Origin of the sequence: Brevibacillus sp. AG, assembly GCF_028369215.1 — a bacterium.
Classification (GTDB): Bacteria; Bacillota; Bacilli; order Brevibacillales; family Brevibacillaceae; genus Brevibacillus; species Brevibacillus porteri.
This window is the reverse complement of the sequence record NZ_JAQMYO010000015.1, coordinates 55790-113460: the sequence shown is the minus strand read 5'-3', so window position 1 is coordinate 113460 and position 57671 is coordinate 55790. Positions and strand designations below refer to the sequence as shown.

Annotated in this window: 57 protein-coding genes and 1 other annotated feature (2 of these 58 running past the window's edge); of the genes, 4 read left to right on the top strand and 53 right to left on the bottom strand. The window is 48.1% G+C overall.

Annotated features, from left to right (window positions below):
* The 17 genes from POF51_RS28490 to POF51_RS28410 form a co-directional block, all read right to left on the bottom strand.
* Window positions 1–548, bottom strand: the 5' portion of a protein-coding gene (locus POF51_RS28490) for an alpha/beta hydrolase (protein ID WP_271756545.1). The gene continues 205 nt to the left of window position 1, outside the view; the window shows 548 of its 753 coding nt (coding positions 1–548); its start codon is at window positions 546–548; its stop codon lies beyond the left edge, outside the window.
* Window positions 549–568: 20 nt separating this feature from the next.
* Window positions 569–2653 (bottom strand): AraC family transcriptional regulator, encoded by a 2085-nt coding sequence (locus POF51_RS28485; protein WP_271756544.1) that lies wholly within the window; start codon window positions 2651–2653, stop codon window positions 569–571.
* 4 nt (window positions 2654–2657) lie between these two features.
* The gene (locus tag POF51_RS28480; RefSeq protein WP_106836633.1) at window positions 2658–3527 is read right to left on the bottom strand and encodes an HAD family hydrolase; all 870 of its coding nucleotides are present in this window, start codon (window positions 3525–3527) and stop codon (window positions 2658–2660) included.
* Between the two features lie 250 nt (window positions 3528–3777).
* Window positions 3778–5739: an ATP-dependent zinc metalloprotease FtsH gene (gene ftsH / locus POF51_RS28475; RefSeq protein ID WP_069852601.1), complete on the bottom strand. Its 1962-nt coding sequence runs from the start codon at window positions 5737–5739 to the stop codon at window positions 3778–3780.
* Window positions 5740–5808: 69 nt separating this feature from the next.
* Window positions 5809–6348 carry a hypoxanthine phosphoribosyltransferase gene (gene hpt / locus POF51_RS28470; protein WP_017246961.1) on the bottom strand — a complete coding sequence of 180 codons (540 nt, stop codon included), beginning with the start codon at window positions 6346–6348 and terminating at the stop codon, window positions 5809–5811.
* Window positions 6345–7775, bottom strand: coding sequence for a tRNA lysidine(34) synthetase TilS (gene tilS, locus POF51_RS28465; RefSeq protein WP_069852599.1), 1431 nt, complete (start codon window positions 7773–7775; stop codon window positions 6345–6347). Before tilS ends, hpt begins: the two co-directional genes overlap by 4 nt.
* A complete protein-coding gene (locus POF51_RS28460) occupies window positions 7747–8199 on the bottom strand; it encodes a threonine/serine exporter family protein (protein ID WP_069852597.1) in 453 nt (150 codons plus the stop codon). The genes tilS and POF51_RS28460 overlap by 29 nt, the downstream gene beginning before the upstream one ends.
* Before the next feature lie 5 nt (window positions 8200–8204).
* Window positions 8205–8954: a threonine/serine exporter family protein gene (locus POF51_RS28455; RefSeq protein ID WP_017246958.1), complete on the bottom strand. Its 750-nt coding sequence runs from the start codon at window positions 8952–8954 to the stop codon at window positions 8205–8207.
* 15 nt (window positions 8955–8969) lie between these two features.
* Window positions 8970–9905, bottom strand: a complete 936-nt coding sequence (locus tag POF51_RS28450) for a serine/threonine protein kinase (protein ID WP_244195866.1) — start codon at window positions 9903–9905, stop codon at window positions 8970–8972.
* Window positions 9895–10656 (bottom strand): vWA domain-containing protein, encoded by a 762-nt coding sequence (locus tag POF51_RS28445; RefSeq protein WP_069852593.1) that lies wholly within the window; start codon window positions 10654–10656, stop codon window positions 9895–9897. Before POF51_RS28445 ends, POF51_RS28450 begins: the two co-directional genes overlap by 11 nt.
* Window positions 10657–10795: 139 nt before the next feature.
* Window positions 10796–13270: a stage II sporulation protein E gene (spoIIE, locus tag POF51_RS28440; protein WP_271756543.1), complete on the bottom strand. Its 2475-nt coding sequence runs from the start codon at window positions 13268–13270 to the stop codon at window positions 10796–10798.
* A 285-nt stretch (window positions 13271–13555) separates the two neighbouring features.
* Window positions 13556–13927 carry a S1 RNA-binding domain-containing protein gene (locus POF51_RS28435; RefSeq protein ID WP_017246954.1) on the bottom strand — a complete coding sequence of 124 codons (372 nt, stop codon included), beginning with the start codon at window positions 13925–13927 and terminating at the stop codon, window positions 13556–13558.
* A gap of 41 nt (window positions 13928–13968) precedes the next feature.
* Window positions 13969–14277: an FtsB family cell division protein gene (locus POF51_RS28430; RefSeq protein WP_017246953.1), complete on the bottom strand. Its 309-nt coding sequence runs from the start codon at window positions 14275–14277 to the stop codon at window positions 13969–13971.
* 18 nt (window positions 14278–14295) lie between these two features.
* The gene (gene yabQ / locus POF51_RS28425; protein WP_017246952.1) at window positions 14296–14868 is read right to left on the bottom strand and encodes a spore cortex biosynthesis protein YabQ; all 573 of its coding nucleotides are present in this window, start codon (window positions 14866–14868) and stop codon (window positions 14296–14298) included.
* Window positions 14865–15149, bottom strand: a complete 285-nt coding sequence (gene yabP, locus POF51_RS28420) for a sporulation protein YabP (protein WP_007726414.1) — start codon at window positions 15147–15149, stop codon at window positions 14865–14867. The genes yabQ and yabP overlap by 4 nt, the downstream gene beginning before the upstream one ends.
* A gap of 184 nt (window positions 15150–15333) precedes the next feature.
* Window positions 15334–17373 (bottom strand): copper amine oxidase N-terminal domain-containing protein, encoded by a 2040-nt coding sequence (locus POF51_RS28415; protein WP_069852589.1) that lies wholly within the window; start codon window positions 17371–17373, stop codon window positions 15334–15336.
* A gap of 61 nt (window positions 17374–17434) precedes the next feature.
* Window positions 17435–19213 carry an SgrR family transcriptional regulator gene (locus POF51_RS28410; protein ID WP_271756542.1) on the bottom strand — a complete coding sequence of 593 codons (1779 nt, stop codon included), beginning with the start codon at window positions 19211–19213 and terminating at the stop codon, window positions 17435–17437.
* A gap of 98 nt (window positions 19214–19311) precedes the next feature.
* On the opposite strand from POF51_RS28410, the gene POF51_RS28405 reads away from it, so the two are divergent.
* Window positions 19312–20595 (top strand): MDR family MFS transporter, encoded by a 1284-nt coding sequence (locus tag POF51_RS28405; protein ID WP_271756541.1) that lies wholly within the window; start codon window positions 19312–19314, stop codon window positions 20593–20595.
* 27 nt (window positions 20596–20622) lie between these two features.
* On the opposite strand, the gene POF51_RS28400 is transcribed toward POF51_RS28405, so the two are convergent.
* The 12 genes from POF51_RS28400 to glmU all read right to left on the bottom strand — a co-directional run bounded on the left by POF51_RS28400 (window position 20623) and on the right by glmU (window position 36009).
* Complete coding sequence (locus tag POF51_RS28400; RefSeq protein ID WP_271756540.1) at window positions 20623–22758, bottom strand: GDYXXLXY domain-containing protein; 2136 nt, start codon at window positions 22756–22758, stop codon at window positions 20623–20625.
* Between the two features lie 109 nt (window positions 22759–22867).
* A complete protein-coding gene (locus POF51_RS28395) occupies window positions 22868–23161 on the bottom strand; it encodes an RNA-binding S4 domain-containing protein (protein WP_012683879.1) in 294 nt (97 codons plus the stop codon).
* On the bottom strand, window positions 23148–24620 hold the full coding sequence (gene mazG, locus POF51_RS28390) for a nucleoside triphosphate pyrophosphohydrolase (RefSeq protein ID WP_069852643.1): 1473 nt from the start codon (window positions 24618–24620) through the stop codon (window positions 23148–23150). Before mazG ends, POF51_RS28395 begins: the two co-directional genes overlap by 14 nt.
* A 9-nt stretch (window positions 24621–24629) precedes the next feature.
* Entirely contained in the window at window positions 24630–26294 is a 1665-nt protein-coding gene (locus POF51_RS28385; protein ID WP_069852581.1) for a putative polysaccharide biosynthesis protein, read from the bottom strand.
* 109 nt (window positions 26295–26403) lie between these two features.
* Window positions 26404–26946 (bottom strand): stage V sporulation protein T, encoded by a 543-nt coding sequence (gene spoVT, locus POF51_RS28380; protein WP_069852578.1) that lies wholly within the window; start codon window positions 26944–26946, stop codon window positions 26404–26406.
* A 235-nt stretch (window positions 26947–27181) separates the two neighbouring features.
* Window positions 27182–28249: a peptidylprolyl isomerase gene (locus tag POF51_RS28375; RefSeq protein WP_069852576.1), complete on the bottom strand. Its 1068-nt coding sequence runs from the start codon at window positions 28247–28249 to the stop codon at window positions 27182–27184.
* A gap of 40 nt (window positions 28250–28289) precedes the next feature.
* Window positions 28290–31838: a transcription-repair coupling factor gene (gene mfd / locus POF51_RS28370; RefSeq protein WP_271756539.1), complete on the bottom strand. Its 3549-nt coding sequence runs from the start codon at window positions 31836–31838 to the stop codon at window positions 28290–28292.
* Between the two features lie 146 nt (window positions 31839–31984).
* Window positions 31985–32215, bottom strand: a complete 231-nt coding sequence (locus tag POF51_RS28365) for an anti-sigma-F factor Fin (protein WP_007726431.1) — start codon at window positions 32213–32215, stop codon at window positions 31985–31987.
* A gap of 61 nt (window positions 32216–32276) precedes the next feature.
* Entirely contained in the window at window positions 32277–32846 is a 570-nt protein-coding gene (gene pth / locus POF51_RS28360; RefSeq protein WP_017246944.1) for an aminoacyl-tRNA hydrolase, read from the bottom strand.
* Between the two features lie 106 nt (window positions 32847–32952).
* Window positions 32953–33561, bottom strand: a complete 609-nt coding sequence (locus POF51_RS28355; RefSeq protein WP_017246943.1) for a 50S ribosomal protein L25 — start codon at window positions 33559–33561, stop codon at window positions 32953–32955.
* 89 nt (window positions 33562–33650) lie between these two features.
* Window positions 33651–34601, bottom strand: coding sequence for a ribose-phosphate diphosphokinase (locus POF51_RS28350; protein WP_017246942.1), 951 nt, complete (start codon window positions 34599–34601; stop codon window positions 33651–33653).
* 22 nt (window positions 34602–34623) lie between these two features.
* Complete coding sequence (gene glmU, locus POF51_RS28345) at window positions 34624–36009, bottom strand: bifunctional UDP-N-acetylglucosamine diphosphorylase/glucosamine-1-phosphate N-acetyltransferase GlmU (RefSeq protein WP_069852571.1); 1386 nt, start codon at window positions 36007–36009, stop codon at window positions 34624–34626.
* Between the two features lie 196 nt (window positions 36010–36205).
* Here glmU and POF51_RS28340 point away from each other — a divergent pair, with 196 nt between their 5' ends.
* On the top strand, window positions 36206–37222 hold the full coding sequence (locus POF51_RS28340; protein WP_069852569.1) for a CobW family GTP-binding protein: 1017 nt from the start codon (window positions 36206–36208) through the stop codon (window positions 37220–37222).
* A 47-nt stretch (window positions 37223–37269) separates the two neighbouring features.
* Here the strand turns inward: POF51_RS28340 and spoVG are convergent, their stop codons facing one another.
* The 11 genes from spoVG to metG form a co-directional block, all read right to left on the bottom strand.
* Window positions 37270–37557: a septation regulator SpoVG gene (spoVG, locus tag POF51_RS28335; protein ID WP_007719936.1), complete on the bottom strand. Its 288-nt coding sequence runs from the start codon at window positions 37555–37557 to the stop codon at window positions 37270–37272.
* Window positions 37558–37749: 192 nt separating this feature from the next.
* Window positions 37750–38130 (bottom strand): RidA family protein, encoded by a 381-nt coding sequence (locus POF51_RS28330; RefSeq protein WP_017246939.1) that lies wholly within the window; start codon window positions 38128–38130, stop codon window positions 37750–37752.
* Window positions 38131–38136: 6 nt separating this feature from the next.
* On the bottom strand, window positions 38137–38970 hold the full coding sequence (gene purR, locus POF51_RS28325; protein WP_007719934.1) for a pur operon repressor: 834 nt from the start codon (window positions 38968–38970) through the stop codon (window positions 38137–38139).
* A gap of 55 nt (window positions 38971–39025) precedes the next feature.
* On the bottom strand, window positions 39026–39904 hold the full coding sequence (gene ispE, locus POF51_RS28320) for a 4-(cytidine 5'-diphospho)-2-C-methyl-D-erythritol kinase (RefSeq protein ID WP_069852567.1): 879 nt from the start codon (window positions 39902–39904) through the stop codon (window positions 39026–39028).
* 214 nt (window positions 39905–40118) lie between these two features.
* A complete protein-coding gene (locus tag POF51_RS28315; protein ID WP_017246937.1) occupies window positions 40119–40298 on the bottom strand; it encodes a small, acid-soluble spore protein, alpha/beta type in 180 nt (59 codons plus the stop codon).
* A 117-nt stretch (window positions 40299–40415) separates the two neighbouring features.
* Window positions 40416–40688: a biofilm formation stimulator Veg gene (gene veg / locus POF51_RS28310; RefSeq protein ID WP_005830485.1), complete on the bottom strand. Its 273-nt coding sequence runs from the start codon at window positions 40686–40688 to the stop codon at window positions 40416–40418.
* A gap of 216 nt (window positions 40689–40904) precedes the next feature.
* Window positions 40905–41798, bottom strand: a complete 894-nt coding sequence (gene rsmA / locus POF51_RS28305) for a 16S rRNA (adenine(1518)-N(6)/adenine(1519)-N(6))-dimethyltransferase RsmA (protein WP_017246936.1) — start codon at window positions 41796–41798, stop codon at window positions 40905–40907.
* A 3-nt stretch (window positions 41799–41801) separates the two neighbouring features.
* Window positions 41802–42350: a ribonuclease M5 gene (rnmV, locus tag POF51_RS28300; RefSeq protein ID WP_069852640.1), complete on the bottom strand. Its 549-nt coding sequence runs from the start codon at window positions 42348–42350 to the stop codon at window positions 41802–41804.
* Window positions 42351–42520: 170 nt separating this feature from the next.
* Window positions 42521–43618, bottom strand: coding sequence for a 3D domain-containing protein (locus POF51_RS28295; protein ID WP_069852563.1), 1098 nt, complete (start codon window positions 43616–43618; stop codon window positions 42521–42523).
* A 358-nt stretch (window positions 43619–43976) separates the two neighbouring features.
* On the bottom strand, window positions 43977–44747 hold the full coding sequence (locus tag POF51_RS28290) for a TatD family hydrolase (RefSeq protein WP_017246933.1): 771 nt from the start codon (window positions 44745–44747) through the stop codon (window positions 43977–43979).
* Between the two features lie 27 nt (window positions 44748–44774).
* Window positions 44775–46802: a methionine--tRNA ligase gene (gene metG, locus POF51_RS28285; RefSeq protein WP_017246932.1), complete on the bottom strand. Its 2028-nt coding sequence runs from the start codon at window positions 46800–46802 to the stop codon at window positions 44775–44777.
* Window positions 46803–46860: 58 nt separating this feature from the next.
* Window positions 46861–47115, bottom strand: a binding site (T-box leader).
* 445 nt (window positions 47116–47560) lie between these two features.
* Between metG and POF51_RS28280 the strand changes: the two genes are divergently transcribed.
* Window positions 47561–47809, top strand: a complete 249-nt coding sequence (locus POF51_RS28280) for an AbrB/MazE/SpoVT family DNA-binding domain-containing protein (protein ID WP_007719913.1) — start codon at window positions 47561–47563, stop codon at window positions 47807–47809.
* A gap of 60 nt (window positions 47810–47869) precedes the next feature.
* Here POF51_RS28280 and POF51_RS28275 read toward each other — a convergent pair whose 3' ends face one another.
* The 13 genes from POF51_RS28275 to POF51_RS28215 all read right to left on the bottom strand — a co-directional run bounded on the left by POF51_RS28275 (window position 47870) and on the right by POF51_RS28215 (window position 57391).
* Window positions 47870–48520 (bottom strand): class I SAM-dependent methyltransferase, encoded by a 651-nt coding sequence (locus POF51_RS28275; protein WP_083261749.1) that lies wholly within the window; start codon window positions 48518–48520, stop codon window positions 47870–47872.
* 131 nt (window positions 48521–48651) lie between these two features.
* Window positions 48652–49524, bottom strand: coding sequence for a 16S rRNA (cytidine(1402)-2'-O)-methyltransferase (gene rsmI, locus POF51_RS28270; protein ID WP_069852559.1), 873 nt, complete (start codon window positions 49522–49524; stop codon window positions 48652–48654).
* The gene (locus POF51_RS28265; protein WP_069852557.1) at window positions 49521–49796 is read right to left on the bottom strand and encodes a GIY-YIG nuclease family protein; all 276 of its coding nucleotides are present in this window, start codon (window positions 49794–49796) and stop codon (window positions 49521–49523) included. The genes rsmI and POF51_RS28265 overlap by 4 nt, the downstream gene beginning before the upstream one ends.
* Window positions 49771–50538: a tRNA1(Val) (adenine(37)-N6)-methyltransferase gene (locus POF51_RS28260; protein WP_069852555.1), complete on the bottom strand. Its 768-nt coding sequence runs from the start codon at window positions 50536–50538 to the stop codon at window positions 49771–49773. Before POF51_RS28260 ends, POF51_RS28265 begins: the two co-directional genes overlap by 26 nt.
* A 108-nt stretch (window positions 50539–50646) precedes the next feature.
* A complete protein-coding gene (gene yabA, locus POF51_RS28255) occupies window positions 50647–51018 on the bottom strand; it encodes a DNA replication initiation control protein YabA (RefSeq protein ID WP_017246926.1) in 372 nt (123 codons plus the stop codon).
* A gap of 28 nt (window positions 51019–51046) precedes the next feature.
* A complete protein-coding gene (locus POF51_RS28250) occupies window positions 51047–51862 on the bottom strand; it encodes a PSP1 domain-containing protein (RefSeq protein ID WP_017246925.1) in 816 nt (271 codons plus the stop codon).
* A gap of 3 nt (window positions 51863–51865) precedes the next feature.
* Window positions 51866–52846, bottom strand: coding sequence for a DNA polymerase III subunit delta' (holB, locus tag POF51_RS28245; protein ID WP_069852552.1), 981 nt, complete (start codon window positions 52844–52846; stop codon window positions 51866–51868).
* Window positions 52847–52862: 16 nt separating this feature from the next.
* Window positions 52863–53309 carry a YaaR family protein gene (locus tag POF51_RS28240; protein ID WP_007719898.1) on the bottom strand — a complete coding sequence of 149 codons (447 nt, stop codon included), beginning with the start codon at window positions 53307–53309 and terminating at the stop codon, window positions 52863–52865.
* Between the two features lie 90 nt (window positions 53310–53399).
* Window positions 53400–53729 (bottom strand): cyclic-di-AMP receptor, encoded by a 330-nt coding sequence (locus POF51_RS28235; RefSeq protein ID WP_069852550.1) that lies wholly within the window; start codon window positions 53727–53729, stop codon window positions 53400–53402.
* A gap of 171 nt (window positions 53730–53900) precedes the next feature.
* Complete coding sequence (tmk, locus tag POF51_RS28230; RefSeq protein ID WP_017246923.1) at window positions 53901–54542, bottom strand: dTMP kinase; 642 nt, start codon at window positions 54540–54542, stop codon at window positions 53901–53903.
* A gap of 39 nt (window positions 54543–54581) precedes the next feature.
* Window positions 54582–56054, bottom strand: a complete 1473-nt coding sequence (locus POF51_RS28225) for an aminotransferase class I/II-fold pyridoxal phosphate-dependent enzyme (RefSeq protein ID WP_271756538.1) — start codon at window positions 56052–56054, stop codon at window positions 54582–54584.
* Window positions 56055–56158: 104 nt separating this feature from the next.
* Window positions 56159–56341 carry a sigma factor G inhibitor Gin gene (locus tag POF51_RS28220; protein WP_007719893.1) on the bottom strand — a complete coding sequence of 61 codons (183 nt, stop codon included), beginning with the start codon at window positions 56339–56341 and terminating at the stop codon, window positions 56159–56161.
* Between the two features lie 60 nt (window positions 56342–56401).
* Window positions 56402–57391 carry a hypothetical protein gene (locus POF51_RS28215; RefSeq protein ID WP_069852546.1) on the bottom strand — a complete coding sequence of 330 codons (990 nt, stop codon included), beginning with the start codon at window positions 57389–57391 and terminating at the stop codon, window positions 56402–56404.
* Window positions 57392–57600: 209 nt separating this feature from the next.
* Here POF51_RS28215 and POF51_RS28210 point away from each other — a divergent pair, with 209 nt between their 5' ends.
* On the top strand, window positions 57601–57671 hold the 5' end (the start) of the coding sequence (locus POF51_RS28210; protein ID WP_271756537.1) for a hypothetical protein. Its footprint extends 457 nt past the window's final position; the window shows 71 of its 528 coding nt (coding positions 1–71); the start codon lies at window positions 57601–57603; its stop codon lies beyond the right edge, outside the window.

Below are 57671 nucleotides of genomic sequence, written 5' to 3'. Positions count from 1 at the left end.
TTCATGTAAAGGCGCTGGCCTGTATCACGAATGGTGAGCTGCTCGATCCAATCTACGATCCCCGGGAACCAGAAGGAGCCGGAAAAGCTGCCAACCCGTCCAAAAACATCGGGATAGCGTAACCCTGTGTAGACGGAAATGAGTCCCCCAAAGGAAAAACCCATGATCCCGGTGTACTCTCGCTCCTGTAATGTGCGGTATTTGCTGTCGATGTACGGCTTCAATCTATTGGCGAGAAAATCGGCATAAACAGAAGCGTTTCCGCCAAACTGCTTGCCGGACCCCGGCTCAAAAATATTCGGCGACACAAACGGCGTATACTCATCATTTCGGTCGAACGATTCAATACCGACAAATAACAAGCCTGTCAGTTGATTTGTCGCGGTTAATTCTCTACTCTTCCGAAGAACATCACTATCCTTCGGGTCAATCAAATCACCGTCATCCTGCAAATAGACAACCGCGTAACGCTCTTCGCTTTGATAATAGCCCTCAGGTAAATAGATCGTGAGCTTGCGGTTTTGGAACTCCTCCACGATAGGTTGCATTCGCCCTTCCTCCTCCTTTCTCAAAAGCTTTCGTTGGTGGACATGTATTCGAGTACCTTATTCGTCGCATACTTGATCGCCAACGGTCCTTTCGTACTAATCGATACATCTAACGGGAATACATGCTTTTCTTTTACGGCTTTTAACGATTTCCATACTTTGCTTTGGTTTAACTCTGCCATCGTTGTATCCATTCTGTCCGCATGATCGACCACGAAAATATAATCTGGATTAAGAACCGTGACACCCTCCAGTGAAATCACATCGCCCTCCAGCTTGTACTGCCCCGGAGACTTCAGTCCCAAGCCTGTTTCTTGGTCGTACGCATACGAAACGTCATTGTCGTCCAGTACATAAAAAGTGCTTCCATCACCTGTCGCCCGTAAAAACGTTACGGACTTGTCTTTATGCTTGGCTAATTTCTCCCTGGCTTCACCCATTAGCGTCTGCAAATTCGTAATATAATCCTCGGCCAATTGCTCTTTGCCGATCAGCTTGGCGTATTCGCGGAGCGTTTCTGTCCAGCTCCGTTCCTCCGTATTGTTAATCATGGCCACCGGCGAAATACTGCTTAAATCTGCGTATACTTCATTGTGTGTCCCGGAGAAAGCGACAATCAAATCTGGATTTAGGTCTGCCATCATCTCTAGATTCGGCGTCCTCACTTCCCCGATATCTTTTACCGTTGCGGTACTCGCGTATGGCTTCAACGTTTCAAAAGTAGTCAGCATGCGGTCAGCAAGTGTAGACGCAATCGGTGGCGTTTCTAACACAAAAAAGTATTCCATCATCCCGAAATGAGTCACGACAATGCGCTTCGGCTCTTTGGGAATCACTACTTCTTTTCCGAGTGCATCCACATACGTTCGCGGCCATTGTTGCTCTGTCGGTTGTGAAGTCGCCTCTGTCGCCGAAGTCGCAACGGGTGTAGCATGCTGCGTTCCACTACTTCCTGTCGTTGTACCTGAACATGCACTGAGTAACAAAGCAAGCCCCAGCACGAGCTTGTGCATTCTTCCTTTCACGTCTATTCCCCTATCCCTCTGAGAATGATTTTCAACAACAATCAGATTGTATGTTTCATTCGATAGGAAGACAAGTTCTGATCTTAGCCTTTTCATAGGATATTCTGAGCCTTCATCAACGTACAAGGCTTGCTCCTTGAATTGTCCGGGAGTCAGACCCGTATATTTTTTGAAGGCTCTGATGAAATAGGAGAAATCGGTATACCCGACACCTTCCGCCACTTCCTGAAGAGTGGCATCCGTACGCACCAACAAGTCCTTTGCCTTTTCGAGTCTCACACCAATCAAATAATCGATCGGACTATGACCCGTCTGACGCTTGAACTGCTTCGACAAGTACGGAATGCTGTAATTCAATGTCTGAGCGATTGCCTCCAGCGTGATTGGTTCCGCATAGTGTTGATGGATGTATTGCTTCGCAAGGAAAACGAGATCATGTTGGGTAATCCCCTCTTCTTGCTCATCCATCTGATCAAGCAGCTCGCAAACAAACAGATGAAACCATCCTTTGGCCCGCAATTGTCTCAATTCATCCTCATCCCCGCTGTTCCAAACGGACCGTAGATGATCCAACTTGTCCAACAGAGTGATAGGCTGCTGCGGCACAATAGAATAAGGAGACAAAAACCAGTTGCGGGATTTCAGGAGATTCATGATTTCCTGACGACTTGGCAACGGAATTATTGCTTTATAGAAAATGATGTAGGATTCCCATTCGTTATCCGTAACGCTTACGTTGAGAGTCAGCCCTTTGCCCCCATGAATCACATGAAATGTATGGACCGGGTACATCACATCATTGAGCTGCACGACTGCTCGACCTCGAACCGTAAACAAAAATACGCTGGCCGGGAGCTGATAAGCCGTTATTTTTTCACCTGGCTGCACGATCTGATGGCGTACATCCAATACTTTCACGGATGCATGGTTCCACAAAATCATAAGCTCTTTGCGCATCATCGTTGCAATCACTCTCCACTTGCCAGTATTTATACGACCATTATAATTGATAATAATTCTCAATAACAACGAGAAAAAAGCAGAAACCGGCCTGTACAGACGCAGTTTCTGCTTTTTCATTCTCTTACTCGCCTTTATCTCCGAGAACGCGCTCCCGAATAAATCGGGCAACGCCTTCCTCATTATGGTGTGGGGCGATATATTTGGCCACTTGCTTGATCTCGTCAGAAGCGTTTTCCATTGCGACGGAATATCCTGCGCCTGTTAATGCCTCACGATCGTTTTCTTCATCGCCAAATGCCATTACTTTCTCTGGGGAGATTCCCCATTTCTCACAGAAGTATTGAAGCCCTTCCCATTTGGAAACCCCTTGAGGAATCACTTCGACATTCTGCTTGCCAGATGAAGTGATCGTCACTTGCTCGCTCCAAGGCCTCAGTTGCTCTTTCACCCACTCAAGACGATCCGGATCTTGATGCCAGATGAAGAACTTGACGATTTCTACTTCCCCGGACTCTACTTTTTCCAGCATCTCTGCCAATGGCTCTACGCGAGCGAGCCTGTAGTAAGGAAATTTCAAGATCGAGAATCCTTCCACAGATGCGTCCTCACTCAGGGTCGCTTCCAAGCGTTCACGGTCTTCTTTGATCATCCAGCGATTGCTGTTGGTATCATGAAGCTCATAATATATCGTTTCTTGCCTCAATGCATGGATCGCACCGATTACCATCTCAGTAGGAAGGAGCCATTTACGGACCAACGTGCCATCCCCTTCGAAAACAGCACCCCCATTGCTACAGACATACCCGTCAAAAGGAAAGGATTCGATCGGAATTTGAGCGGAGCCATACATCCTGCCCGTAGACAAAACGAGTTTGCAGCCTTGCTGTTGTAATTGGCGAAGTGCTTCTTTGGTTCCTTCTGTCAGCTTTGATTCGTGAGTCAGTAAGGTTCCGTCCATGTCAAATGCAGCCATACCCGGTGTAAGCAACATATCCAATCCCTCTCATTCACTTTGGATTTGCCATTGAGTCAACATAGTGGAGGAGAAGAAAAAGCACAGTTCTCTTGGACTCTGACACGTCAGCAGGGGGGATTCACTAGCCGTCTCCACTTTAAAAAGGAGTCAAGGTCTGCGAGCCCTGTGCTTTTTCTTCTCACCAGCTTTATTGCTTCATCGGTACCTTTTAAAAAAGTAACTTAATACTTTCCGATATTGCAAAAAAGGGCACCTGAGGCGCCCCTTATTGTTTCGGTTCTTCGTTTGTATCTTCTTGCTTTGGTTCTTCTTGCTTTGGTTCTTCTTTTACTTCTTCCAGCTTCGGTTGAATGTTCACGACCACATCTTTATTTGCTTCTGGATCGTTATCCATTTTACCTGTTTCGATCAATTGCTTGATCTGCTCAGCATCGAGAGTCTCTACACGGAGCAGCGTGTTCGCAATCAGATCGAGCTGATCACGGTGCGTCGTCAGCAATTCTGTACACTTTGCGTAGCACTCGTTGATAATATTTTGCATTTCTTGATCGATCTCGTATGCAATCTGATCGGAGTAGTTACGCTCATTGCCATAGTCGCGGCCCAGGAATACCTGTCCTTGACTCTTACCGAACTGCATCGGTCCGAGCTTGCTCATTCCGTATTCGGTAATCATGCTGCGAGCGATAGCAGTCGCGCGCTGGAAGTCATTATGTGCCCCGGTACTAATATCCCCGAGCACCAATTCCTCGGCAACACGTCCACCCAACAGACCGACGATTTTGTCGAGCAGGTCCGTTTTGGTAGCAAAGAAACGGTCTTCTTTCGGCAGCATCACTGTGTATCCGCCAGCTTGGCCGCGCGGAATGATTGTTACCTTATGTACCATTTCTGCATTTCTCAGATGGTATCCGATGATTGTATGACCAGCTTCGTGGAAGGCTACCAGGCGTCGTTCGTCTTCGCTCACTACGCGAGACTTCTTCGCTGGACCAGCAATTACGCGGTCGATCGCTTCATCCACTTCTGTCATGGTAATTTGCTTTTTGTTTCTACGAGCAGTCAAGAGAGCTGCTTCATTCAACAAGTTCTCCAAATCTGCACCCGTGAAGCCCGATGTACCCCGAGCAATCACGTCCAGCTTCACGTCTTCACCAATCGGCTTGTTGCGGGCATGAACCTTGAGCACCGCTTCACGGCCTTTGATATCAGGACGATCTACTGTAATTTGACGGTCAAAACGTCCCGGACGCAAGAGAGCCGGGTCGAGAATGTCAGGTCGGTTGGTCGCAGCGATCATGATGATCCCTTCGTTTCCACCAAAACCGTCCATCTCTACGAGCAACTGGTTGAGAGTTTGCTCGCGCTCGTCGTGGCCGCCGCCGAGTCCAGCTCCGCGTTGACGACCCACAGCGTCAATCTCGTCAATAAAGATAATGCAAGGAGCATTTTTCTTCGCATTTTCAAACAGGTCACGTACGCGAGATGCACCCACCCCAACGAACATTTCCACGAAGTCAGAACCAGAGATACTGAAGAACGGTACACCAGCTTCGCCTGCAACAGCGCGAGCGAGCAAGGTTTTACCTGTACCTGGAGGTCCTACAAGCAGTACCCCTTTTGGAATACGAGCACCAACCGCGTTGAACTTACGGTTGTCTTTCAGGAAGTCAACGACTTCCTCCAGCTCAGCCTTTTCTTCGTCCGCTCCTGCTACGTCGTCAAAGGTAACGCGTTTCTTTTCTTCGTTGTAAAGCTTCGCGCGGCTTTTACCGAAGTTCATGACTCGGCTTCCGCCACCTTGGGCGTTGTTCAGAAGAAAGAAAAACAGGATGAAGATGATGACAAAAGGAATGATAGAGGTCAAGAACGTGAGCCAAATGCTGTTGCCCTCCGCAGGATTGAACGCTACATTCTTCACCTTTTGTGCATCGATTTTCTCTTCGACTAGCTTAACAACATCTGAATCATACAAAGGAACATTGGTAAAAAATTTGTTACTTTCCTGTCCCGGAATAGCTTTTGCCAACGTACCCTCGACCCTGTAAGTACCATTCTCTGGTCGAAGCGCCAACTCAGTGACGTTGTCAGCTTTTAGCTGTATCCGGAATTCCTGATATGTAAGTTTCCCAACCTTATCAGTACCGGAGAGGATGAAATTCACGATCCCGACCGTGACAAGAAAAATCAGTAGGTAGAACCCGGTATTACGAAAAAAGCGATTCATTCCTTACCTCCTCTCACGAACAGACACTTTTCACATTTTATCATAGAAAGCACAGTCTCCACAACAAACCTACTTTGTGTAGACCTCAGGCTTCAATACACCGATATAAGGCAGATTACGGTAGTGCTCGTCATAGTCCAAGCCGTATCCCACAACGAATTCGTCTGGAACATCGTAACCCTTATAGTCTGGTGAAATATCCACCTTGCGACGCTCTGGTTTGTTCAAGAGAGTCACCACTTTTACGGAAGCAGCTTCCCGATGGCGCAACAGCTCTACCAAGCGGCTCAGCGTCAGCCCACTGTCCATGATGTCTTCTACAACCAGCACATGTCTGTTTTGCACAGATGTATCGAGATCCTTCAAGATTTTCACCATGCCGGAGGATTCTGTCCCGCTTCCGTAGCTGGAAACAGCCATGAAATCCATTTCGCACGGAATATCCATGTGACGGATCAGATCAGCCATGAAAACGACTGCACCTTTCAGCACGCAGATGACCAATGGATTTTTATCCTTGTATTCTGCAGCCAGCGTCTTGCCTAATTCTTGAACTTTTACCGCGATATCCTCTTCTGATAGCAAAATCTTCTCGATGTCTTGATTCATGAAAAAACCTCCCGCCAATCTTCTCCAAACTCTACCCGCACGTGTAGAAAACGCCTGGTCTGTCCACTGACAGGCGCTACGGCGGAACGGCGCACACCTGGTATCAAAATCACCTCATCGCCCGCCGTCAAAAGCGGAAGTTTGTCACGCCATGCTCGCGGAAATTTGGCATCAATCAATAAATCCTTTAGCTTCTTCTTTCCATCTGCTGAGCCAAACAGGGTGAGGCGGTCTCCAGGTTTTCGGTTACGCAAATACAGCGATCCTGGCAACTGATCGGCATCAAAGACCGCTTCATTCGCCGGGAGTCGCTCCCAATCCATGGGACCTTCCAGGTAAGTAATATGTACCGTGGCCTTACTCTCGTCGATCCAGGTTACACCGGGAACGGCGAGCTCGTAACTATACGTATGTATGCGATCCTGTCGCTTTCTACGACGAAAAGTGATTCGCTCGTACACCCGGTCGACTACCAGGTCATTGGGCAAATGCAATTCCGCAGAAGGGCGACTTCCCCCTAGCATGTGCAAAACGGTCTCCACATGTTGCGAAGACCATTCGGTATGTTTTGAGAGATAACTTAATATTAGAGTAATCATTCTCCTTTGTAAAGCAACGTCACAAGTTTGAAACTTGTCATTGTCCATCAAAAATGCTTCAGGTTTTTTCTCAATCGTTACCTCGTTCAACTGCTCAATCGCCAGCCTCATTAAAAGCGCTTCGTCCTGCCGGATTGCCTCTGCGGCAGCCAAGATATGCTCCCGATACTTGTCATTCACTTTTTCCAATAAGGGCATGACATCCAGACGCAGCAGATTGCGCGTATACTTGCGCGATTGGTTGCTGCTATCCTCACGAGGGACGAGTTGATGATCCCGACAGTAGCCTTCCAGTTCTTGACGCGTTTTATGCAAGAGCGGACGCACGAGCTCAATCGGGCAATCCGCAAGCATTCTTCGCTTCGGCATCCCTGTCAGTCCATGCAACCTGCTGCCTCGCACAAAACGAAAAAGAATCGTTTCCACCTGATCGTCAGCATGATGGGCCAATGCCAGCTTGGTCGCTCCTTGCGCCAGACCTACTTCTCGATACAGCCGATAGCGAATATCGCGACTTGCTTCTTGCCCGCCCAGTCCCGTTTTTTCCATATAAGCGGGGACATCATACTCAAACAGGTGGAAAGCCACGCCGAGTTCACGACACAGCTCTTCTGCATAGAGTGCGTCCTTCCTTGCTTCTTCCCCACGAAAGCCGTGGTTCAGATGGACAGCATGCAGCTTCCAATTATACTGGTATTGTTTATTGAGAGAAGCCAATATATGCAACAGTGCGGTAGAATCGTTGCCGCCGGAAACTCCGACAACAATGGTCTCACCTGGAAGCAAAAGCCCCTCGGACTCAATCTCGTTGCGCACGATTGCCAGCATAGCGGGCCCCTTTCCAAATCGTCAGTACCGAAATTCCAAATATAAGTCCAGAAGCAATCGCGCCAGCCACCATCAAAGTCTTGGTCGCCAGTGTGATCCCTCCGACATAATCGTTGTTCACAAAAGCAAGCATGGCTTTGTAAGCCAACGATCCTGGTACCAGTGGAATAATGCCCGCGACACTAAAATTCGTAGAAGGAACTCGCAGTATAATAGATAAGAGCTGACTGAGCAAAGAGACAGCAGCAGCCGAAACAAACGTCGACAACAATACCTCTGCACCGTAGATAGGAAGAATGGAGTAGACGAGAAAACCGACCACTCCGGCAAAACCACCCGCTACGATGGTTCGAACCGGCACATTGAACAGCACACACCACGCTACTGAAGAGGCGAAGCTAAGCGCCAATCCTTGTAACAACATCGTACTCACCTCGTAAACGAAAGAATAATGGCTGTGGCTACCGCTACGGAGACAGCTGTCAGCATGGCTTCTACTCCGCGTGAAACACCTGCAACCAAATCACCAGCCATCAAATCCCGAAGCGAGTTGGTGATGGCGATCCCCGGAAACAACGGAAGCATCGCACCAATAATAATGATGCTTAAATGCAACTGCGGAAAGATCGTCACGGTCAACAACGCGAAAAGTCCCCCTAGTAAAGCGGCAGAGAACTCCGTAAAAAACTTCATCCGGACAAACTGTTCTAAATATTCCTGGCTCAGATTCACAATCAACCCTGCCATCGCAGAAGGAATCAGACTACCCCAATCTCCCCCTGCAAGCATAGAAAAGGAGCCGCTGGCCGTAGCGGCTGCTAGATGCTGCAACCATTTCGGATAGATCTGCTTTTTTTGATCAATCTCACGCAGCGTCCGATAGGCTTGCTCCAAATTAATTTTCCCACCGACAAACTGTCGGGAAACATCATTCACCAGCGTAATTTTATTGAGGTTGGTCGTACGTTTGGGGGTGCGAACCATTCTTGTATGATCCAGTCCACTGCAACGAAAGGACAAGATGATGCTCGTGGGCGTAGCAGAGCTGTTGACATCATCCATCCCCGCAGCCTTCGCAATCAATGCCATTGTCTCTTCCGTCCGATATGTCTCCCCACCGTTTTTCAAAATAATCGAGCCTGCCAACAAGCAAGTATCCATCACCAAATCTGAGGACACGAACCGTCACATCCTTCACATAAACCATGCGTAATACAAAGTGCCAGCCAATAGGAGTAACGAGGCGACAAAAAGACCACTAATGCCCGCTCCTACATTCCCTTTCGTCCGCGCTTTCTTTTGCTTCTTTTGCGGTTTGGCGCCCATGCTATCTCGCAAGACTGCCAACAGCTCCGCTCGCATTTCTTTCGCGGTCGCAAACTTACCGTGAAATGCCTTCAATAAAGGCTCCCGGTAAGGGTACAGGCTGTCACTTTTTCGTATTATATCACAGAGCAATATCGTGTGACGTGGGTCACCAAGGCTGTTTTTCCACGTTTCCGTTCCAACCGTCAGACGCACCATCATCACGGCTGTCGAGAACAGATCATAGCTTACTTCAGCCCGTCTATCACCTGCGTGCCAAAAAGCTCGATCATACTCTTCCGTAAACTGCCGAACGGCGTTGCCCAGCTTGGTCACTCCACCGAAATCAATCAAGCGTACCTGCTTGTCCGTTTGGGTAACCATCACATTCTGCGGTTTCAAATCACCAAAAATATAGCCATGCTGATGCAAAACATCCAGTCGCGCCAGCAATTGAACCATCATCACGGCCACCCAGTCCGTACCCTCTTGTTTGATATATTCATCCAATTGCAAGCCTTGAAGATACTCCATAGCATAAAACGTACAGGCCTTCCCGTTTACAACGAGATCGTCCACGTCGCACAGGAGCGGTCCCACTTTGGAATCCCGCCCCTGCTGTGTGCTTTTCAACACATTCACTTCCATTAAAATGTCTATGCCTTCCACACCGACCTTAACCGCGCGCTGTACGCCACCTTGTGATACCAAGTACACGGTCCCGTTTGCACCACGCCCCAACTCCCGTAAGACGTGGTACGATTTTTTGTTCCATTTGCCTGTAAAGTGCTTGGGCAGGTCGGGGGTGGCTGCCTTAAAAGACATGGTCACGCAGCATTCCGTTCGAGTCGTCCTCTTCGTCTTGGTCGATGTAACGCTCTTGCAGCGAGCGTGGGAGCTTGTCCTGCTCAAACAGGGCAATTGCCTCTACGATAGCGGGGCCAGTAGGAGTAATTCCACTCATCGCCAAATCACTCGTAATTTGGTGAGCCTGCTCGACCTTTTCTGTCCACGGAATGCGGATATCGAGATGCTTTTGTTTCCCCGGAAATGAACCGACCGCCATTCTGCTTTGTCCACTCCGCGAATGCAGACTGATACTGAAATCGTGTATCGCTTGCTGAACAGCCGACAGCTTTGGCTTCATACTTCCTGAGGTATCCACCAGCATCACGACGTTCAAGCTGCTTTTTTCACCCAACTCGTCAACCATTCCGGCCACCTGCACTCTTTTATCAGGTGCCAGCTCCTCTATTCCGGAATCGCCCAAAATCTCTTTTAATTCTTTATTGACCACTTGATGAATGGTGCGCGTCATTGCTTTTCGCGTCAGCATTTGTACCGTTTGCGCAAGCTGTTGGGGGAACACGATATCGCAGAGTCCACCACCTGCTTCCGCAATATCCCTGATTTCCTTCTCCCCTTTTTCACCCAGCTCACTCTTGTCGATTACACCAATGACATTGACCGTAATCCCTTGCTCCCGTGCCAATGCCGCTGCAGCAACGGGACTCATTCCCGAGTTGGAGCAGCCGTCTGTCACTACCAGTATTTGACGAAGTGTCGCTTCTTTCACAATAATCTCCCCATTCGATCTGTTTTTATTGCCTCAACTGTTGTTGAGGTTCCCTGCTCCGCGCAGCGACCATACATCCACTTCACTTCGCAGGATATTTTTAGCAACAGTATCGACGGGTAATAGAGAAAACATACTCCTAACTCACAATCCGTGGACGCTCGAGCTTCTCCATCCCATGCACCGCGATGGCAGCCCACTGTGGTACAAAGCGGTCAATTCGCGCCACCAACACGGTCATGTCATCGACAATTTGTCCGGAATGCTGGCGAATGACTTTTTCCAATAGTAAATCAGCAACCTCCTGTGGATCATTTGTCTCCAGTTCACTGATGATTCGCTTCATCCACGCTTGCCTATTCTCAATATGACGTGGCGCCTCATAGATGCCATCGGACATCATGACGAGCAAATCACCTGGCTTGAGCATACGAGATACGACATCCACTTCGATTTCTTCCAAAATCCCTACTGGCAGGTTGTTGGCTGTGATTGTGATGACATCTTTATTTCTTTTGACAAAGCTCGGGGTGGAGCCGATTTTTACAAAACGCGTATGAGCTGTTTGCAAATCGATCAGAGCCAAGTCCACCGTCGCGAACATTTCCTCCTTGGAGCGCAGGGCGAGCACGGAATTAACGGTTTTGATCGAAATTTTTTCGTCCATACCAGATCGCAGAAGCTGCTGGAGCATATCGAGGGCCGATTGACTCTCTATGGATGCCCGCTCGCCATTTCCCATTCCATCGCTGATCGCCAGCGCCATTTTTCCATTACCCAAATCCATCGTGCGGAAGCTGTCACCGGATAATAGCTTACCGTCTTTGGCCGCACCTGCGACCCCGATATCGATTTCATACGTTTTGGCGGAAGCAAGGCACATCGTGCATGAGCCGTCTTTTTGCGCTTCACAATGCCGCTCGCGAACCACAATGTTTTCTCCCAAAATCTCCGTAAGCATGGGAGCCACGATCTTCGCGCATTCGTCGCGGCCATAGCAAGTCGGCTGACTGATTTCGATATCGACCTTGCCTTCTTCCAAGCTGTGTATTTCTACGCGGCGTACCGACAGACCCAAACCCTCCAATGCTTGTGAGACCTGCTTTTCCTGAAAGCTCAGCTCCATGCCCTCTCGTTGTATTTCCCGGGCAAAATCACTCATGACACGAGAAACTCCCGATAGCTGGTCAGCTACAAGCATCCGGCTTTCCTTTACCTGCTTTTTCAGCTGGTCAAACGACTGCTGGCGATCGTATTCCTGCTCCATTACAGTCATGACCTTTTCGGTTTTGACACACTTGCGCTCCCAATCACGCGGCGGAGTAACACCTGCCAAGGTACCGTGCTCATACACTTTTTCCCTTAAAAAGCTCATTCCCTCATAGGTCGATTGCGTATCTTTTTCCCAGCATTGTTCTTTTTTCCAGCATTTCTGGCAGGTGAATTCAGATACGCGGCTGAGAAAGGCATCGGCCTGTTCTTCTATTTCTTCAGGATCGGCTGTCTGGGCAAAGCTATGGGAGAGTTGCGTAAACAAATCGGAGAATTGCTGGATTTTGCCCGCAGTCACATCGCGGACTCTGCGCATGTATTCTTGATGGGATTGTAGATTCTCGGGGGTCCCAGGGATAAATCGGGCTACTTTTTTCCAAAGAGCAGCAGGGGTCAGAATGAAGAGCACAATGGCCAGAGAGGTTTCAATCAAGGAGTAGTAGAATGTCTCTTCTGCTCCACCGTAAATCGCAAGAATAGCCGTACCAATCAACAAGCCTGCGGATACGCCGACTTTGCCGCCTTCCTTCAGCAAGCCTGCCAAAAGACCGGAAAAAGCGAGCAGATTGATTTGTAAAAGAGCACTCACATTAGCCAGACTGAGGATGAGACCTGTGACCACACCAACAGCCGCACCGATCGTGCCACCACCGACAAAAGCAAAGACGAGCAACAAATAGCGTGTAAGTACATGCTCCATCGAAATGCCTTCGACCATCCAGTCCACAGTACCCGTCATCAAGGAAGCCAGTAAAATGACTAACGAAACGATCTCTTCATTTTTGAGAGGTTCGTAAGGCTTCGCCAAATGAATGATCGATAAGGACTGGATGAAGATGAGCGTCAGTACAAAGCCAAGAATCGCTTCCACTGCTACCATCACAAGCTCGTAGGTCGTTACCTGATTGGTCAGAACCGCATACAACAGACGGCTGATGAAAATCGTCCCGACGACCAGCAAAGGCGTCCGTGAAAAATCTTTCTTGCGCATTTTATTCATCAATTTGCAGGCAAACAAGGCAAGTATCACGCTCAACGCGGTTTCCAGTCCAACAGGCACAGACTGGGTAAAAGCGCCGATAATAAGAGCCATCCCCGTGACAAGCAAGCAATCTCGGCGAATATAAAACATGACAATGAAATACGGTATAGCAAAGGGGGTTAGCTCTTCCACGATCAGAGCTCGTCCTAATAAGAAGCCCATGAGAATGGGGAGAACATTCCACTTTTCTATGAAATCTGCTACTTTTTCTCCCCACGTCTGGGCAGTGGTACCCATTCGATCGGACACTTGCCGCGTCCAAGCTTGTCCGGCCTGTGTTACGTTTTTGTTCGCAATCATTTCGCTCCACCCCGTTCTTGGTCAATGTGTTTCTCCATTATACGGAGGGAGCATTGTAAAATTTGTCAAAAATCCAATGGATATTAACAGAATCGTGCGACAAATTCAGTAACGAAAACGGACAAAAAAAACCGACGTTATGGCGGATAACGTCGGCTGACAGGTGATTCGCGCTTTGCGAAACGGGCTTAGGATACTTTATTCGTCAAGACTTTGAAATGACCTTCCTATTTTTACAGTCAAAATGCGCTTTTCACAAAGAAAGAAAAGTCACAATTTTCCGAATTAAAAAGACCGACCGCGGCCCTTTTTCTCTACGCTTTTCTTCAAGGAGGACTGCCTGTCTTCACTTTCTTTCAAAAAGCGGTTCAGCTTTTCTTCAAAACCTTCACTTCGCTCCCGCTGATAGCGGGGTGGCCGTTCCTTTTCCATTGTTTTTTTGATAGAAAGCCCGATCTTGCCCTCACGGAGGCTGAGGACTTTTACCTTTACCGTGTCTCCCATTTTTAAAAATTGATGGATGTCCCGGACGTAGACGTCAGCAATTTCACTAATATGCACCAGTCCGGTCACATCGCCCGGCAGTTGAACAAACGCTCCGAATTTGGTGATACCCGTGACTTTCCCTTCCAGTATGCTCCCGACCTCGATCTCCATGACGTGGAATGCCTCCCTCTCGTTGAAGATCAGATGTATACTCAATCTGGAATGATATAGATGCTTTCGCCCTGCTTGGTAAACAAAATTCGCTTACGGACCAGCTCTGCCAAGTACTCCTGATCGTTTAGTCGGCTTGCTTCATAGGTCAGATCTTCTTGCTTTTGCTGCAAGATCGCTGATTCTTGCTTCAGGGCTTCCAGCTCTGTCTCCTTCTTGGACAACTCGCCACTTTGCAAAAACAAGGTATAGCTAGTCCAGACGAAAAAGCACAGGATCACAAAGAAAAAGAGACGCATTCTCCTTCTTTGCCCTTTTCGGTTAATGGAAGAGGTTCTTGCTTCCTTCATCAGTACGCCACCTCGAATCTACTCCCGCTTTCTCTTTGAGTGAAACCAATTCTTCCAATTGGTCCAAATTCCTGTTGTTTTTCCGTACATTTTTTTCCACAAATGTTGACCCCATCTGGCAAAAGGGGAGGTGACAAAACGCGTCACTTTCCACAAAAAGCCGAGGATCGCGAGCAACACGGAATACAAAAATGTCAGCACCATGATGATCACTCGGAAAAGAAAGAGCACAGGACGTACAAGCAGGATGTCTATAATTTTTACGACCGTACGGTAAAACCACTGACAGAATTTTATCACGCGATGCAAGAAAAGGATATACTTCTTACTACCTAATAAGAAGTAAAGCCACGCGCCAAATAGCATTCCAAAAAATATCGGAAACCGAATAATCCCGTCGTTCACTTTCACCAAAATCAAGAAGACAGCACCCATACTGCCCACCCAAAAAAGGATATCAAAGAAAAAGACCAACCAGAGTGGCAGTCTGGCCTTGCCCTTAAATACATGGTACGTATCGAATCCCATACCCATCAGTGCACCACACGTCGACATGGCCAATACCGTCTGTAACTGGATGGCGATGTTCACTTGAATAACTTGCCGAAGAATCCTCTCGACCGATCGCCGGCCTGCCCTTGCTCCAGATAGGCCATCTCGTGAACGAGCCCCTCGATCGCTACTTCTCCGGTTTCCAAACTCAGATTTTTCATATGCAGGTTTTGGCCTCGTATGGTTAAAAAGCCGCCGTCCGTCTCCAAGAGGAATTCTTCGCTATCAAAGCTTTCGACGTTTTTTACTCCCGATATCGCTAAGCTGCGACGATTAATCATCACGACTTCATGACGTGGCCGTCTCGTGTGATCGTTCATGATTACTCCCTCCTCACGTACCCTTCTTGTACTATCCTATGGGGAGGGATGTCCTGATAGAACAAAAACGGTCAATACCGTTTTTGTTGACTGCAAGCGGTCGCATTAACTCTAATGAATAACATTTCGATGTTTTCTACAAAAAAAAACCCCGTATTTATACGGGGTTTTTGCCAGACTGTCCTTACTTGTAAACGGTGTAGTTCCCGTTCACATAGATGATTTTGTAACCGGTACGCTCCGTGATGGTTTTAAGAGGCAGAGTAGGAACGTTGTTTTTCAGCTGAACCGCTGCAGGCAGCGTTACATTTTTGCCATTGATGGTCGCTACGTTTGAACCGACCTTGAATTGCATGACCGTATTGCCGCTCACGACTTTGGCAGTCGTTTTGGTGTAGCTGATCGAAAACCCGAGGGCATCACGGAAGAACGTAGTTGGCATCAGCGTGTTGCCATTTACGGTATACGGTGCCACTGCGAGTCCGGTTGTTTTACCAGCCTTTGTAAAGGAAGCGACGTTCTGCTTGAAGCTGACGCCATTTAGAGACACGATGGTCGCTGGACGAGAGAAGAGTAAGCCCCTCTCCTCGGAGTTGTAGACACCAATGTTGTACACACCTGGAGTAGCCGGATTCACAATACCAGCTGTCTCGGCGATATTGACCTGAGCTGCTGTTTTTGCCGGAATATCCTGGGCAGGAATAATAATCAGATTTTGTCCGCGCACACCAACAAAGCTAGCGGCCACACCGTTCACTGTTACTGTGTTTGCAGGCAAATAGGCTGGAACACGGAAGCCAACAGGGAGTACGACTTCAATGAATCCCTGATTGCGAACAATCGGAGCACCCATGGCTTTGATACCGATTGAAATTCCAGCAGGAGTAGAGGCAGTCGCTCTCGTCAGCCCAACCGTTGCCAATGCATTGTCCACGGCGACTGGTGGAGTCATTCCTGTGATTTGGAATTCCTTCGACTTATAGGACTTGTTGTCGATCTTGGCCGCCACGGTATATGTTCCCGCTGTCTTCGGAGCGGTCAAGTAGCCTTCGAATGCAAACTTGATGCTCGCGCGATTTGTGCCATTGAATCCGTATGGCGTGCGGAAATAAACCTTATTCCCCAACACGCTTACATTCGTCACTTGAGAACCATTGACGGTGACGCTATTGCTGGTAAGAATCGGCGGAACCGTTACCTCACTTGGGAATTCAACTTCGATTTCTGCGTTCGACCCCAGCTTGGAGGAAAGATCCACTTCAAACGTATAGCTCGTGCGCGCCCCAGCTGCACTGTCCGACAAAGAAACGGTGAATGGCGTATTACTTATGCCTGTAATTTCAACATCTTTTGACTTGTATTTCTTGCTGTCATATTCAATTTCATACGAATAGTACTTGTCTGCTTTGGATGGGTTTACAATCCCCGCTGAGGACGTAAACTCCAGCTTTATGTAGCTATCGCCGTCTGCACCACTCGGAACCTCAATCCGAATCGAGTCGTTGTCAACGATCGTGACGTATTCTGCTTTGTACCCGTTTACAGTCACATCAGACTTGCTGATGCTCTTTGGCAGCATGTCTTTGGAAGGGAAATCGACATAAATGTACTTGCCATCTTTCAGCTTGCTCTTCGAGGAAAGATTAAATTTTCCGAGCGTTAAGGAGATTCCGTCCTCGGCATTTTTACTGCTATGGGAGGCCTCGAAGTCGCCCTTGCTGCTACTACTGCTACTGCTACTGCTCGAAGATTTGCCGATGGTGATTTTTTTACCCTTGTAGCTGTTTTCCTCACTCGTTTTTACTTCGATCTCATAGCTGCCCTTGTCTTCCGGGTTGGTGATGTTATCAATAGTCAATGTGAGAACAGTGCCTTTTTTGATCTTTTCATCGACTTCAATCTCCACTACATTTTTGCTGACGGATACGCTGTCGATCGAGATCTCATCATCATCGTCATCTTCAAGCGTGATGTCTGATGTTCTCAGCTTTTTATCTACCGAATAATCTGAAGGGAATCTAACGTAAATACTATCCCCTGCTGTTAATTCCTTATTGATTTCAAACTCAATCGTATATTCTGTTTCCTCGTCTGCATCTGTATCGTCTGCAGAAACATCCTCAATAGAGAGAGCATAAGCCGCTTTTGGCTCGAGCATCAGTGGACTTGCCAAAACCGCAGTGGCCAGCAGCACTGAGATCCCTTTGTTTACGCTTTTTTTCAACGGTAACGCCTCCTTCTCTACAATTTCCTTACTATGATAGGAAATGTTCGGCAAGAAAGGGTTACAGACTGGTAACGAATGATTTAACCCACAGTTTGGAAAAGTCGATCCATCCAAACGAATCGACCGCAATTCCTTGCAAAGCGGGATGGTAGTGATCGAATCGCTTCGCATGGTACAAGAAAAGCAGCCACGCCTCATCCCTAAGTGTGTCCTCCACCTTTTCCAAAGCACACATACGTTCTTTGCTGTCCTGTAATTGAAGAATTTTTGACATCCGCTCCTCAACAATGGCCAACCTGTCATCATCTAAAAAACGATGCACCAAGGAGCATTTGTTTTTGTATATCTCCATCAGCCCCAGCTCGATATCACGTTGCAGGACCTCCCCCATCATAGCCATATCAGCATGTTGAGCTGTATCGTACGACAAGAACTGATCTTTCGTGATGCCCTGCAATTCTAGCTGAATGCCAACCAGCTGACACCTCTCCTGAAGCCACTCTGCTTCTTCTCTCACTTTTTTCGCGTCGTTGAAACTCAGCAAGACAGCCTCGCCCTGATATGCACTTTTTTGTAGCCAATGAGCCGCTTCCTCTATGGTATGTGAGGAAAAATACATGAGTTGGCTTCTCTCCGGCAAAAAGCTTCCGGCAGGCGTAAACGTCTCTTTTTTCAAGTCTCGAATCATTTGTACGGGGTCGATCAGAAGTTTGATTGCCTGGCGAAAAGCCAAGTCGTGCTGAATACCGGGCTTTCGAAAGTTGAAGTTCAGATAGTGACAGCCTACCTCTTGAACCTCCAAAGATTTGCTATCATCTTCCGTCGCTTCATCCTCAGCCAGCGAAAGTTGATACCGTTGCTTCGAAGAACATGATCCCGGTACTCGCCAGATTTCTACCCGATCCAGAATCGCCCGCTCCCGATAATAGTCGTCGAACGCTGCCAATACCAACCGATCCTCTGTAAATTCGACCAGCCGAAACGGGCCTGTCCCTACAATCGCAGACTCCGAAAACGGCACATCATGCGGCAAAATTGACATCCCGATGCAAGATACCAAATGCAAGAAAAAACCGTTTGGCTTCCGTAAATGAAAAGTAATGGCTCCGTCATTTCGCTGTTCGATCCAATCGATATCGTCCACTTGCCAACGATACGGTGAATCCAGCTCAATCAGTCGCTGAACGGTATAGGCTACGTCTTCTCCTGTCAGTACACGACCATGGTGAAAGCGAACTCCTTTTCGTAAATAAAAGGTCCAAGCAGTCATATCCAGATTACTTTCCCAAGCGTAGGCTAGCTGGGGCTTAAAATCTTGTGTAGCCAAATCGAAAATGACGAGCGCATGGCAGATTTGCTGGATAAAATGACTCTCCGCCGCTACGGCTACGAATGCGGGGTCGATGGTTGAAAAAGCTCGTTCACGTGGAATACGTAAAATTTCCTGACGCCTCTTCTCGTTCTCTTCCGCGACAAATCCGAATTGACTGTCCCACTTTTCCTGCAAAAGCCGCTTCGCACCCGCAGGCAAATTTTTATGATGCAAAAGCTGCACTGCTTCCCCAATGTTTCCGTCCATCAATAGCTTCTGAAAGTAACTGGCCAAAAAGTCAGTGATATCGCAGAGAATCGTAAGTCTCGAATGATTGCCCCGTCCTACGCCTGCCTTCCATAAAAGGAGCCCCTCACTCTCCCATTTGCGCAAAATCAGTTTCACATTGCGGGGCGTACAGCATAAAAGCTGGGACAACTCTTGTATACCGATCTTTTGTTCGCGCCCCGTCTCCCATTCTGATAACCCGAGTAGCATCTGCATAAAGTGCTCATTGCTTTTCATAAGGCATCACATTCCTTAAAAGGTGAAATTCACAGAGGAATCTTACCCTTTTTCTTCTCCTTTTCATAGCTACAATTGGAAAAAAGGAGGTCGTCCCCATGAGCTTTTCGCAACTCCATCCTAACATCCGCATACGAATCGTGACTTCCTTTCTGACACGTCTGGTAGGAAATATGATCTTCCCTTTTATGGCCATTTACTTTTCTGCCAAGCTCGGTCCTGCTATAACAGGGCTCCTGTTAGTCCTGACCGTATGTGCGCAAATCTTGATGGGCTTCTACGGCGGCTACCTGGCTGATCGGTGGGGCAGAAAAAAAGTGATGGTATACGGACAATGGATTCAGTGCTTCGCTCTCTTCATCATGATGGCAGCGAACCCCCCGTGGCTCGATTCTGCTTGGCTCACGTTTGCCATGATGCTCGTCCAGAATGCGAGTAACGGAATGATTAACCCCGCCGCAGATGCGATGCTCATCGATGTCAGTACGAAAGAAAACCGAACGTATATGTACGGCATTAACTACTGGTCCAACAACTTATCGATTGCACTAGGTTCCGTAGTGGGAGGTCTCTTGTTTGCTACCCATCGTTTCGAACTGCTCCTCACGCTTACCGCTATCAGTTTTTTCATACTTGTGATCATTTCCTTTTGTATCAAGGAATCGTACCAGCCGAAGCCAATGAACCATGTCGGAACGGGGACAGGTATCTTACGGGATATGGTCGCAAGCTACAAGCTGGTAATGACTGACCGTCGTTTCATCCTCTTTTCACTAAGCGGCATGCTCATCTTTGCACCAGAATTTCAGACACCTAACTACATCGCTGTCAGACTTGCTCAGGAGTTTGCCCCGCAGAGCTTTGGCTTGTTTGACTGGTTTACTGTTGAACTGACGGGCATCAAAATATTCAGCCTGATCCAGCTCGAAAATACGCTGCTCGTGGTATTGTTCTCTCTTGCCGTCACCAAGCTCATCGAACACTTGAAAGAAGCTCCTGCCTTGTATACAAGTGGGCTGATGTATATTGCCGGGTACTCACTGATCATGTACAGCAACTCCCTTATCGTTATCCTGGCCGCGGTGCTTATAAGCACGATGGGCGAGCTGATTCACGCTCCCATTCGCCAAACCTATCTGGCGCAAATTGTAAAAGATGATTTGCGTAGCTCTTATATGGCTGTGAACGGACTCGTTGTGCCTGGCGCTCGGATCATGGGGGCAGTCGGTATCACTTTGGGAGCTGTCCTCCCGTCCTATCTAATGGCACTCCTCATCTTTTCGCTGGGGATCGTAGGCGTTATCCTCACCCGTTCGATCGTGTTGCCAATGGATTCCAAAGAACGTTTACTTCCCCACACAAAAGAAGAAGCTGCCCGATGACACAGGCAGCTTCTTCTTTTGTAATGTCTACTGGTTCGACAGGCTCTCCAGGATGGCATCGCCTCTCTCACCAATTTTCACAATAGCGTATTTGGCATTCCGCTCGACTTCAAGTCCGGTTCCTTCTGGGACAAAATAGCTTTCTATGCCGTATTCCACCTGATTGCCACCGATTATACTTCCATTAATCACCACATCCGATGACTGAGGCTCGTAGGCTCGATTCCATCGACCATCGATCTCATAATAGCCACTGTAGCTGTGCAAGCCATCTGCTTGTTGGCGGAGTACGACTCGAATCTTATCCCCTGAGTCAACCTGTTCCTGGTCCAGTGTAGAAATGGTGTAGCCAAGCCTGACGTAATCACCTTGCAGTAACGAACGCGGATCGATTGGAACCAGCTCCAGCTTCACCGTTTTTCCGTTGGCCAGGATCGTTTCACTGCTCCATACTTGATAGCCAATCAAAACAAATTGCAGCAAAATGACAGGAAGCAACACAAACGCTTTTCTCACAAAAAGGGAAGGCTCGCTTCTCGGCCACTCGATTTTCGACCTTCGATCCCACCACAGGGTAGCGATGAAAAACACCAGGCTGAGCAAAAGCAGGCTCAGTGACTTGTGCAGCAAGCTCCATAGCATGTCGTAGTACTTCATGAGGAGAAAGGCAAACCAGAAACCGAGTACAATACCGAATCTCACCTTATTTTGCTGATGCAATGTCCGATACAACAAATACGTGCTGACTGCGAAAAAAGCCAGATTCACTACCACATTCATGGAGCCCGATTGAAATCCTTCCTCTGTCAGGATCAAAAGCGAGAGTAAGGCGTACACCAACGAGCTGTTTTGCAATACGACTGGCAATTGTTTTACGTAATACATCGCCAACTGCGTAGCAAATATGATCAAGAGTACATATTCAAAGGAAGGCAGGTACTCATCCAGCTTCGTAGCCAGGACGACTAAAAAAGTCAGCTGTGTCAAAAGCCGCGCCGGAATGGCAGGGACAGCTTTCCACACGTATAACAGTACCAACAGGAAAACGATCCAGTAAGCTCCTTCTAAAAACAGAACAGAACCGACACCCAATATATACCCCATTGTGAGCAGTGTATATCGTACCGTTGCATTCATCCCACTCATAAACACCACAGGGCCAATAAAGCCAATTAAGGAAAGGAAAAACAGCAAATCAATAACCGTTTCCTCTTGAATGATCAGAAAAAGCAGACCTGCTATCGAAATAGCTCCAATAGATGCGGCAATGGTCGTAACGAGAACCGTAAATGCCTCTTGAAAAAACACAACCCATTTGCTTTTTTGATACGCTGATTCCTTGCGCAGCCAATTAATCCCTGCAACTGCTCCCCAAATAATGAGTACGGTCAGCAGCAGCATCAAAACAAAGAAGCCTTCTGAATAATACATCACCATGTAGGATATAAATTTAACGAGCACAAACAGCGAGAGCAGCGAGGCTGTCACAATCAGAAGCCCGCGACTCGGCACCCACTTTAAAAACGTGACAAACAGGATGCCCCCGGTAAGGACATATAAAAGCTCAGGAAACGGACCGTATACATCCGTGAAAGCTGACCAGAAAAGACTGACGGAAAAGGTCAGAAAGGATAAGTAGTAGATCGGTTTAGAATGTAATCTTCCTGTCGTGGTTAGCCAGAACAAGACCATATTTCCCAAAGCAATCAACCAAAAAATCATGAACCACCACTCGTCTTCACGCGCTACATGAATGACTGATGGATGGAGAAAGAAGTAAATGGCCAAATGAGCGAGGACATAGCTGATGACATAGAACGGCTGATAGCGCGTGAAAACCGCAAATAACAAATTCGGAATGAGCCATACGACGAACAGCATATAGCTATCGGCATGACTATTGTATATTTGCCCCAACAAAGCCACGCTGATGCCAAAGGCCAAGCCACCAGCCACCAGAAGCCAATTGCTCAAAAACGTATGACGTTTGATGAAACGCAGTCCATAGGATAACAAATAAAAAAGAACGAGGATTGCCACACTGACGCCGATCTTTTGCTCCCTGACCATAAGCGGCCAGTTCGAGGCAAAAAAGTACAGGATAGATGATAACAGAAGCGAAATAGACAAAAAGTAGCCCGTTCGAACTCCGTTTTGTTGCACACAGCACACATCCCTTCGGAAATGCCTTCAGGTACTCTCATTATATCCTTTGCTTGGAAAAAAAGCCTAAAAAAAGACTGCCATCTCGGCAGTCTCTTTTCGTTGTACATTACCCTTTGAGGTAGGCGTCTTCTTCTTTTTCATCACGCGGAACGGGAACTTCGCCAATGACGGTATACAGCGAAGCCGCTTCTTCCTTGCGCGGGTTTTCCTTAATGTCCTCTACTTTTACCGACACGATTTTTTGTCCGAAACGGATCGCCAGCTTGTCGCCGATTTTCACGTTACTGGACGCCTTTGCAGGGCGATCGTTGATTTCCACACGCTGTTTGTCGCACACTTCTTTTGCGAGCGTGCGCCGCTTGATCAGTCGAGACACTTTCAAATATTTATCTAGTCTCATGTTTGGCTTCCTCCCACCATTTGTCCATCTCTTGCAGGTCTGTCTGCTCGAAGGTACGACCCGCCTCTTGCAGCTTGCCTTCAATATAGGAAAAGCGCTTCTTGAACTTGTTGTTGGTCAACGCGAGGGCTGCTTCCGGATCGAGCCCCAGGAAGCGCGCCAGATTGACTACCGCAAATAGCAAATCACCCAGCTCGCCAGCGCGTTCTTCTTCTGATGCTTCTTGCAGCTCGCGGTACTCCTCTTCTACCTTTTTGTACACGTCTGCAATATCGTCCCAGTCAAAGCCGACTTGGGCTGCTTTTTTCTGCAGCTTGTACGCATACATCAGTGCTGGCAAATCACGCGGTATTCCCGCCAACTGTGATTGAACCGTTACATCGATGCCTTTTGCTGCTTTTTCCTGTGCTTTGATCTCCTGCCAATTCGCCAGTGCTTCCTCAGAATCATTCGCGCTCTTTTCCCCGAATACGTGCGGGTGGCGGCGAACTAGCTTTTCATTCAATGTCGCGACAACATCATCTACCGAAAAATATCCGTCTTCGGCTGCCATCTGCGAATGCAGCATGATTTGCATCAACAAATCACCTAGCTCCTCACACATCGCATCTGGATCATCGTCGTCGATCGTCTCCAAAACCTCGTACGTCTCTTCAATCAAGTTTTTGCGGATGCTTTGATGTGTTTGCTCGCGATCCCACGGGCATCCATCCGGACTGCGCAGGATCGCAACGATCTCCTTCAAGTAGGAGAATTGGCGGTACGATACCTTCTCATCCTTCGTCGGCGGTACATACACCAGGGACAAATTCCCGAAATGATCGAGTCTGTCCAGTTCATACAACGGCACTGTCTCAATGATTTCTTGCCCCGCTACCCCTACGGCAGTCGCTACCGTCACCTCGTAATCGTCCGGCAGCACTTCCATCAAGGTCAGCTTCACATCAGAAGCCACAAAGGCATCGTACACTTGCGCGATAATCGTATGCAGACCCGGAGATACTTGATGAGCAGCGAGCGCCGTCCCATCTAGCAAAGAGAATCCCTCGATCGGGTCGATATGTAGGCGGGCAAACAACGGATCGATAAAGCTCTGTCCACCGCCAATTTCGATCTCTACTCCACGTTTTGGTCCCTCTGCCAACAACAGCTGCACAGTACGTTCCGCCACCAAAGGATGGCCAGGCACGGCATAGACAAGACTGCCTGCTTCGTTTACCTGTGAAAAAAGTCGCTCCACAATATCGGTGTACACATCGGAAAACGTATCGTGCTGCTCATATACAGCATCAAAGGACTCAATCGCGATGCCTTCTGCGATCAACTCGGCTACGACCGGATGCTCTTTCGTGCGCAAATACAGCTGTTTGGCAGCTTTGAGTGTACGATAGATGCCATAAGGGAGCTGGTCCAAATCTCCGGCACCAAGACCGACCACGGTAATGGTCTTATTCTTCATTTCCACTCGTCACGCCTCCTTTTCGTTCCTTCTCGCTTTCTCCGCTGGGAGGAGCTTATATTTCGTTAACAGCGAAGCAATTCGCTTTCCTTTTGGCAAAAATTGAATATCATTTCTCGTAAGTCCACCCGTTTTCAAAAGTGCCAGCAAATAGACCAATGCTCCTGAACCGACAGCAATCAAGCCTACCAGCGTATGGAACAAGCGATTTGAAAGTCCGGCACTGCCGAGCACTGTATTAGCGAGCCACTCGACCAGCAACACGACAATCGACATCACCACGACGGAGATGAATGGCTTTTTCACCGTTTGGCGGAATCCGATTTGTGCCCCCGTGTATTTGCTTACCGCAAGAACGTTCAGTCCCATGGCGACCAAATAAGCTAAAACGGTGGACACTGCTGCACCAGAGATGCCCCAGAACGGAACGAGCGCCAGATTGAGGATGAGCTTCACCAATACACCAATAAACAAGTTGCGGGCAGGTCGCATTACACGTCCCAAGCCTTGCAAAATCCCCGCGCTGGCAATACTCACCGTGGCGAAAATAATCGTGAAGGACTGTACAGCGAGGGCCTCGGTACCGTTGCTGTCTCCGTAGAGCATGACGTTGATCGGCTCCGCCAACAGAGCAAGTCCAAAGGAAGCAGGCAATCCTAACAGGAAGGTCAGTCGAATCGCTACTTCGGAACGATGAGAGATCAATTGATGCTGGCGCTGGGCAACAGCTTCACTGATCGCAGGCACTAATGCCAGAGACAAGGACGTAGCGAAAAACGTACCAAACTGAATGAGTGGCTGACCACGGTCAAATGCACCCTTCAAAAGCTTGGCCATGTCCTCCGGGGTCCCGCTCCATTGCAGCATATTGACGACGGTCATCGAGTCTACAAGCGGAACAAGCGGCAAAACCAGTGCACCCATACAAATCGGAACGGCATAGGTCAAGAGATGACGTAATATCTGGCGATTGGTCCACGAATTCGCGGTTGATTGCTGCACTTGATTGATGGTCGTTAGCCCCATCTGCTTGTCTTTTCTCCAATACCAAAGCAAGACGAGAATAGCAGCAATGGCACCTGGAAAAGCAGCAAAAACGGCACCTGTACCAGCCATGTACGGATCCTGATACATGTTCATCGCCCAGAATGCAGCGACCAAGATGAAAATCACGCGAATGAACTGCTCAGCAACCTGAGAGACGCCAGTCGGCATCATATTTTGATGCCCCTGAAAATAGCCGCGCAAGATCGCAACCATCGGCACCAACGGGAGTGACCAAGCTACCGCTCGGAGCGGGGTAATCAAATGCTCATCACCCATCATACGGGCAATCATAGGTGCCCCTCCATATAACAGTAAGAAGAAAAAGATCCCGAGAACAACCAGCGATATACTGGCTACTCGAAACGCCCTGCGCGCCCCGATCGCATCCCCGACAGCGACGCGCTCTGAGACGATCTTGGAGATGGCGATGGGAAAACCCGCCGTCGCCAGAATCAACAACGTGGTGTACAGCGGGTATACTTGCATATATACGTACAAGCCGATATCTCCGGCAATGTTTTGGTATGGGATGCGGTATACAGCGCCTAAAAGCTTGGAGACAAGACCGGCAATTCCAAGTATCGCCGCGCCTTTCACAAATTGAACGGAAGCCTTTTCTTGAGCCATGTGCGTGAAATTTCTCCTCTCCAACCTAAAACTTCGTTCATTATACCACAAGGCCATAGGCACAAGAAAAACAGCCCCGGGGTACGAGGCTGTTTTTGCTGATCCTATCCTACTGCTCCATCTGCTTTGCCAGGAAACCGGCCGCTGTTTCCGACATTTTGATCTCCAAATCACTCATCTTGGTTGACTCGTTTTTGTTGAGGAGGATCACGGACCCGATTGGATCGCCTCCTGCTACAATGGGTGCAACGACGAACGAGCCCATCGTTTCGTTCATATCACGACAAATTTCATAAGAGCCTGCGTTTTTCTCCAGTCGGGTTTTTCTTTCCTCCAAGCATTTCTCAACAATACTACCAATGGGTTTCTCCAAGTATTCCTTTTTGGAGGCACCTGCCACAGCAATGACAGTATCCCTGTCTGAAATCAGTACGGTATGATTCATGCTTTCATACAAAGAGTCGGCGTACTCTTTTGCAAAATCACCCAATTCTCCAATTGGTGAATACTTTTTGAGAATGACTTCTCCGTCACGATCCACAAAAATCTCAAGCGGGTCGCCCTCACGAATGCGCAGTGTACGACGTATCTCCTTAGGAATCACGACCCTACCGAGGTCGTCAATTCGACGAACGATACCAGTTGCTTTCATGTCTTGTTGCCTCGCTTTCCCTGAGAAGTGGGTAGTGAATAGATGGTGGTTGGTTAGTTGTATTTTTTCCTCAAATTCTAATTTTAACTATGGGTGATGGTATCAATTTTTACCAGTTACCTCAATTACTCTCCCCCGGGTGGTAGCGAGTGATAATAGTATTTGCCCATGTTTGAAGAATATGCGAGAAAACGAAAAAACAGGGAAACGAATTCCCTGTTTTTCTTCGGACTTCTTATTTCTTCGCCGGAGCGTCGTTTTTGGACTGCGGGATGTTGAATTTCGTAATGAGCTTGTCCAGCTCGTTCTTGGCGAAAGCATCGTAGGCTTTCTCCAAAGAACTCGCGCGGAGCTGTTCTTTCATCTCATCAAAGGTCTTTTCTTTGCGATTCTCGACCTTAATAATATGGTAACCAAAATCAGTTTTTACTGGCGGGCCAACTTCACCGACTTTTTGTGTCAGGGATGCTTCTTTAAATTCTGGTACCCATTGCGTTACATCCGCATTTTCGTACAAGCCGCCAGACTCCTTGCTGCCTGGGTCATCTGTAAACTCTTTTGCCAGCTTCGCGAAGTCTTCACCCTTTTTCAGGCGCGCTACCAAGTCGTTGGAGATTTTCAACGCCTCTTCTGGTGTGCGCTTTTCGGTAGAGATCAGGATGTGGCGAACAGAAGCAACGGTACGGGAAGCTTTGTCCATTTGATCATAGGTTTGCTTCAGCGTAGCATCGTCGATATTCTTTTTCATCACATTGATGGACTGGTTGATCAGGTTCATCTGATTGACGATCATGTCCTTCGTTACGCCTTGACCTTCCAAGAGCTTGGTGAACTGAGCTTCATCCTTGCCCAAAAAGCCCATGTACTGCGTTTTGATTTTCTCGAAGGTTTTCTCAGCGAGTTCTTTGGCCTCTTTTTTCATGGCATCGTCAGAACGGCTAGCCAAAACCTTGGTAGCTGTATACTCACGCGCAAAAGCTTTCAGTGAGTTGCTATCTGCCATTTCAATCATGGTACCTTGTTGTGGGTTCATGAAGTTAATGACACGCAGGAACTCTTCGAACTCATTTCCTGTTACAGTTCCTCCTTGATACTCCACAATGACCGCTTTCGGGTCTGCTGCGTAAGGCAGAGTGAGTTTAGGGAATTGTACCAAAGGATCATTAGCAGCTTGATTGCTGCCATCTGTCTGATTCGCTGGAGTTTTTGATTCTTGTTTCGCTTCTTCTGCTTTTCCGCCGCAACCAGTCATGAGTGCAACGACCAGAACAGCCGAAGATAGAATCGCTACAGAACGTTTCATAAATAAGGTTCTCCCTTCCCGGGCAAGCCCATTTTGTCAGTTAAGACACGGGGCTTTCCGTACCGGTGTCTCTTCGCACCTGGTGAAATTGACGCAGCAGCTTTTCAACCAACTGCACGCCCTCATCTTCTTTTAACCCCTTTACTTTAACAGCAATCGTGATCTGTTGTCCACCCGACAGCCCAACCCTCTTGCTCCAGTTACTGGTAAGTGCAAACAAGGCTCCACCATCGATGTTGTTGTTCTGACTAGGGTGCAGGAACAATTTAATCTCGTCTGGATTCTTTTGGCTAATTTCGGTGATGTGATGCTTCAGGGCATACACACGCAAACGGGAAATGGTCAACAGATTATCAACTGGCTTCGGAACTGGTCCAAAACGGTCTAGCAGCTCCTCTGCCAAATCGTCGACGTCTTCCAATGTAGACACCGCGACAAACTTTTTGTACATCTCGATTTTTTGTCGGCTGTCCGTAATGTACATCGACGGAATATAGGCATCCAGTTGCAGATTGATCTCCACAGGTGTGACAATTTCGTGTTTGACTTCGCCCTTTAGCTCATCAATGGCCTCTTTCAGCATCTGGCTGTACAAGTCGAATCCGACCGTATTAATAAAACCATGCTGCTCCGCGCCCAGCAAATTACCGGCTCCACGAATGGACAAGTCTCGCATCGCGATCTTGAAACCAGAGCCGAGCTCGGTAAATTCCTTGATGGCTTGCAGACGTTTTTCCGCTACCTCTGTCAGCACCTTGTCCCGTTGATACGTAAAGTAAGCGTACGCAATTCGGTTGGAACGACCTACACGTCCACGCAGCTGATACAGCTGGGACAAGCCCATTTTATCTGCATTGTAAATAATCAGCGTATTGACGTTCGGGATGTCCACCCCGGTCTCAATGATCGTCGTGCTGACTAATACGTCAAAATTCCCTTCCAAAAAGTCGAGAATGACGCCCTCCAGCTCACTTTCGTTCATCTGCCCATGCGCCACAGCGATGCGCGCGTCAGGAACGAGCATAGAAATCTGCTCCGCCATCTGTTCGATTCCTTGTACTTGGTTGTAGAGGAAGAACACTTGACCATCACGAGCCATCTCACGCTCAATCGCTTCGCGAACCAAAGCAGGGCTGTAATCCATCACATACGTCTGCACCGGAAAACGATTTTCTGGCGGAGTTTCGATAACAGACAAATCACGCACACCGAGCATCGACATGTGCAAGGTACGTGGAATCGGCGTAGCGGTCAGTGTCATAACATCCACATTCGTTTTGATCTGCTTGAGCTTTTCCTTGTGGCTCACACCGAAGCGCTGCTCCTCGTCTACGATTAACAGACCGAGCTCGCGGAATGTCAGGTCTTTGGAAAGGAGACGGTGCGTACCGATGACGACATCGACTGTGCCTTCCTTCAGTCCTTTTAACGTGGCATTCTGCTCTTTGCGCGAACGGAATCGACTCAATACCTCCACGCGGATCGGATATTCCGCAAAACGCTCACGGAACGTCTCGTAATGCTGCTGAGCCAGAATCGTAGTTGGAACCAAAACGGCTACCTGTTTTCCGTCCATGACAGACTTGAAGGCAGCACGAATCGCAACCTCTGTCTTCCCGTAACCCACGTCCCCACAAACGAGGCGATCCATCGGACGTTTGCGCTCCATGTCCGCTTTGACTTCAGAAATCGCGCGGAGCTGGTCTTGTGTTTCCTGATACGGGAACATCGCCTCAAATTCACGCTGCTCTGTCGTGTCGGGAGAGAATGTATGACCGACAGCTGCTTCGCGTGCTGCGTACAGCTTGATCAAATCTTCAGCGATATCCTTTACAGACGACTGGACTTTATTTTTGACCCGTTTCCACTCGCTGCCGCCCAAGCTGTAAATCTTCGGCTGTGCCTCTTCGCTCGCCACGTACTTCTGCACATGGTCGATTTGATCAATCGGAACAAACAGACTGTCTCCTGCTGCGTATTGAATATGAAGGTAATCTTTATGAATTCCGAGAATTTCCTTGGTTTCAATTCCGAGGTATTTCCCAATCCCGTGATTGACGTGGACGACGAAATCACCGGGCTTTAGCTCAAGGTAGTTTTTGATACGCTCGGCGTTGTTCATCGTCTGTTGAACTTTGCGTGCCTTGCGCTGTTTTGCTGTAAAAACTTCGCCTTCCGTAATAACGACCAGCTTGTTTAATGGCAGCTCAAAGCCTGTCTGGAGATTTCCTAAAATGATCGTAGGACGCCCCGGAGGCACCGTTTCCACTGCATCAGTTAAAACATCCGCTTCCATTTCGTAGTCATGCAGGACACGCTCCAGTCGCTTTGCACGCTCCAAATCAGCTGCGACAAAGACGATCTGATCCTGGGACTTCTTCCAACGAGCCAGTTCTGTTTTCAGTACGTTCATCTGTCCATGGAAGTTTTGCATGGTACGACAAGTCAGATTCACGATGTTTTGCGGCTGAGTCTTTGGTGATTGTCTCAAAAATAGGGAGAGGTAAACGATCTGGCGCTTTTTCGTCGACACGATCTCGTCGTACGTGCGCGACAGGCTGAGATTGGACATATTTTCGCCCTGGATGATGCGTCCTGTCAGCCATTCCCCTTCTTCTTTTTGCAATTGCGCTGCCGTATCCAACACACGGGAAGGCTCATCAACGATCAGCAAGGTATCGGAAGGCATATAGGACAATAAGGTATCACCCGTCGGGTAAATGACAGAGATGTACGAATACAGCTGTGCAAAACGCTGTCCTTGCTTCATTCTCTCTGCATCAGAGCCGATTCGCTCCATGACTTTTTCCTTGGCAGCCCCATCCTTCAAATTGGCGATGGTTTCTCCCAGCTTTTGTTCCAAGCGAACAGCCGATTCCTGCAATAACGGAGTCGAAGCGATCATTTCTTTTGCCGGACCGAGAATATAAGTCTGGACGGATTCCAGTGACCGTTGGGAGAGCATGTCAAACGTACGGATCGAGTCGATCTCCACATCAAACAGCTCAATCCGCACCGGCCACTCCGAATCGATCGGATACAAATCGATAATTCCACCGCGAATACTCATTTCTCCCTTGCGCTCGACCATGTCCACTCTCTCATAGCCAAGCTCAATACATCGGAGTAAAAAGGAATCAATATCGAGCTCATCACCGACAGATAACTGAATTTGTGCTTCCTTCCATACTTGCGGGGGAACGACTAAGCGACGCAAGCCAGCAAATGGTGCAACCAAAAAACCCGTAAAGCCTTGGGCCAGACGGTTGAATACATGAATTCGCTGCGCCAGCATTTCAGGGCTGGCAATGGCAAGCTCAGAGCCAATCAGCTCATTACCGGGATAAAGCAACACCTGATCAGAGGGAACTAACTCGATCAAATCTTCGTATACTTTTTGTGCTTGGTACATGTTATGCGTCACTACGCAGACCGGACGATCTGACATTTGTTGCAATGACGCCATCAATACTTGCCGGGCGGAACCAGCTAAGCCAGAGACAAGCTGCTCATGAAGCCCCTTCTCCAAACCAGCCACGATTGTCCCGACATTCGTGTCCTGTTTCATCGGGTTAATGATGACTTGCATTCACTAATCCCCTCTCTAATTCTTCTGTCAACTAAAAGCAGAGCCTCGCTTACGTTCACAATAACCGCAGGTCAGCCATGCGAAAAGAAGCCTTAGCTCCCCAAGCTAAGGCCTTGTCAGTGCAAGCCTTCCTAATGCGTATCCACTTATTGAAGTGGGTTTCCGACTAGCGAAAGCTCTGGATGCTGAATCAGCGCTTCACGGCAATAGTCGCACGTGATGCTGACGACCGTATCTCCACTTTGTTCTCTCGATATTATAAGAGCACGTTCCTCCGGGGTCAAGGAATCAAACCCGAGCTGCGCTTCTGTTACTTGCGATTCGTCAAATTCTGCAATCTTCATGCCGCAACAACGACATGTATAGCGTATGCTCATGCACATACCACCCCCATACTGTTCCTACTGGTTAGTATGGACGATTGGGTGGGAAATCATACTACTTCTTCAAGCTGTTGTAATGGTTCATGACCTTTAAAAACGACTCTCTTGTCCACATGGCACATGCTTCAGCAGCCACGCTCACCGCTTCTTGAATATCGGCTCTTTCCGCCACTGGAAACGTATTCAAAACATAGTCGCTGACGCTCCGCCCTGGTTCAGGACGGCTGATTCCTACCTTGATTCGTTTAAACTCCTGTGTGCCCAAATGCTGAATCATCGACTTGATGCCGTTGTGCCCACCAGCGCTGCCTTTTTCTCGCAGACGAAGATGTCCGGTCGGCAAATCAAGATCGTCGTAGATGACAACGAGATCGTCTGGAATCAGCTTGTAAAACTTGAGGACTTCCGCTACCGATTCACCTGAGAGATTCATGTACGTCTGCGGCTTCACCAGCAGCACCTTCTCGCCTTCGATTCGGCCTTCGCCAACTAGTGCACGAAACTTGTTTTGCGTAACAGGAATTCCCCATTTGTCGCTAATCTTATCTATGGCCATAAAGCCAGCATTATGTCTGGTGTCTTCATATTTTTTGCCGGGATTACCCAATCCAATTATGACTTTCACGCTTATTCCCTCCCACTCTCTCCCCATTGTACTCGAATGGTTACGTGAACAAAAGTAGAAGGGCAGAGATGAAATCACCTCGCCCTTCTTTTTTTAAGCCATGATTTTATTCGTTAGCGGTTCCTGCTTTTTCGGCCACTGCCTCTGCTTCTTGCTCCGCATCAATCGATTCTTCGGACTTGACCTTAACTGGCAGGACACTGATCAGCACTTCCGTGGAATCAAGCCCCAGCTCCACTCCTGGCGGGACTGTCAGATCCGCTACCAAAACGACATCCCCGATGTTGAACCCATCTACATCGACTAGGAACGATTCTGGTATATTACCTGGCAAGCAAGTCACTTCCACACTATGGCGGACAAGAGTAGCCACACCCAACTCCGGATCTCCTGTCATGAGGACAGGTACGGACGTGTGTATTTTTTCATTCATATTGATCTTCTTAAAATCTGCATGCAAAATGTTTCCCTGCAAAGGATGCCGTTGCAGCTCATAAACCATGACATCGTGCGTGTCCCCGTCTACACTCAACCGAAATGGCTTATTCGTCGTCTGATGACGCAGGGCCGCATCCAGTTCTCTTCCTTTGAGCTGAATTGGCTTATTGCCCACTTCGCTGCCGTACATAATACCGGGAACCCAGCCTTCCTTGCGCAGTACCTTTACAGCATTGCCTGTCTTTTTTTCACGAGACTGTGCCTGTAATTGTTCCACAAAAAAACCTCCTTCGGACTGCTAGTAAAAGTTTCCTCACTAGCTTGTCCATCGGAGGTTTAGTTCAATCCCCTACAGGGGATTGTATATTAATCGAACAACTTGCTTACGGAAAGCTCTTCGTGAACACGAATGATTGCTTCACCAATGATTGGCGCTACGGAAAGAACGGTAATCTTATCGATAATTTGTTCTTCTGTCAGCGGGATCGAGTTGGTCACAATCAGTTCCTTGATCGTCGAGTTAGCAATACGCTCGATAGCAGGACCAGACAGAACTGGGTGCGTGCAGCATGCATATACTTCACGTGCGCCTGCTTCTACAAGTGCACTTGCAGCTAGTGTGATCGTTCCAGCGGTATCGATAATATCGTCGATGATGATCGCTGTTTTGCCTTCGATGTTACCTACGATGTTCATTACTTCGGCTACGTTTGGTTCTGGGCGGCGTTTGTCAATAATGGCAATAGGCGCTTCCAGACGTTCTGCCAATTTACGAGCACGAGTCACTCCACCGTGGTCAGGAGATACGACAACGATATCTTTCAGACCTTTTTCAGAGAAGTGTTTACCCAAGATAGGCACACCCAGCAGATGATCAACTGGAATATCGAAGAAGCCTTGGATTTGTGTTGCGTGCAGATCCATCGTAATCACACGTTGTGCACCTGCAGTCTCGATCAGGTTAGCAACCAGCTTGGCTGTGATTGGATCACGTGCACGTGCTTTGCGATCTTGACGAGCGTAGCCGTAGTAAGGAATTACCACGTTAATACTCTTAGCCGAAGCGCGCTTCAATGCATCGACCATGACCAAAAGCTCCATCAGATGCTCATTAACGGGAGCAGATGTTGGCTGAATGACAAATACGTCACAACCGCGAACGCTTTCATTGAGTTTGAGTTGGCATTCGCCATCACTAAAGCGCACTACTTGTGCGTTTCCGAGTGGTACACCGATATGTTCGGCGATTTCTTTTGCCAGTTCCGGGTTTGCGTTGCACGTAAATACCTTCAGTTTTGGGTCGCGGTAGTTAGCCATGATCTTCTCAAGAACCTCCCGTTTATGATTGCTTTTTGCCCTTGCGAGGCATTTTGTTCGCGTAATCGATCTTATTGACTTGACGCTCACGTGCGATCGCAAGCGCATTATCCGGCACATCTTGGTTAATGGTCGAGCCAGCAGCTACATAAGCACTTTGTCCAACTGTAACGGGCGCAACCAGATTGCTGTTGCATCCGATGAACGCTCCATCTTTTACTGTTGTTTTATGCTTCACTGCCCCATCGTAGTTGACGGTAATCGTTCCACAGCCAATATTGACTCCGTCTCCGATCTCCGCATCTCCTACATAGCTGAGATGAGGAACCTTCGTACCGTCACCAATTTTCGCATTTTTCAATTCCACGAAATCACCGATTTTAGCATTGCTTCCAATCTGTGTTCCTGGTCGAACATAAGCAAATGGCCCAACAGATGAGTCGCTTTTCACACTCGAATCAACCATTACCGAGTAAGAAATGGTCACGCCACTCGCTACTTCCACATTCGTCAGATCCGCTTGGGGTCCGATTACACAATCAGCTCCCACGGTTGTTTGTCCACGCAGGAAAGAACCTGGGTGGATCACAGTATCTGCCTCAATCTTCACATCAGTTTCGATGTACGTAGAAGCTGGATCGATGATTGTCACACCATTTCGCATGTGACCAGTCATAATACGTTTTTTCATGTAGGCTTCTGCTTCGGATAGCTGTACACGATCGTTCACACCCATCGTTTCCTCCGGGTCAACCGCTTCGTACCCAACTACCTTTTCACCTGCCTCACGCAAAATACCGACAACGTCTGTTACATAGTATTCGCCTTGTGCGTTGTCATTTTTCACTTCCGCCAAGGCTTTCCATAATTTTCGGTTGTCATAGCAGTATATGCCCGTATTAATTTCTCTGATCGCCCGTTCCGCTTCTGTAGCGTCCTTATGTTCCACGATTCGCAATACTTCGCCCGCCTCATTGCGCACGATACGCCCATAACCTGTTGCATCAGGTAATACGGCGGTTAATACAGTTGCAGCCGCTTGCTGCTCCTCGTGATAGGTCAGCAAGGCCGACAACGTAGTCGCTGACAAGAGGGGAACGTCGCCATATAAAAGAAACGTAGTTCCTTCTTTATCCTGTAAAAACGGCGCTGCCTGCGAAACGGCATGTGCCGTTCCCAACTGTTCTTCTTGCAGTGCATAAGTGATATCCTCGCCTAGCTTGGCGCGGACAGCGTCAGCACCATGACCTACGACGACAACGATATCCTGAACCTGCATGGACGCCATCGTATCGACTACATGCTGAACCATAGGCTTTCCGCACACAGGGTGCAGGACTTTGTACAGCTTCGATTTCATCCGTGTACCCTGACCAGCAGCCAGAACCACGGCATGGATCTTAGACATGTCAACCCTCCATCGTAGAAGTTCCACAATGACTATATCCTAATTCATATGTGAATTTCAAGACAATCGATACAGGATTATCCCTGATTCCTTGCATTGCCAGTAGTTAGACACAAGGCAGACAACATTTAATTTTCTGACAGAAATGTGATATATTGTTGGGCGAAAGGGGTTATTTTGAAGGAGGTAGGATTAGATGAGCGCAGAGGTATACTTGCTGACTGGGTATTTAGGAAGCGGAAAAACCACCCTTTTGCAACAATGGCTGACTCATTTGCGCATCACAGACCAGAAAGTAGTCGTCTTGATGAATGAAATGGGGGAGGAAGATATTGACGGGGAACAATTGCAAGGCTTCGGCTTTCCTGTCAAAAAAATGCTCGATGGCTGCATTTGCTGCTCGATCAAGGGCGAGCTGACGGAGGGCTTGAAAGATATTATGAACGCCATTGCGCCAGACCGAATCCTCATCGAGACTACTGGCGTAGCCGATCCACTTGATGTCATCGATACGATTACCCATCCAGAGCTGTATGATCGACTGGAGTTAAAAGGGACCATTAGTGTTGTCGACGCCTCTCGCTTTCTGGACCTCAACTCACGATTCTCCTCGACTGGCACTCTGGTCAAAACGATTCGAAACCAAGTGCGTTACGCAGACCTGCTTCTTTTGAACAAAACCGATTTGACCAGTCCTGATGTCATAGAGCGGGTCCGTCAAAAGCTCAGTGAAATCAATCCGACTGCACCCATACACGCTACTGTTCAGGCGGAAATAGAAGTCTCCCGGCTTTTGTCTGTCAAACGCACCGTTCGTGAGCGACCGCTCGACAACGAGACAAACCGCCCTATTGCCGTACAGAAAAGCATCGGCCGAATGTCCACGATGGACAGGCTCAAGCAATCCCTCGGCCTAAAAACAAGCCAGCCCTCTCTCTACAATAGTATCGAAACATTTTCCTATGTATTCACCGGACCAGTAGACGCGAAAAAATTCGAGGACTTCCTATACGATCTCCCCAAAAACGTCTATCGGGCAAAAGGTTACGTCCAGTTTCACGGAAAGCCCGAGCTGATCTCGTTTCAACATACCGATAATCAGGTGCTCCTGTTCCCTTTTGAAAATTTCGGACCAAAAATGGTGGCTGTTTTCATCGGGGAAGGCATGGACCGAGAAATTATTTTGAACGACCTAAAAAAATGTTATGGTTAACGGACGCCGAAGCACCCTGCCGCAAGTGACAGGGTGCTTTGTGTGTTTTAAGCACCAGCTTCGATAGTGCTTTCTTCCTCTTGACCTACGCGGTCGTATTCTGTGAGAACTGCTGCCTGGATTTTTTCACGGGTAGTCGAAGAAATCGGATGGGCAATATCACGGAATTCTCCATCTGGTGTACGCTTGCTCGGCATAGCTACAAACATACCATTGTTTCCGTCAATGACACGGATATCATGAACCACAAACTCATGGTCAATTGTAATGGATGCAATCGCTTTCATCCTACCATCCGTATTCACTCGGCGCAGCCTTACGTCTGTTACTTCCATCTAGTTCACTCCCTTTATCTATGTAACGCGTTTAGGATTATTTCCACTCGCTGGGTAAATATTCCTGCTTACCATTATGCAATATTTGAAAAAATATATAAATATGTTTATATGTCATTTTTTGGAAATTTTCTACAATCACACAAAAAAATAGCCTAATGCGCGTGGCATCAGGCTATTTTCCAATTTTTCCTATTCGATGTAAGCTACAATTTCGATTTCGACTTTTACGTCGCGCGGCAGACGTGCCACTTCCACAGTGGAACGAGCTGGCTTGTGATCGCCGAAATAGTGGCCGTACACTTCATTCAGTTGGCCAAAATCATTCATGTCCTTGATGAATACAGTCGCCTTCACTACGTTCGTCAGGTTGCCACCGGCTTCTGCTAGTACTGCTTGAATGTTGGAAAAAACCTGATGGGTTTGCTCCACGACGTCACCTTCTACCAAAGTGCCGTCAGCACGCAGCGGAATTTGACCCGATGCAAAAAGAAATGGACCTACCTTCGCAGCTTGGCTGTAAGGACCAATAGCGGCAGGAGCCTTGTCAGTTGAAACAAAAGAGATTGCCATACCTATCTACTCCCCTCTATTTTCAAAAAAACTGCCTAGCTCTATTTCAATTTGCTTGCCCTTGAAGTCTACATCCTGCAGTTTTGCAAGCGATACATATTCATCTACCAAACGCTCAGAAACATCTGCTGTTGTTTCTACCAGTACGCCGCACCCTACTACGGTTGCACGGAATTCCTGCAACAGATCAATCATGCCCCGCAATGTCCCGCCAGCTTTCATAAAGTCATCCACAATGAGGACGCGAGACTGCTCGGCCAAACCGCGGCGAGCGAGTGACATGGTTTGAATTCGTTTACTGGAACCCGATACATAGTTAATGCTCACTACTGAACCTTCCGTCACCTTGTTGTCACGGCGCACAATCACAACAGGCACATTCAGAAACATAGCCGTCGCATACGCAAGTGGAATCCCCTTTGTTTCCACCGTCATAACGACATCCACATTTTTATCCGCATAAGCGGTTGCAAAGAGCTTTCCGATCTTCGCCATCGTTTGTGGATTCCCGAGAATGTCGGACATATACAAGTATCCACCTGGCAAAAGTCTCTCTGGATTAGCGAGTTGACCGATCAGTTCGCGCATGAAGTGAAGGGCCTCTTCCGTTTTGACCTGTGGAATATACTTCACTCCGCCTGCCGCTCCCGCCACCGTTTTCAACAAGCCTACCCCTTGGACTTCAAAAGCCTCTTTAATGATAGACAAGTCTTCACTGATGGATGATTTCGCTGCGCCGTATTGTTCCGCGAACAGAGTGAGAGGAGTCAGCGTATGGGGATGGGCGAGCAAGTGCTGCGTCATATCAACCAGACGTGCACTTCTGCGCAATTTCTTCATGGCTCTTCCTCCAAAACCGAATATTATGCTGATAATGTATCATTTCCATACGGGTTTATGCAAGTATTTCCCCATCTTGAGCGCCTAACATTCGGACAACAAACACATCTTTGACAAAACCTCGCAACGCGTTGTAGATCCGATGTACTTTCGCTTCCTTTTGCACAAGAGCAAACACAGTAGGGCCGCTGCCAGACATCAGGACACCATCTGCCCCCGAAGCGACCATGAGATCCTTGATCTGTCTTACTTGTGGATGGAGCGAGAGCGTGACGTTCTCCAACACATTCCCAAGAGATTGGCACATGAGTGAAAAGTCTTGAGTCGCGATGGCTTGCAGCATTTGTTGGGTATCGGGATGATTATCGATCTGGGCCACACGCAGGTTTCCGTATACATCCGGGGTAGATACTCCGATAGGCGGCTTGGCTAGAATGACCCAGCACGGTGCAGGCGCTCCCAGATGCGCAATCTGTTCGCCACGCCCTGTCGCCAGCGCTGTTCCTCCATAAACGCAAAACGGCACATCAGAGCCAATTTCTGCTCCGATTTTAGCCAGCTCATCTCTGGTCAACCCGAGATTCCACAATTGGTTCAAGCCGCGTAGTGTTGCTGCTGCATCACTACTGCCACCTGCCAGTCCAGCCGCAACCGGAATTTGCTTGTCGATATACAAGTGTACGCCCTGGCGTACTTGAAATTTTTCTTTCATGAGCGTTGCCGCTTTATATGCGTGGTTACGGATATCATCCGGTACGAAGCTGGCAGAACAGTCCAGCGTAATCTCACCATCTTCGCGTAGAGTCATGTCCACACGATCTGCCAAGTCTACGGTTGTCATCACCATTTCCACTTCGTGATAACCGTCCGGCCGTTTGGCAAGCACGTCGAGAGTCAAATTAATTTTGGCCGGAGCTTTGACCGAGATACGCACGTAATTCACCTCTGCCTACTTTCTAAATTTCCTAGTCTCTTATTGTAGCATAGGCAAACTCTCCCATGCCACTTGATCAATTAAAAAGAATAGGATCGAGATCATTATGGGTATTTCGAAAATTCAGCTCTCTTTACAAAAAAAAACCGGGTTGCCCCGGCCTTGTCAACGAGTGTTTATATGGTGAGAAACGTCCGTACGATCAAACCAAATGCTACAATCGCTTAGCGGCTAATGCTTCCTCAGCAAGCTGAACAGCACGCTTGACCATGTTACCCGCATCCCGTGTCGTGATGCCTCCCCAACCCTCGGCTTTTACTGTATCGTAAAACCCAAGCTCTTTGGCCAGTTCCATCTTAAACTGCTCTGACATCAGTCCTCGTCTGCGACCCATAGCACCCTCCTTCTCGTTGACAGGCTTAGTGTGCTCTATGCTGCTCTTTTTATTGCCTCAACCAAATGTTCAGAGCTTTTCGATATAAAAAACAAAACAGTAGAACCCAAAAGGGCTCTACTGTTGTACAAATGTGATGCGGATGTGCTCGTTTTCGCGGCACACCGTCAATTCTACTGTTTCCGTCAAGATGTCAGCATAGCTGTAAGATACCCGCTCAAAGAGTTGGTCGTCATCCAGCTTTACCACAAACACAGATGGGTAAGTTTCTTCGAGGATGCCACTACGTTCAACGGTTTTGCGGCGACCGCCATTAGCCTTCAGCAGGATGCGCTCACCGATGTGTCCGTCTAAACTGCGTTTAATGTCAAGTAACGCGTTTCTTGCCATTGTTCCATCCACCTCGCTTACATCTATTATAACAGCTCACTTATATTTTGTCAAAGAAATAAAAAATTATAGCAACCCTGTAGATATTTTGTCAACGGGGTTTTTTTCATAAAAAACGTAGATATTTGTCAAAAGATATGCATAAAGGGCATAAATACGCAAAAACCCCCATTCTTGGGTGATCTCGCCCAAAAATAAGGGGGTCGTCTACACGATTTACGTAATCAGTCCGCGGCGCATACCTTCGTTCGCTAGGCGGGCAAATTCGTCCAAACTGAGTGTTTCACCACGTCGAGTCGGATTGATCCCGATGTCAGTGAGCATCTGTATTACTTCATCCTTTTGGGTTTTAGGAAACAGTCCGTTCATTAGGTTGTTCAACAACGTCTTACGGCGCTGCGCAAACGAGCTGCGTACCACCCGGAAAAACACATCCTGGTCGTCTACTTCCACTGGAGGACGATCCCTTACCTTTAAGCGAATCACTGCCGAGTCGACATTCGGACGCGGAATGAACACACTTGCAGGCACAATCATCGCTACTTCTGTTTCTGCATAGAATTGAGCTGCGACTGAAAGAGAGCCATAGTCTTTCGTTCCTGGTTTGGCTGCAATTCTCTCTGCCACTTCCTTTTGAATCATGACCACGATGTTTTCGAGGGGCAATCTCTCTTCCAACAGCTTCATCAGGATGGGGGTCGTCACATAGTAAGGCAGATTCGCCACTACGCTCAGCTTTTCCACTCCTGTCATCTTTTCTTCTATTAACTTCTTCAGATCTAGCTCCAGTACGTCCCCATGAACGACTTCAATATTTTCATAGGGTGACAGCGTGTCCTGCAAAATAGGCAAAAGACGCTGGTCGATTTCGATCGCCATTACTTTTTTGGCTGCTCGTCCCAATTGCTCCGTCAGCGCACCGATACCGGGCCCAATTTCAATCGCTCCCTTTTCCTTGGTAAGGTCTGCCTCTGAAACAATGTTATGTAAAATGTTGGTGTCTATCAGGAAGTTCTGGCCCAGACTCTTCTTAAAAGAAAAGCCGTACTTCTCCAATATTTCTTTTGTACGCGTAGGTGTCGCAATATCCTTGCCCGCTATTTGGGTCATGGCTTACTTCCTCTCTTTGTTGATAGCCGTAATGGCCGCTTCGAATTCTGCTCGACTGATTTGGAAGGCATTGAGCCGCTGCAGCATTTGCTTGGCGTTGGCGTATCCGATCCCCAATGCTTCTCCCAGCTTAATTCTGCGATCTTTAGCATCTACTCCGGACGTAAGGCCATTTGCCAACAGATCGTCTGAGGTAATCTCTCCAGCCGTTTCCGCCATTTCGGTACGTACCTCTGAAAGCGCACGAATAATCACGTCAGGTGACGCGTTCTCAACGCCGATGTCGCCCTTTTTGGTCCCGTCCTCCTGGGTAATAAATGCGTGCTTGCAGCCTGGAACCGACTTGCTGATAATTTTTCGGATGCGCTCCCCTTGATAATCAGGGTCTGTAAAAATAATAACACCGCGTTTTTGTTGCGCCAGCCTGATTTTTTCAATCGTTCTTTTATGAATGGCAGAACCACCAGTTTCAATCGTATCAGCATTAACCGCACGCTTGATTGCTGCGGTATCGTCTCGTCCTTCCACCACGATGACTTCCTTGATCTTCATCATGTGCTCCCACTTTCGTACAAAGTCGGTACGATACTAGTGTTCCAAAAAAAACCGTACCCAAAGCCAAAAATACATGAAACATTTGGTAAAAAGGATCGTCTAACTAACAAACAGCTTATCACAATAACCATGTAGGAAACAGAAGAACAGGAGCAATCGCTCCTGTCCTAAGGCTTCTGTGGTCCAATGATATATACAGTTTTGTTTCGCTTGCGACCGAATTTCCTCGCCTCGGATTCCGTGCCTACGAATACGTCGATTTTGCCACCTTTCATGGCACCACCCGTATCTTCAGCTCGACGATACCCAACACCTTCAATGTACACCCACCATCCATACGGAATGACTTTAGGATCTACAGCGATTGTGTGACCTGTCTTGGCTTTTACCCCTGTCGATGTGCGTCCATATCCCGGAGAGCTTGGGTGTTTGCCACCTCCCGAAGGAGTATAAGCAGTCAGGGTAACCCCGTTCAGTACTTTTTTCGGCCTAAACACTTTTCCACCACGTGATACCGGACCCGCTGCTGAAGCAACCAGGACCCGATCTGGTTGACCCTTTTTCTGCAACGTTGGAACTGCGGTACCCACGGCTACGACATTATCTTTCTTCGGTACAAGTACATCTTTTTTGACCAGATCACGGGAGACTTCTTTTCCATCTTCCATGACTAGCTTATAGTGTGCAATTGCCTTACCTTCTTGCCCGCTCTGTAATACGCGGGTCTTACCTTTTTCCAGCGCTGGATCATTTTTGCGTATTTCTTGAAAGGTGACTCGCTCATCGACTTTTACCATTTTCTCAACAACCCGCTTTACGCTGATCGAGGAGTCCTTGGTAAGTGTAGCGGTCAATACCGGTTCTACCCGGTCCTTCTCACCTAGCACGATGCCGCCGTCCTTCAACGCACCAGCAACATCACGACTAAGTGTCTCTATCGTTTTTTTCTGCCCGTCAACCTGGATTGGTATGGACCAGGTTGTATATAAAGTAATGAGTGCTCCGTCTTTTAGCTTCGTCTCGGGGGTCGGTTGAAGGGAATCCTTTTCCGTTACCGTAATGTTTCGCTCGGTTAAGAACTGCTCAACGGTCTTGGCTTTTGTAGCGACCGTCTTGCTTTCTCCGTCCAACGAAAAAGTGACCTGTTTTGGCTGAGTAGCCTGGGCAGAGAAATAGCCAATCATGGGAACGAGCACAAGAGCAAGGCAGCCAAACATGACTAGCCCACGATTCTTATACCTTTCCCATATCGCGCGTAACTCCATTTCCCACACTCCTTTTCCTAGAAAAGCGCAAGGCTCTTCTTGTCTAGCCAGGTAAGGGTCGATGTAATTGCACTAATATTCTGGAAGTGGCCGGTACTTCACAAGGTCGGCTTTGATTGTATTTCACTTTCCCGGCTTTGTCAAATTTACCCTCCCTTTTGGCTGAAGCGATAATGGTACCAGACTAGCAAAATAGGCATGGCGAATGGTAGCAGAAACCTGTCGAGGAGCCATGTCGGATGGACAATAATCGTTCGACACATTGTTCATCGTATGCGTCGACAAAATAGAGTAGAACCCGGTTACATAACACAAAAAAACGGGAAATCACGTAATCAATCGTGATTTCCCGTTTTTATTAACCGTTCATGCGAAAAAGACGTCTGGCGTTGTCTGCGGTAATTTGTGCCATTTCCTCGTAAGACAAACCATGAATGTTCGCCATTTCCTCACAGACGTAGCGCACATATCCACTCTCATTTCGCTTCCCGCGGAAAGGATGCGGAGTGAGATACGGGCAATCTGTCTCTATCAACAGCTTGTCTAGCGGTACCTTCGCTGCTACTTCTTTTGGCTGCTTGGCATTTTTGAATGTAAGCGGACCACCGAACGAAATATAAAAATTCATATCGAGTGCCTGCTTCGCTGTTTCCCAGCTGCCAGAGAAGCAGTGCATGATGCCGCCAACATCTGCTGCCTTCTCTTCCTTCAGGATCGTTAAAACGTCTTGGTGCGCATCGCGATTGTGGATGATGATCGGCATGTCGAGCTTGCGAGCCAGACGAATCTGCTTGCGGAACACCTCTGCCTGCACATCACGTGGCGACGTATCCCAGTAGTAGTCCAAGCCCATTTCACCCAATCCCACTACTTTCGGATCACGACTGAGTTCCTCGATCCATTCTAGGTGTTCGTCTGTCATGTCCTTGGCGTCTTGTGGATGCCAACCGATGACGGCGTAAATAAAGTCATACGCATGAGCCAAATCCATGCAAGTTGGAATTGTTTCAGCGTTGAATCCAATGTTCACAATTGTACTGACGCCATTTTCTTGCGCACGAGCAATGACCTCTGCACGATCTTCATCGAATTCCTTCGCATTTAGATGAGCATGGGTTTCAAATAACAAGATGGGTCCTTCCTTTCCTTGCCCTCGTTACTTCACGATTGCTCCGTTCGGCATACTTGGGTCAACAGTCGCAAGTGTCAGCTGATCTCCTGCCGATGCTGCCAAGATCATCCCTTGAGACAGCTCGCCGCGAAGCTTCACTGGCTTCAGGTTAGCTACGAGGATCACTTTTTTGCCGACCATATCTTCTGGGGAGTAGTATTTCGCGATACCGGAAACAACCTGGCGCTTCTCGTAGCCGAGATCCAATTGCAGAACCAACAGTTTGTCAGCATTTGGATGCTTGGCACATTCCACGACCTGTGCGACGCGCAGCTCTACTTTTCCAAAATCGTCGATGCTGATTTCTTCCTTTGCATCAGCTGGTTTGTCCGTTGCTGCTTCTGTTTGGTTGGTGTTTGTTTCACTCACAGGTGCTTCCCCTTTCAAAGCTGCTTGCTTTTTCTTGTTTTCCTCTGCTTGGCGACGTGCCTCTGCTGTCGAATCGTCGATGAAAGCCAGTTCTGCTTGAACATCCAGACGAGGGAAGAGCAGTTCCTTGCGGCTAACGGTGCTTCCAGCAGGCAATCCACCCCATACACTTGCAGATTCCCAGCTTGTTGCTTCTTCATTGCCCAAAATACCCAGTTGGTCCCAAATTTTCGCTGGTGCTTTGGTCATGAACGGTTGGATCAGCACGGAGCTAATGCGGATGCTTTCCACCAAATTGTACATAACGGTTGCCAGACGACCTTTGGTTTCTTCGGTTTTTGCCAAATTCCAAGGCATGGTCTCGTCGATGTATTTGTTTGTACGTCCCACCAGTTCCCAGATGTGAGCCAGTGCATTGGAGAAGCGCATTTCTTCTATGTGCTCTTCCACCAGCGCCTTCGTTTTCATCGCGAGGCCGATCAAGCTGTCATCCGGCTCTCCTGCATCCTGTGGCGCTGGAACGATACCATCGAAATATTTCTCAATCATCGTAGCGGTACGGCTCAGCAGGTTTCCGATGTCATTAGCCAAATCGTAGTTCAGGCGCTGTACGAACGATTCTGGCGTGAAGATGCCATCCTGACCGAAGTTGATTTCACGAAGCAGGAAGTAGCGAACGCCGTCAGAACCGTAACGGTCGATCAAAACCTTCGGATCAATGACATTGCCCTTGGATTTTGACATTTTTCCATCTGGCATCAGAAGCCAGCCATGACCAAAAATTTGTTTTGGCAATGGGATATCCAGTGCCATCAACAGGATTGGCCAGTAGATCGTATGAAAGCGCAAAATGTCTTTTCCAACCATATGAACATTGGCAGGCCAGAAGTTACGATATTTGCTGTCATCCTCGGACAAATAGCCGAGAGCAGAGATATAGTTGGTCAATGCATCGATCCATACGTAAATGACGTGCTCTGGATCGCTTGGCACCTTGATTCCCCAGTCAAATGTACTACGGGATACAGACAAATCCTGGAGACCTGGCTTCAGGAAGTTGTTGATCATTTCGTTGCGGCGGCTCTCCGGCTGAATAAATTCAGGGTTTGCTTCGATGTGCGCAAGCAGTCTGTCCTGATACTTGGACATGCGGAAGAAGTAGTTTTTCTCCTTCACTTTTTTCACTTCGCGACCACAGTCTGGGCAAGCATACCCGTTGTCCGTTTTCGCTTGGGTTTCTGTCCAGAAAGCCTCGCAAGGTACACAGTAGAAGCCCTCATACTCGCCCAAATAAATATCACCTTGGTCGAGCAGGCGCTGGAACACTTTTTGTACAACCTCTTTATGACGAGGCTCTGTGGTACGGATGAAATCGTCATAAGAGATGTCGAGCTTTTGCCACAGGTCCTTTACCCAATCGACAATCGGGTCGATGAATTCCAGCGGTTGTTTGCCATCCTCGGCAGCACGCTCTTGGAGCTTTTGACCATGCTCATCTGTCCCTGTCAGGTAATACACATCATAGCCGCGCAAACGCTTATAACGAGCCATAGCATCACACGCGATTGTGGTGTAGGCGTTACCGATGTGGAGTTTGTTACTCGGATAGTAGATCGGTGTTGTGATGTAATAAGTAGGTTTCATTGCAACTATTCCCCTCCTGTTTACGTTTATTAAAATAAGGAAAAGCCCACCCCAAAAAAATTGGGGCGAGCTCTATCTCGCGGTACCACCCAAACACTCCGTCCCCTCACGGAGAACAGACTTGGTGAGTCAAAACATGACTCTACCCGTAACGTGGGCATACGTCACAGACTACTAGGTACGGTCAATGCCGTCACTGTTCATCTGCAAGACTCAGGGTCCATGTTCAGCTTGCTCACTTATACCGGTTTTCAGCTACCCCGGCTCTCTGAAATAAGGAGGATCGGCTTACTCTTCCCATCATGGTCGTTTGGTATCATTTGCTGCATTTATCCTCTATTGTACACGACCAACCTGTTTTGTAAACATCCTCGGCAAGCCCATTTTCCTAAGGAATTTTATCGCTTGCTTCATACCAGCTTTACAAATTACAAGAAGAAAAGAAAAAACTTGGAGTTTTTGTCGAATCACCTTGATGTGTTTCGACATTCATCGACTTATTCGACACCCAATAATCCCAGTAAATTTTATCCATAAAAAATTTCCATATCGCTTCCAATGCTTTGAGAAACACTGATTTAACAGCATTTTCGTTTTGAAAAAACATTTTGCTTTTCAAGTAATTGTCAAAATCATGTTGACACCTTTGGGAATGGCTGGTATGATTATCCCAACAGAAAATGTCGAATATTGACGATAAATGATGAGTGTATAACAATAGCATCGACATATACAGTTTTTGGGAGGAGATTTTAACTATGATGAAATCAACCGGTATTGTTCGCAAAGTAGATGAATTGGGTCGTGTTGTTATTCCAATCGAATTGCGCCGCACTCTGGGTATCGCTGAGAAAGATGCTTTGGAAATCTACGTTGACGGAGAGCGCATCATCCTGAAAAAGTATGAGCCTGCATGTATCTTCTGTGGAAACGCTGACAAAGTATCTCACTTTAAAGGTAAAATCGTGTGCCAAGATTGCCTGACAGAAATGCCTGTTAAACGCTAATATGATTTGATTACATAAACATGCCTTTGTGGGACGAGCCTCACAAAGGCTTTTTGTTTGCTATTTTTTCTTCAACAGCGCTCGGAAGAAGAACAGCCTAGGCGCATACAAATCAGAATAGACCACATCAGCCGGCATTTCAAAGGATACCTCGCCAGAAAACTGTAGCCCAACCTCCGCCAAAACTTGCTGCAGTCGCGCTAAATTGATCAGCGGGTAATCAAAAGTGAGTACGAGCTGCCCATCGTCTTTTAACACTCTGTGAAATTCGCGGAATGCTTGCACCATAATCGGGTCTTCGAGATGCTCAAGAACAGAGATACAGAATACCGTATCAAACTTTTGATTCGAGTACGGCAAGTAGGTCAAATTGGCTCGACAATAATGAATACCGTCAAAATAATGCACAGGCAAGCTGTCTGCTACTCTTTCCCCAAATACGTCCACAATATCTTGATAGATCGCTTCCTTAGACAGTATCCGATTATCGAGATCACAAGCGTGTACTTCTCGACATTGATCAGCCAAATAAAATTTGAATGGATGGCATATCCCGCATGCCGAATCAAGCACAACATCATTCGGATTGGCAAATTGTTTGGCCCAGGCATATTCGTACGGTCTACTGTTCCATGTAACCGGCAGTGTAAATATGAAGTGATCGTCTTTTTCATCTGTATTCACAATAAAACGAGAATCACTTATACTCACTGCTGATTCCCCCTTCCTTTCCTTCCGAAAACACCGCCAGCGCCCATTACCATCGTATTCACGTACACCGTCGACATGACGAAAAGAAAAAAAGCCGACCGTATCGGCCAGCTTTGCTCACTCATTGCCTTCTATTCACGATGATATTCGTTGTAAACATCTCGTTTGGATACGTTTCGATCATCGGCTGCTTGCTTGATGGCTTCCTTTTTCCCCATGCCTTGCGCGCAGTAATGATCTACGTGCTCCACGATACTCATCGATTGCCACCATGTATCATCGACTTCCGCTTCCAGTGGTCCGGTGTTTCCTTCGACAATGACACAAAACTCACCGCGCACCTCGCCGCTTCTGAGCCATTCCAGCAGCTCGTCCAACGTCCCACGCACAAATTCCTCGTAGCGCTTTGTAAGCTCTCTTGCCAGGACAGCTCTCCGATTCCCCCACGCCTCCCGCATGGCAGCAAGCGTCTTTTCCACTCGATGGGGAGCTTCATAAAAAATGAGCGTTTCTGGATATCGCTTCAATCGTTCCAGCTCTTCACGTCTTTCTTTGTTTTCCCGGCCTATAAATCCGCAAAATACGAAGCGATCAGTAGGAAGACCGGAAGCAATCAAAGCTGTCAACGCCGCATTGGCACCTGGAACGGGGATAACAGGAAATCCCGCTGCGGTCGCATCTCGTACCAGCTCCGCACCCGGGTCGGAAATAGCCGGCAAGCCAGCGTCACTTACCAAGGCAATCTTCTTGCCCTCGGCAAGCCACTGCAACAGTCCATTTCCACTTGCTTCCTTATTATGCTCGTGATAGCTGACCGTACGTTTTTCGATTTGAAAATGATTCAGCAGCTTTCTTGTCTGGCGCGTATCTTCACACGCGATGACATCGACTTCACGCAACGTATTTAGACACCGCACCGTGATATCATCGAGATTGCCGATGGGTGTAGCCACCAAATAAAGGACTCCTGCTTCTTCTGACGCAAAACTGCGTTGCACATTCATTCGGAAGCCCCTCCAATCAATTCTTCTTTTTTCTTGCGCGTTAATCGTTTGATGCTCTCTTCACGCTTGAGACCCCAGGAACGGTCTGCTCCTTCTTCCCAATAGAGCAGCTTCACTGGCCCGCGGCCTCTCGTATACTTGGCACCTTTTCCTTCATTATGAGCAGCCAAACGGCGGATCAGCTCTGTCGTATATCCAGTGTAAAGTGTCCCATCCGCACAAGACAGGATGTAGACATAGTGACTCTTACTCGAGGGAATCTCGTCTGCCATAATAGATTTCCTGTAGTTCTTCACAGTATTGCTCTCCATTTTCATACACAATCAGCGGCGGCTGAATTCTCAGCTCCGGCTTTCCACCCCTTATTCCCTCGATCAGAACCATATTCGGCTCTGCTTCCTTGCGCGGGTAAACCAGACGCATCCGTTTCGGCTCGATGCCGTATTGGCGCATAAGCGAAATGATGTCGATCAAACGTGTGGATCGATGCACGAGCGCCAGCTTTCCGCCGTTTTTTAGCAACTGACTCCCCACGCGAATGACATCCTCCAAGGACAGCATAATCTCATGCCGGGCGATCGCAAAGTGCTCGCTGATGTTTTTCTCCCCGCTCGTCGCAGGCATATACGGCGGATTGCACGTGATCAAATCGAAGTTCCCGTGCCCGAACAACGACACCGCATCCTTCACATCGCCATGATGCATCGTAATTCGTTCGTTCAAGCCATTCAACATCACATTGCGGCTTGCCATGCTGAACAAACGCTCTTGAATTTCGATTCCATCAAAACTGGCTTCTGGCGTACGCGTGGTCATAATGAGCGGTATCGCCCCATTGCCCGTGCACATATCCAATACTTTTCCGCGCTTTGGCACCGATGCGAATCGCGCTAAAAGAACCGCGTCCATCGAGAAGCAAAACACTTCGTGGCTCTGGATTATTTTCATTTCATGTGTCAATAAATCATCGATGCGCTCTGTTTCGTAAAGCGGCACGTTGGTGACAGGTTCCATCTACGGCTCGTACTCCCTTTTGTTCTTGTCTTATTATTCCTATCCGGAAAAAAGCGACCTGACACGTGGCCCAGGTCGCTTTTTTTTGTGGTGCTGGTTACTCACCGCTTATTTTTGAGGGCCGCCGCTCAGGAATGAGAGACAGAACAGGCAATCCCCTTCTTTTCGCAGGCTGCCGAAATGCACATTGCAAATATGAAATCCTTCCGCGTACAAACGGGCGAGGTTGTCATATCCTTCTCCGACCACTGCCTTTTTGGCTTTTTCCTTCGCGACAGGGCTTGTTCCCTTTTGTTTTGCTTGGGCGCCGGTCTTTTTCCTGTCTAGTCGGTTGCGAAGGTGCTGGTTTTCAACGAGTAATTGGGCGTTTTCCTCCATCAAAACAACGATGACGTCTTTCAGTTCACCAATTTCTTTATAAAGGTCACCAATACGTTCTTCAATGCTCGCCATCTTGACGAAGATTTCCCGTTTGTCCACTAGCTCACCTCTCCCCTACCCCCACGCTTTATTCAAAGGTGGGGAGACCTATCGCAATCTCATCCAATCCAAATTCGGTGACACGCTTGTCGATTGAAAGCTCTACTTGGACAGATTGATCAAGTACGTTTACGGAAACGACTCGTCCATTTCCCATCGGGGTGGTGACCATTTTGCCAATGTCCGGCATCTCATCCTTCGAGCTTTCATAGTTGTCGTTCTCGTATTTTAAACAGCACATCAACCGGCCGCATAGACCAGAGATTTTGGCTGGATTCAACGAAAGATTTTGGTCCTTGGCCATTTTGATCGAGACAGGCTCAAAATCGCCGAGGAACGTCGAACAGCAAAGCAACCTGCCACAAGGCCCGATCCCGCCAAGCATTTTGGCTTCGTCACGCACACCGATCTGGCGAAGCTCAATTCGGGTACGGAATACGGAGGCGAGGTCTTTTACCAGCTCACGGAAATCAACCCTGCCGTCAGCGGTGAAATAAAAGATAATCTTGTTGCGGTCAAACGTGTATTCCACATCGACCAGCTTCATATCGAGCTTGTGCTCTTTGATCTTCGTCTGACATACAGCAAAAGCATTCTTGGCGGCTTGCTTGTTTTCATCCACCTGTTTTGCATCTCGCTCGTCTGCCATCCGAATGACCTTTTTCAGCGGCAATACGACATCAGACTCAGCTACTTCTTTTTTGCCAATGACGACCTTACCAAACTCGACCCCTCGCGCCGTTTCAACGATGACGGTGCAGTCTTGCTCAATCGGCAGTCGGTCAGGGTCGAAGTAATATATTTTGCCCGCTTTTTTAAAGCGGACCCCAACAACCTCGTACAAGGGTTATCCCTCCTGGAATTGAAGAACCAACCGCTCAAGAGCCAACTGTGCGTTGGCATTTCGCTCTATCCGATTTTTCGTCTCCATGACCAAATCTATCCCACGCAAGAGCTCAGCTTTTGTCCATACCAGTGCTTGTCCTTGCAGCACATCCTGTTGGTCGCTGTTAATGAGATGGGCATGCCTGCCTACTTGCAAATACAGGATATCGCGCAGCCAAAGGATGAGCAAATCTAAAAAGAGGGGTAGTTCCTCTTTACTTTTGTCGCTCTTTTGCAACATATCATGGATCGTTAAGAGTGCAGATGAATTGCGCTGTTTGCACTCCTGCACCAATTGTATCACTAGATTTCTTAGCTGTGCAAACGATTCTGATTGGCTGAGTGTCATGGCTTCTTCCACATTTGTCGTAATGTGGGAAGCAACCTGCGCCATTCCCGCTAAAACGCCCTCTGCACGCAACTTTTCCGCAATCAATTCTGCAGAAAGTGGTGAAAATTGAACGATTTGGCATCGAGATAAAATCGTAGGAAGAATCGCATGGCTGTGCTCTGTCAAAAGCAGTGCCAGTACACCGGCGGGCGGTTCCTCCAGAAACTTGAGCAGACTGTTGGCAGCCTGTGTCGTCATTTTATCGACGTGCTCGATGATATATACCTTGCGTGACGACTCGACAGCGCGCATCGCCATTTCTTTTTGCAATGAACGGATCTGGTCGATTTTAATCGAAGCCCCATCAGGCGTAATAAACAACACATCCGGGTGATTGCCACCCTCTATGCGCCTGCATGTAACACAGGCCCCGCAGGCGTCTGCCTCCCTTTCCGAACAAAAAAGGGACTTCGCCAGATGCAGGGCCATCTGCTTTTTACCTGAACCTTTGGGACCCGCCAGCAAGTAGGCGTGTGCCAGTCGTTCGTTGCGCAAACTATGATACAGCAGTTCCTGTGCTCGTGGCTGCTGAGAAAAACGGGTCCATGTCATGATGGTTTCACACCCACTAAAAATACAAATTGATCAACATGCCGCGGATTTCGCCAATCCTGGCTAACAAATCAATCGTTGGTGCCTGCTCGCTCAAGAGCTCATCTGTCAGTTTGAGCAGCTCTGCATCCACCTCTTTGACGATTTTGTACAGCCTGCTGCGGCCACGCCGATTCATTCCTCGTCTATCGTCCAAGGCAATGCCAAACTTCACAGCCTCTTCCATGAACTGCTTGACGAGATTTTTATAAGCATAGAAGTCACGAACGGCGCGGGAACGAGCAAGAATCTGTCCCTGCCTGTCTATGTCTGTCAGTAGCCGGGTAAGCTTCTCCTGAGACATACGTTCGTCTTCTCCTTGAATCATCGTGCCAAAATTCAGCTTTTCCAGTTGAGGATTCTTACGTGAATCCGTCGTTTTAATCAAGTCCAGTTTAGGCCGTAACCCATCACTGATTTTCATATCGCCACCTCCGTCACCCGATCCAATACAGGGTTTATCCCCGTGAGATCAAGTATATACGAAAGTTGCAAAAAAAGAGAGAAGGAACCACTAAAATGAGTGGAACTCTCCGACTTCCAATACGAATACTGCCGCACCACCCACCTGTACTTCCAGCGGATATGGCATGAACGAGTCTACAGCATTACTGAGTGGAGAGACGGGAGTGACCATTTGTTTGCGGGATTTGCAATTATGCGCAATGATGTCGATTACTTCCGGGACACTTTCGTCAGACGTTCCGATCAAAAAAGTTGTGTTACCGGCGCGTAAAAAGCTACCCGTACTAGCCAGCTTCGTAGCACGAAAACCTTTTTTCACCAATTGTTGAGACAGACGACCACTGTCTTTATCTTGGACGACCGCAACTACCATTTTCATCGGCTATCACCCTTTCTCCCATGATCAATTCCCAATTTGACTTCTTCATTGTATGAAAAACACGTAGGCTTGGTACGTTATTTCGCTTAAACATATTATACAGCATGTACATCATCCTGCGGTACAGGGAACCTTACAGCTTGATCAAAAGACGACTTTTTGAACAACCATTTATAACCTGTCTAGCAGTGCCTGTAGGGCAGATTGATATACATGTTCCATCGGCTGCTCGGCATCAATCACGACAAAACGTTCTGGGTCGCGTTCCATAACCAGCTGATACCCTTCGCGAACTAGCTCATGGAAACGCATCCCTTCCAGATCGAGACGATTCACTTCGCGTCCACGGGAGGCATTAATCCGCGCCAATCCGATTTCGGGCTGTACATCAAAGAACAAGGTCAATTCCGGCATGCAATCACCAACAGCAAAACGATTAATCTGGTAGACAGCATCAATTCCCAATCCCCGCGCATGTCCTTGATAGGCAAGACTACTGTCGATAAAACGGTCGCACAATACCAGCTTGCCCTCTGCCAAAGCAGGTAACACCTTTTCCGCTAAATGCTGACCACGTGCTGCCGCATACAAGAGAGCCTCGGTTCTTTCATCCATCTGTGTGTGGGCCGGATTCAAAATAATTTCCCGGATTTTTTCGGCGATATCAATTCCACCGGGCTCACGAGTCAAAAGTACATCGACTCCACGCGCCTTCAGCTCTTCGTACAGCTTGGCGATGACGGTGGATTTTCCGGCCCCTTCTCCGCCTTCTATCGTAATAAATCGGCCTTTCTTTCCTGTTGCCACTTCCATACTCCTTCCACCCCTGTTGTAGCAGGCCAGTTGCTTAGATTATCGTAAAACCTGTATCGTTTGTAGCTGGTCGTCCTGTACGCCATGGAATCGCGTTTGTCCTCTCGCCAATTCCTTCAGCATCGTCAGACTTTCTTCATCGATCCGCTCGCCTGGCACCAACACTGGAATCCCTGGCGGATATGGAATCACCATCTCTGCCACAATGCGTCCTAGAGCCTGCTCCAAAAGAATCGACTCCATTGGGCAGTCAACGGCTTCATGCATCGGCAATGCCTGCTCGCGCAAATAATGGGAAGACACAACTCCCGTCAAAAGAACGCGTTCCTCCCCTGGTTCTACTTGTGGCGCCATCGATTCAAAAAGTCTCCACAAAGCGTCCAAGTCACGGGAGGATGTTCCTGTCGAGGCTGCAAGGAGTACATGAGAGTCATCCGCCAGCTCCGAGAAAATCCCGTGCTTTTCCATCCACTTCTGCAACTCAAATCCACTGAATTGGGCCGTTCGCAAATGAAAAAACAGCTTCAAAGGGTCAAGCGTAGCGTATACGCTGTTCGTGGACAACCGCGGCCAATCCAGCCAGTCCAGTCGATCGAGTCGCTCTCGAAACTTGTCCAAAAGTGGCAACACCCTGTTCCACTCTTCGGTCGCCGCAAGCGCCATATGACGTCTGGCTAAATCGAGTGAAGCCATCAGCACATACGACGGGCTGGAAGACTGAAGCATAGCAAGATGACGGAACAACCGTTCACGATCAATCCGCTCCCCCTGAATATGCAACATCGAGGACATCGTCATCGCCGTTCCCATTTTGTGCGTCGATTGGACCGAAGCATCCGCACCTTCCTGCATAGCAGAACGCGGAAAGGCAGGATGAAACCCGTAGTGGGCACCGTGAGCTTCGTCTATCAAAAGCGGTACATCAAACCGATGAACCGTAGCCGCCATTTTCGCCAAATCGATACCCATCCCATAGTAGGTAGGATTCGTCAAAAACACTGCCTTGGCATCGGGGTGTGCAAGCATCGCACGCTCTACATCTTCGCGCCTTACACCCGCAGCGACTCCTGTTGCCAGATCGACAGCAGGTACTAAAAAGATCGGGGTTGCTCTTGCCATCATAATGCCGTTGAATACAGACTTATGGCAATTGCGTTGTACGAGAATCTTGTCGCCCGGTCTGCATACCGTCATGATGAGAGCGATATTTCCTACTGTACTTCCCCCGATCAAAAACTTGGTCTGTTCCGCATGGAAGGCTTGCGCCGCCAAATCCTGCGCTTCTGCAATGACACCTTGTGGCTGATGCAGGTCATCTGTCCCGCTAATTTCCGTTACATCCAGCTCCAATATGTCTTGAAAGCGATTTTTGGCATGGTTGTCAAAGCTGTGGCCCATTTTATGTCCTGGCACATGAAACGGATGCGGCCGATGCTTGGCGTGCCGTTCAAGCTGTTCATAAAGGGGCGCACGCTTTTGTCGCTCCCGAAATTCAACATCTCTCTCCAACACGCGCGACTCACGTCCTTTATTTTTATTCCCCTATTTTAGCATGATTTGGACACGCATGAGGCCAGCAAAAAAAAGACACCGGAATGCACCGATGCCTTCTTTCTTCACGCATCTTTTCGCAACCAAATGCGTCTCATCTGATGAATAAAAAATGGATACTTTTCATCCTGTACATCGGTATTGACCATTTCCTGTTCGCACCGTTGACAGATAAACTGCTCACAAATGGCGATTCCGTCATTCTGCTCCTGTTCACAGACGATACATCGCTGAGCAACTTTTTCCATAGTGAAAACGCCTGCCCTTTTCCTCAATATATCAACCATTATACCCTATTATAATCAGCATCATTCCCAAACGTTCGTGTTTTCGCCGATAGCTCGGTAGGCTTGGAAGTAGGACTGGGCTTCCTGCACAGGGAAGCAAGCTGCCGCATCAATGACGTAGGACTGCCTCATCGCGTTAACCAGCTCGGGTAACGGCAGCTCTGCAATGGTCGTTCCCGCGGCATTTCCGATCACGAGCAAATCCGCATCCTTTACAGCATCCTGCCACGAATCGTATAGCGTCCAACCCATCATCCTTTTGTTCGGAATTGGCTTGTCCTCTCCGGTGTACACCGCAACGTCTTTTTCAGCCAACCAGTCAGAAGACATATGCTCCCATAGCCAGTCCTCTCCCCAAAGTACGATCCGCTGTATATTCACTTTTTGTAGAACGAGCCTGCATTCTTTTTCAAGCCATCGAATGATGAAGGAAGAGTCTTGACGGGAAGGGTAGAGCCAGCCCTGACCGATTCGTTTGTCCATACCGAGCGCGCGACTAACTTGTAGCAGAGAAATTCCTTTCTCATCGCAGCTGGCACCAAGTTCGATGTAGAACTGCTCCTTCCACGCCAAATAGCGCGGTAATTGCCGAAGCACTTCATCCACCTCACGCATCCCACATACCATCGATACCAGTGAGTAACGAGCGAGGAGTTTACAGAGAAACCGCATCCATCTCCCATTGGGTTCCCCTCCAAGCAAAGCACGCTCGTGGGTAAATAACGCCATGCGAATGACCTCGTGTTCCCCGGTTTGCTCGTATTGGGCATGTAAAGTATTCGCCCAGTCGTTTGGCACGTCGCTTCCGTAGACAAGTGTGAGCCATGGCCCCGTTCCCAGCTGTTGCATCCTTTCCTGCAAAAGCTTGCCATCAGTCTCTTTTGTCAGTAAAAACCCATCAGCGACTTCATCTGAGGAATCTGTTTGGTAAACAGACAGCTCAATCCCACACGCTCCGAGCTCATTGCCGAATCTGTTTACAACCTCCTCTGAAATGACCCATAGCCTCACGCTTTCCTTCCCTCCTCATCACGCCCTACCGAATCATTTTCCATATCGTTCCTTTTATCCTACCCATAACAAAAAGCCGTCAGTCCAGTCATGCTAGACAAACGGCTTGTTTCATTCCTTGTATGAGCTTTCTCAAGATTTGCGACTGTGCGATAATGGAAACGCAGACTTTCATTCATCCAGACCGCTGTAAAAGGAAGTGACTTCTCATGAAGGAAACCGCCGCCCATACGATCTATAGCTACAAGCTGCTCCATCGTTTTCGCTGGCGATTCGTCGG

What these genes read in the sequence shown, in the direction of transcription:
- POF51_RS28240 (WP_007719898.1), bottom strand. Translation starts at nt 53,309, where the DNA reads ATGAAAATCAGTGATGGGTTACGGCCTAAACTGGACTTGATTAAAACG.
- POF51_RS28235 (WP_069852550.1), bottom strand. Translation starts at nt 53,729, where the DNA reads ATGAAAATGGTAGTTGCGGTCGTCCAAGATAAAGACAGTGGTCGTCTG.
- rsmA (WP_017246936.1), bottom strand. Translation starts at nt 41,798, where the DNA reads ATGACCCAAATAGCGGGCAAGGATATTGCGACACCTACGCGTACAAAA.
- POF51_RS28410 (WP_271756542.1), bottom strand. Translation starts at nt 19,213, where the DNA reads ATGAAAAGCAATGAGCACTTTATGCAGATGCTACTCGGGTTATCAGAA.
- rsmI (WP_069852559.1), bottom strand. Translation starts at nt 49,524, where the DNA reads ATGAATGTGCAACGCAGTTTTGCGTCAGAAGAAGCAGGAGTCCTTTAT.
- spoVT (WP_069852578.1), bottom strand. Translation starts at nt 26,946, where the DNA reads ATGAAAGCAACTGGTATCGTTCGTCGAATTGACGACCTCGGTAGGGTC.
- veg (WP_005830485.1), bottom strand. Translation starts at nt 40,688, where the DNA reads ATGGCAAGAAACGCGTTACTTGACATTAAACGCAGTTTAGACGGACAC.
- POF51_RS28435 (WP_017246954.1), bottom strand. Translation starts at nt 13,927, where the DNA reads ATGGAGATCGAGGTCGGGAGCATACTGGAAGGGAAAGTCACGGGTATC.
- rnmV (WP_069852640.1), bottom strand. Translation starts at nt 42,350, where the DNA reads ATGAAGATCAAGGAAGTCATCGTGGTGGAAGGACGAGACGATACCGCA.
- spoVG (WP_007719936.1), bottom strand. Translation starts at nt 37,557, where the DNA reads ATGGAAGTAACAGACGTAAGGCTGCGCCGAGTGAATACGGATGGTAGG.
- purR (WP_007719934.1), bottom strand. Translation starts at nt 38,970, where the DNA reads ATGAAGAAATTGCGCAGAAGTGCACGTCTGGTTGATATGACGCAGCAC.
- tmk (WP_017246923.1), bottom strand. Translation starts at nt 54,542, where the DNA reads ATGGAAGTGGCAACAGGAAAGAAAGGCCGATTTATTACGATAGAAGGC.
- POF51_RS28315 (WP_017246937.1), bottom strand. Translation starts at nt 40,298, where the DNA reads ATGGGTCGCAGACGAGGACTGATGTCAGAGCAGTTTAAGATGGAACTG.
- POF51_RS28280 (WP_007719913.1), top strand. Translation starts at nt 47,561, where the DNA reads ATGATGAAATCAACCGGTATTGTTCGCAAAGTAGATGAATTGGGTCGT.
- POF51_RS28295 (WP_069852563.1), bottom strand. Translation starts at nt 43,618, where the DNA reads ATGGAGTTACGCGCGATATGGGAAAGGTATAAGAATCGTGGGCTAGTC.
- POF51_RS28340 (WP_069852569.1), top strand. Translation starts at nt 36,206, where the DNA reads ATGAGCGCAGAGGTATACTTGCTGACTGGGTATTTAGGAAGCGGAAAA.
- POF51_RS28480 (WP_106836633.1), bottom strand. Translation starts at nt 3,527, where the DNA reads ATGTTGCTTACACCGGGTATGGCTGCATTTGACATGGACGGAACCTTA.
- mfd (WP_271756539.1), bottom strand. Translation starts at nt 31,838, where the DNA reads ATGCAAGTCATCATTAACCCGATGAAACAGGACACGAATGTCGGGACA.
- POF51_RS28485 (WP_271756544.1), bottom strand. Translation starts at nt 2,653, where the DNA reads ATGAAAAAGCAGAAACTGCGTCTGTACAGGCCGGTTTCTGCTTTTTTC.
- POF51_RS28260 (WP_069852555.1), bottom strand. Translation starts at nt 50,538, where the DNA reads ATGGAACCTGTCACCAACGTGCCGCTTTACGAAACAGAGCGCATCGAT.
- POF51_RS28365 (WP_007726431.1), bottom strand. Translation starts at nt 32,215, where the DNA reads ATGAGCATACGCTATACATGTCGTTGTTGCGGCATGAAGATTGCAGAA.
- POF51_RS28350 (WP_017246942.1), bottom strand. Translation starts at nt 34,601, where the DNA reads ATGGCTAACTACCGCGACCCAAAACTGAAGGTATTTACGTGCAACGCA.
- POF51_RS28265 (WP_069852557.1), bottom strand. Translation starts at nt 49,796, where the DNA reads ATGGCAGACGAGATTCCCTCGAGTAAGAGTCACTATGTCTACATCCTG.
- holB (WP_069852552.1), bottom strand. Translation starts at nt 52,846, where the DNA reads ATGACATGGACCCGTTTTTCTCAGCAGCCACGAGCACAGGAACTGCTG.
- mazG (WP_069852643.1), bottom strand. Translation starts at nt 24,620, where the DNA reads ATGAAGAATAAGACCATTACCGTGGTCGGTCTTGGTGCCGGAGATTTG.
- POF51_RS28405 (WP_271756541.1), top strand. Translation starts at nt 19,312, where the DNA reads ATGAGCTTTTCGCAACTCCATCCTAACATCCGCATACGAATCGTGACT.
- hpt (WP_017246961.1), bottom strand. Translation starts at nt 6,348, where the DNA reads ATGAATCAAGACATCGAGAAGATTTTGCTATCAGAAGAGGATATCGCG.
- POF51_RS28330 (WP_017246939.1), bottom strand. Translation starts at nt 38,130, where the DNA reads ATGGCAATCTCTTTTGTTTCAACTGACAAGGCTCCTGCCGCTATTGGT.
- POF51_RS28220 (WP_007719893.1), bottom strand. Translation starts at nt 56,341, where the DNA reads ATGGAAAAAGTTGCTCAGCGATGTATCGTCTGTGAACAGGAGCAGAAT.
- metG (WP_017246932.1), bottom strand. Translation starts at nt 46,802, where the DNA reads ATGAAACCTACTTATTACATCACAACACCGATCTACTATCCGAGTAAC.
- POF51_RS28450 (WP_244195866.1), bottom strand. Translation starts at nt 9,905, where the DNA reads ATGTCTTTTAAGGCAGCCACCCCCGACCTGCCCAAGCACTTTACAGGC.
- POF51_RS28430 (WP_017246953.1), bottom strand. Translation starts at nt 14,277, where the DNA reads ATGAAGGAAGCAAGAACCTCTTCCATTAACCGAAAAGGGCAAAGAAGG.
- POF51_RS28395 (WP_012683879.1), bottom strand. Translation starts at nt 23,161, where the DNA reads ATGAGACTAGATAAATATTTGAAAGTGTCTCGACTGATCAAGCGGCGC.
- spoIIE (WP_271756543.1), bottom strand. Translation starts at nt 13,270, where the DNA reads ATGATTGCGAACAAAAACGTAACACAGGCCGGACAAGCTTGGACGCGG.
- ftsH (WP_069852601.1), bottom strand. Translation starts at nt 5,739, where the DNA reads ATGAATCGCTTTTTTCGTAATACCGGGTTCTACCTACTGATTTTTCTT.
- yabP (WP_007726414.1), bottom strand. Translation starts at nt 15,149, where the DNA reads ATGAACGATCACACGAGACGGCCACGTCATGAAGTCGTGATGATTAAT.
- POF51_RS28385 (WP_069852581.1), bottom strand. Translation starts at nt 26,294, where the DNA reads ATGGCTCAAGAAAAGGCTTCCGTTCAATTTGTGAAAGGCGCGGCGATA.
- POF51_RS28460 (WP_069852597.1), bottom strand. Translation starts at nt 8,199, where the DNA reads ATGTTGTTACAAGGATTGGCGCTTAGCTTCGCCTCTTCAGTAGCGTGG.
- POF51_RS28375 (WP_069852576.1), bottom strand. Translation starts at nt 28,249, where the DNA reads ATGAAACGTTCTGTAGCGATTCTATCTTCGGCTGTTCTGGTCGTTGCA.
- glmU (WP_069852571.1), bottom strand. Translation starts at nt 36,009, where the DNA reads ATGTCTAAGATCCATGCCGTGGTTCTGGCTGCTGGTCAGGGTACACGG.
- tilS (WP_069852599.1), bottom strand. Translation starts at nt 7,775, where the DNA reads ATGCTGGCAATCGTGCGCAACGAGATTGAGTCCGAGGGGCTTTTGCTT.